Raw genomic sequence first — 57,671 nt, 5'->3', positions numbered from 1 at the left:
GAGTGTGGACGGTGCACAAGCAGCGCCACACATGGATTTAGACATGCAATCATTAGATGTTGATTTTTATAGTTTTAGTGGTCATAAAATGTTAGGGCCTACTGGTATCGGTGTACTTTATGGTAAACGCGCCTTACTGGACGAAATGGAACCGGTCGAATTTGGTGGAGACATGATTGATTTCGTTGAAAAATATGATGCTTCTTGGGCAGATTTACCTACGAAATTTGAAGCTGGTACGCCATTAATTGCGCAAGCGATTGGTTTAGCTGAAGCAATTCGCTATATTGAAAATCTAGGTTTTGATGCGATACAAGCACATGAACATGAATTGACGACGTATGCTTACGATAAGATGTCTGAAATTGAAGGTATTGAAATATATGGTCCACCAAAAGACAGACGTGCTGGTGTTATAACTTTCAATATGACTGATGTTCATGCACATGATGTAGCGACTGCAGTTGATACAGAAGGCGTTGCTGTTAGAGCAGGGCATCACTGTGCACAACCGTTGATGAAATGGTTGAATCAATCGTCAACTGCACGTGCAAGTTTCTATATTTATAATACTAAAGAAGATATTGATCAGTTAGTAGAATCCTTGAATCAAACGAAGGAGTTTTTCTCATATGAATTTTAATAATTTAAACCAGTTGTATCGTTCAGTCATTATGGATCATTATAAAAACCCTAGAAATAAAGGGAGTCTAGATACTGGTGCAATGACAGTAGATATGAATAATCCAACTTGTGGGGATCGCATCCATCTTACGTTTGATATTGAAGATGGTTTTATCAAAGATGCTAAATTTGATGGAGAAGGTTGTTCAATTTCAATGTCAAGTGCTTCTATGATGACAGAGGCAGTAAAAGGTCACTCTTTAGCTGAAGCAATGCAAATGAGTCAAGAATTCACAAAAATGATGCTTGGTGAAGATTATGAAATCAGTGAAGCAATGGGAGATATAGAAGCGCTACAAGGTGTTTCTCAATTCCCAGCTAGAATTAAATGTGCTACTTTGGCTTGGAAAGCTTTAGAAAAAGGCACAGTTGAAAAAGAAGGAAATACAGAAGACTAATCCATGTTGATACGTTGACATTGTGTAAATTTCCATTCACACTAGACATAACATCAAGATTAGGATGTAATTACGATGTAACTACAAATGAAGTTGTCTTGACGCGAGTCGTTTTAATATATAAAAGGAGTGATTTAAATGGCTAAAAAAGCACCTGATGTGGGCAATTACCAATATGGTTTCCATGATGAAGATGTTTCCATTTTTAGATCAGAACGCGGTTTAACAGAAAATATCGTCCGTGAAATTTCAAATATGAAAGAAGAACCAGAATGGATGCTTAATTATAGATTGAAAGCATTAAAACAATTCTACAAAATGCCAATGCCTCAATGGGGTGGCGATTTATCAGAATTGAATTTTGATGATATCACTTATTATGTTAAGCCATCTGAACAAACTGAACGTTCATGGGATGAAGTGCCAGAAGAAATCAAACGTACATTTGATAAATTAGGTATTCCTGAAGCAGAACAAAAATACCTTGCTGGTGTTTCAGCACAATATGAATCAGAAGTTGTTTATCACAATATGGAAAAAGAACTTGAAGATAAAGGTATTGTCTTTAAAGATACAGACACTGCATTAAAAGAAAACGAAGAATTATTTAAACAATATTTCTCAACAGTTGTACCAGCTGGAGATAACAAATTCTCAGCACTTAATTCAGCTGTTTGGTCTGGTGGATCGTTCATTTATATACCAAAAAATATTAAACTAGATACGCCTTTACAAGCGTATTTCCGTATTAACTCTGAAAACATGGGACAATTTGAACGTACACTAATCATTGCAGATGAAGGTGCTTCAGTTAACTATGTAGAAGGTTGTACTGCACCGGTTTATACAACAAGTTCACTACACTCAGCTGTAGTTGAAATTATCGTCCACAAAGATGCCCATGTGCGTTATACTACAATTCAAAACTGGGCTAATAACGTTTATAACTTAGTTACAAAACGTACATTAGTGCATGAGAATGGTAATATGGAATGGGTTGACGGTAACTTAGGTTCTAAATTAACGATGAAATATCCCAACTGTGTGCTTATGGGTGAAGGCGCTAAAGGTAGTACGCTATCAATTGCATTCGCTGGTAAAGGGCAAGTTCAAGATGCTGGTGCAAAAATGATTCATAAAGCACCTAACACTTCATCTACGATAGTATCTAAATCTATTTCTAAAGATGGCGGTAAAGTTATTTATCGTGGTATCGTACACTTTGGCCGCAAAGCTAAAGGTGCACGTTCTAACATTGAATGTGATACGTTAATTTTAGATAACGAATCTACTTCAGATACAATTCCATATAATGAAGTATTTAATGATAATATTTCATTAGAACATGAAGCAAAAGTATCAAAAGTTTCTGAAGAGCAATTATTCTATTTAATGAGTCGTGGTATTTCAGAAGAAGAAGCTACAGAAATGATTGTTATGGGCTTCATTGAACCATTTACTAAAGAGCTTCCAATGGAATATGCTGTTGAAATGAATCGTCTTATCAAATTTGAAATGGAAGGTTCAATCGGCTAAAGTATTTATGATAAATAGTTTAGTTTTACAGTAAGTGATTAAATTTTAAAAACACGAGTGATGCGATTTTGATTCTCTTATATATAAGGGCATTCAAATATGCATCACTTCGTGTTTTTTTATTATAGTTGTTTTGAAAACGCTGTTTTAATAATTAGAAATGCGTTTATGTATTGTAAAACAAGGGAATTGATACATATCGTTTAAAATTTTATAGAATATAAAAAGGAGTTATGCTGATATGATTATAGCTATAATCATACTTTTATTTGCTTCATTCTTCTTTTCTGGTAGTGAAACGGCTTTAACTGCTGCAAATAGGATGAAAATACAAACTGAAGCTGAAAATGGAGATAAAAAGTCTGCTAAATTATCAAAGCTACTTACAAAACCCAGTGAATTTATTACTACAATTTTAATTGGAAATAATATTGCGAATATTATTTTGCCTACATTAGTGACAGTATTAGCAGTGGATATTGGAATGAACGTTGGTGTAGCTACTGCAATTACAACGGTTGCTATTATCATCATTTCTGAAGTAATTCCAAAATCTGTTGCTGCAACTTATCCAGATCGTATGTCTAGATTGGTTTATACACCGATTTCATTTTTCGTCACAATATTTAAACCAATTACGAAATTGTTAAACTGGTTAACAGATATGATCAATAATTTACTTTCTAAAGGGCAAGAAGATCAACAACGATTATCAAAAGAAGAGATTAGACAGATGGTTACGATTGCAGGTAGTGAGGGTGCATTCAATGAAATGGAACGAAATCGAATTCAAGGTGTTATGGATTTTGAACAATTAAAAATTACAAATATCGATACAACACCAAGGATTAATGTGACTGCATTTCCGGCTGATATATCTTACGAAGATGCGTACGATACGGTAGTGACGAATCCGTATACACGTTATCCAGTTTATGATGGTGATATCGACCATATTATAGGCATCTTCCATTCAAAATATTTGCTAGCATGGAGTAAAGAAAAGTCAAACAATATTTTACAATATACTTCAGAACCTTTATTTGTGAATGAGCATAATAGAGCAGAATGGGCACTGAGAAAAATGACTGTGTCACGTAAACATTTAGCGATTGTATTAGATGAATTTGGTGGGACAGATGCCATTGTTTCTCATGAGGATTTAATTGAAGAAATGCTAGGTATGGAAATTGAAGATGAGATGGACGAACAAGAGCAAGAGAAATTAGACGCGCAAATGCAAGCTTATAATAAAAAATAAAAACTATAGTCACAATATTTAAGTTATTGTTTTTAATTAAAGGAGTGTTTTGCATGCACTTTTCATCAAAAGTGACCAAAATGTTGAATATCAAACTTCCTATTATTCAGGCAGGTATGGCAGGTAGTACAACGCCTGAATTAGTAGCATCTGTGAGTAATAGTGGAGGACTTGGTACAATTGGGGCAGGGTATTTTAATTCAGAGAAGTTAGATTCAGAAATAACATATGTTCAAGAATTAACTGATTTGCCTTTTGCAGTTAACTTATTTGTTCCAAGTGAACAATTATATATTCCAGAAAGTGTAGAACACATGAATGCATGGTTAAAACCCTATAGAAAAGCTTTGAGTTTAGAGGAACCTGTCATTGATGTTAGTGAGGAACAGCAATTTAATGAATCCATAGATATGGTAATCGAAAAAGGGGTTCCTGTAGTTTCATTTACTTTTGGAATACCAAATCAAAATATTATCAAAAAATTGAAAGCACGTCAGATTACTGTGATAGGAACAGCAACATCAGTTGAAGAAGCGAAAGCTAATGAAAGTGCTGGTATGGATGCAGTCATCGCTCAAGGTAGTGAAGCAGGTGGACATAGAGGTTCTTTCACTGTAACTTCAGATGATCACACACCATTGATTGGTACCATGTCACTGGTACCACAAGTCGTAGATAATGTATCTATTCCAGTGATAGCAGCAGGTGGCATTATGGATGGACGTGGCGTTGTTGCAAGTATGGTGTTAGGTGCCGAAGCTGTACAAATGGGAACAGCATTTTTAACTTCAGAAGAAAGTGGTGCTTCAGCTTTATATAAAAATGCAATACAACAAAGTAAAGAAACAGATACTGTCATCACAAAAGCTTTTACAGGTAAACCAGCTAGAGGTATCGATAATGAATTTATACACAAGATGGAAGGATATGGTGATGACATTCCAGATTATCCTATACAAAACCAATTGACAAAAAGTATTCGTAAAACTGCAGCTGACTTAGGTAATGAGCAATGGACACATCTATGGAGTGGACAAAGTCCTAGGTTATCACAACCTAGTTCAGCTTCTGAATTGATAGCTGATATCATACAAGAAACTAAACGCATACTTAACGAGTAATGAACTTAAGTTGTTTTAAGAAAAGTTGCTATTTTTAAAATGATAGCAACTTTTTTGTTTTATGTTTCGTGTATCTACTACAGTCATCGTTGTTTTATCCTAACCTTAACCGTTGAAACAATTGAAGAATAAAATTTAATCTAGTGAATCTCATAAATCATCTATGGTATCATGTAACTGGTGATACTATGATAAATATTGGATTAACAGGTTGGGGAGACCATGATACTTTGTACGAAGATTTACAGCGTAAATCAGATAAGTTAATTACATATGCAAGTCACTTTCCCATCGTAGAATTAGATGCATCTTATTATGCGATACAACCTGAAAGAAATATTAGAAAATGGATAAGAGAGACGCCTGAGAGATTCCAATTTATAGTTAAAATTCATCAGGCATTAACACTTCATGCAGATTATCATGATTTTGCAGAATCAAGACAAATACTTTTTGATCAGTTTAAAGCGATGTTAACGCCATTAAAATCTGAACAAAAGTTAGCGATGGTATTAGTACAATTTCCGCCTTGGTTTGATTGCACAGTACAGAACATCAGATATATTCGATATGTACGAGAACAGTTGAAAGCATTTCCTGTTTGTATAGAATTTAGACATCAATCCTGGTTTAATGATCAATTTAAAGAAGAAACATTAGCTTTTTTAACTGAATATGACATGATACACGCAGTATGTGATGAACCACAAGTTGGACAAGGTTCCATACCCTTAGTCAATCGTATTACAAACGAGACAGCATTTGTGCGTTATCATGGCAGAAATGAACATGGATGGACGAAAAAAGATATGACGGATGAAGCATGGAGAGATGTAAGGTACTTGTACGATTATAATAAACAAGAACTTCAAGATTTAGCACAAAAAGTGAAGCTATTAGAACAAAAAGCTAAAAATATTTATGTAGTTTTTAATAATAACTCAGGTGGTCATGCTGCACAAAATGCTAAGACATATCAAACATTACTAGGCATTGATTATGAAGGCTTAGCACCACAACAATTAAAATTATTTTAGGAGCGATCGTATATGTTAACAATAATTATTTTGATTTTAATTGGTGGTTTATCAGCTGTTTTAGGTTCTCTTGTAGGCATTGGTGGCGGCATTATTATCGTTCCGACTTTAGTTTATTTAGGTGTAGAAAACGATTTACTAAATGGAATTACACCTCAAATTGCCATAGGGACATCTTCACTGATATTAATCGTGACAGGATTATCATCAACATTAGGTTATTTGAAAACAAAACAAGTTGATGTGAAAAACGGTTCTATCTTTTTATTTGGATTGTTACCAGGTTCTTTGGTTGGGTCTATTTTAAGTCGTTTTTTAACTTTAGACTCTTTTAATTTATATTTTGGTATCTTTTTGATATTTGTAGCAATTTTACTCATGATAAGAAATAATATTAAACCGATGAAAATGTTTAATAAGCCAAAGTATGCACGTACATATGTAGATGGTTATGGAAAGACACATCATTATAGCGTTCCGCCAGTTGTAGCATTTGTATCAACGTTATTTATAGGTGTTTTGACAGGATTATTTGGTATTGGTGGTGGCGCATTAATGACACCTTTAATGTTAATTGTTTTCAGATTTCCACCACATGTTGCTGTCGGTACAAGCATGATGATGATATTCTTTTCTAGCGTAATGAGTTCTGTTGGGCATATTGCCCAAGGACATGTGGCTTGGGTTTATTCTATTGTATTAATCATCTCTAGCTATTTGGGTGCTAAAATAGGCGTGAAAGTAAATCAATCCATACAATCAAATACTGTCGTTATGTTATTGAGAACAGTTATGCTTATAATGGGACTATATTTAATCATTAAGTCATTTTTATAAACTAAGAGGAGGGAACCAAGGTGAAATTAACTATTTACCATACAAATGATATCCATAGTCATTTGCATGAGTATGCCCGCATTTCCGAATATTTAGCTCAAGAGAGACCAAAATTAAATCACCCCTCGCTCTATTTAGATATTGGAGACCATGTAGATCTATCTGCACCTGTTACAGAAGCTACTATGGGAATAAAAAATGTTGAACTATTAAATAAAGCACGTTGTGATATAGCAACTATTGGTAATAACGAAGGTATGACCATTTCACATGATGCATTAAATACACTTTATGACAATGCAAAATTTGATGTAACCTGTGCAAATGTTTTTGACGAACAGGGTTACTTACCGCGAAATATCACATCATCAATCATTAAGGAAATTGAAGGTGTGAGAATCTTATTTGTTGCAGCAACTGCGCCATTCACGCCATTTTATAGAGCATTGGATTGGGTTGTTACCAATCCATTAGAAGCCATTAAAGACGAAATCAGCGCGAACGAAGGTGATTATGATTTATTGATTATTATGAGCCATGTAGGCGTATTCTTTGATGAGAAATTATGCCAAGAAATTCCTGAAATAGATTTAATACTAGGGAGTCATACACATCATTATTTTGAAAATGGAGAAATGAACAATGGTGTATTAATGGCAGCTGCAGGTAAATATGGTCATTTTTTAGGTGAAGTGACATTAGAAATAGACCGTAATAGAGTTGTAGATAAGCAAGCGGTGATTTATCCAGTAGACACTTTACCTGAGGTTGAAACACATTTCGAAAGTGAAGGTAAAGCACTGTTAAGCGATCCAATTATTAATCGACCAGTTGAATTACCAAGAAAGACAGATGTTATAACAAAGACATCTTATATGTTAGCTGAAAGTGTATTTGAATTTACAAATGCTGACTGTACAATCATTAACGCAGGTTTGATTGTAAAAGGTATCTCAGCGAATCAAATGACAGAGTTTGACATTCATCAAATGTTACCTCATCCTATCAATGCCGTTCGTATCCGTTTAAATGGTCTGGAATTAAAAAATATAATTATTAAAAGCCAAAAACAAGAATATCTACATGAACATGCACAAGGTTTAGGTTTTAGAGGAGATATTTTTGGTGGCTATATACTATATAATTTAGGATTGATCGAATCAGAATCAAGATATTTCATCAATGGAGAAGAAATTGAAGACGATAAAATTTATGTGTTAGGTACTGTTGATATGTATACATTTGGTCGTTATTTTCCTACGCTAAAAGAACAATCTATAGATTACTTAATGCCAGAATTTTTAAGAGATATTTATAAAGAAAAAATGCTCGAATACTAAAATATTACATTTTACGTTTTAATTTAATCCGATTTTCGTTATAATGATTACAGATTTGAAATCAGGAGGAATTGTGCGGTTATGGCTACTAAAAATGAAGAAATTTTACGTAAACCAGATTGGTTGAAAATAAAACTGAATACTAACGAAAACTACACTGGTCTTAAGAAAATGATGCGAGAAAAGAACTTACATACAGTGTGTGAAGAAGCAAAATGTCCAAACATACATGAGTGTTGGGGCGAACGTCGTACTGCTACGTTTATGATTTTAGGCGCAGTTTGCACGCGTGCATGTCGTTTCTGTGCGGTTAAAACCGGATTGCCTAACGAGTTAGATTTAGATGAGCCAGAGCGCGTGGCAGAATCTGTTGAATTAATGAATTTAAAACATGTTGTTATAACAGCGGTTGCACGTGATGATTTAAGAGATGCTGGTTCAAATGTTTATGCTGAAACAGTCCGTAAAGTACGTGAGCGTAACCCTTACACTTCAATAGAAATATTACCATCTGATATGGGTGGTGACTTTGAAGCTTTAGAAACGTTAATGGCTTCAAAACCTGATATTTTAAACCATAATATTGAAACAGTTCGTCGTTTAACACCAAGAGTTCGTGCTAGAGCGACTTATGACCGTACTTTAGAATTTTTAAGACGTTCTAAAGAATTACAACCTGATATACCAACAAAATCTAGTTTAATGGTAGGACTAGGTGAAACTCATGAAGAAATTTATGAAACAATGGATGATTTACGTGCGAATGACGTAGATATCTTGACTATTGGTCAATATTTGCAACCTTCACGTAAACATTTAAAAGTTGAAAAATACTATACACCTTTAGAATTTGGTAAATTAAGAAAAGTTGCAATGGATAAAGGTTTCAAACATTGCCAAGCTGGACCGCTTGTGAGAAGTTCTTATCATGCAGATGAGCAAGTAAATGAAGCTGCAAAAGAAAGACATCGTCTAGGTGAAGAAAAACTTAGTACAGATTCTAATAGTTAAAACATAGATATTGCATTTAAAGACTTAGTTCAATTAGGGATATTAACGACGCGCGTTAACTCACTTTGGGCTAAGTCTTTTATTAGAAATAATAAAAATTGATTACTAACCTATTAAAGACAGACAATGTACGGTTAAATTGAGTAATGAAAATTAGATTAGGTGAGTATAATGATAAAAGTTAATAGTTTTTATTTTGAAATTATAGAAGATTATAGAGAATGTTTTGATGAAACATTATTTGCAAATCGTTACGCAGATATTTTAGATAAGTATGACTATATTGTGGGAGATTTTGGGTATGATCAATTAAGATTAAAAGGATTCTATAAAGATTCGAATAAAAAAGCTGAATTAAGTAAGCGTTTTTCCACAATTCAAGATTATTTATTAGAATACTGCAACTTTGGGTGTCCGTATTTTATTCTTAGAAAAGTTCCAGAAAATGAAATTAAATCCCAAATTGAAGCAGAAGATGAAAATGCAGAGATATCATTTGAAGAAAATAAATTACAAGATGTTAAAATTCAACCAACGATTCAAGATACAGAACAGTAAGTTGATGTAGATTTAGCGTCAGTTTAATATTAAAAACAAGTTAGGCTGCTATTCAACCGAGGAGTTACGGGTAATGAATAGTAGCTTTTTTATGTAGATTTATCATGACGCTAAATAAAATAAAAAAGGCTGATTATCGTAAATGACTCAGCCTTTTTCAATGACATTGTGTCTTATCATGTGCATCGATTTAATTAATAATATGACATAGAAATAATATTTAACGAACTGTATTTTGGCCATTAATATTATTTTGAACTTGTGCGTTTGCCACAGCAATTATTGTATGACTTGATTGAGATATTCAGTGATTTCATTACCTTCATTTTCAGTTACACCTAAAATATAAGCAATGTATCCTTCTTCTTCTAAATCATCTGTACCAATAATGCCAAATTTATTTGTTTGCATGTTTAAAACAATTGTTTTTCCAAAATGACGATTGGTTTGTATAAGCATTAAATCATAGCGACTAAATTCTCCGACGAAACCTACAAATTGTACCTGTGATGATTCATCATCGTCATAAAGATACATATCTATCATAAAAACACCCTTTCATCATTGAGATATTAAAGTTTTTATTATTCGAATCATTCAATGAACTTAAAAAGTCTTAATTTACAGTATAACCATAAATGAATTCGACTGCAAAGGTATGGTATGATGAGAATGATAGGGGTGACATAGATGTATTTTGTTAATAAAGAAAAGTTAGATAAAAAATTAAACTATTTACAACAATTAGTTAATGATTATCCAGATTATAGAGATAATCACTATGCATTTGAAAGAATTTCACAAATGTTGATTGAATCATCGGTAGATATTGGTAATATGATCATTGATGGCTTTATTTTGAGAGATCCAGGAAATTATAAAGATGTCATTGATATTTTAGAATTAGAAAATGTAATTTCTAAAGATACTCAAAATAATGTTAACCAAACTGTTGATGTCAGAAAGCAATTCGTTCATTTTTATGATGAACTTGATACGATTCAATTGAAACCACTTTTTGATAAAACACTTGATTATTATCAACAATTTATCGATGAAGTAATACAATTTTTGAATAATGAAAATGTACCTATAACAGCATTTGGTCAAAAAGGAGAGAAGTAATTTTTGATGAAACAGTACAAAGCATATCTCATTGATTTGGATGGTACGATGTACAAAGGGAATGAAAAAATTGATGGTGCAGCACAGTTTATTGAATACTTAAACAAGCATCAAATACCTCATTTATTTGTCACGAATAACTCTACTAAAGAACCATCAGAAGTAGCAGAAAAATTAAAAGTGATGGGAATTGATGCTACAGCAGATAAAGTAGTTACATCAGCACTGGCAACTGCAGAATATATTTCTGATGAGCAACCAGGTGCTTCAATCTATATGTTAGGTGGCGCTGGTTTAGAAAAAGCGTTAACGCAACATCAATTAAAAATAAAAGATGATGAGTTTGTAGATTATGTAGTTATTGGTTTGGATGAAGCTGTAACTTATGAAAAACTAGCAACTGCTACACTAGGTGTTCGAAACGGAGCAAAATTCATTTCAACAAATAAAGATGTATCTATTCCAAAAGAACGTGGGTTCTTACCTGGTAATGGCGCAATTACAAGTGTTGTGTCAGTATCTACAGGCGTTGAACCAACATTCATTGGTAAACCGGAACCTATTATTATGAATAAAGCCTTAGAAATTTTGGGATTAGATTGTTCTGAAGTTGCAATGATAGGTGATTTATATGATACAGATATACTTTCTGGAATCAATGTTAATGTTGATACAATACATGTTCAAACAGGTGTATCAACTTTAGATGATGTAAATCAAAAAGAAATACCGCCAACATATAGTTTTAAAGATTTAAACGAGGTAATCAAAGAACTCGACGTTTAGGAGTGATTGAATGCAAAAAATTGTAGTAAGTAGAAAAATTCCACAGAAATTTATCAAACAATTAGAGGACATCGGTGAAGTAGAAATTTGGGATGCATCGTTGACCCCTATGCCAAGAGAGGAATTTTTAACTGCTTTAAAAGACGCAACAGCTTGTTTTGTTTAAGTGAAACAATGGATGAAGAAGTCATTGAAGCTGCACCAAATCTGAAAGTCATAGCAAACATGGCAGTAGGTTATGATAATATAGATGTTGATTTGATGCAAAGTAAGGGTATTGTTGTGACGAATACACCAAGCGTTTTAACTGAAACAACGGCAGAATTAGGCTTTACTTTGATGCTTGCAGTGGCAAGACGTGTAGTCGAAGCGGAAACATATGTTCAAAATGGTGAATGGCAGAGTTGGGGACCGTATTTATTTGCTGGTAAAGATTTATATCATGCTAACGTCGGCATTTATGGTATGGGCGATATTGGAAAAGCATTCGCGAGACGTCTAAAAGGTTTTAATACGAATATTATGTATCATAACAGAACAAGACATAAAGATGATGAAGAAGCGCTTGGCGCATTATACGTTTCATTTGAAACATTATTAAAAGAGAGCGACTTTGTGATTTGTACGGTACCATTAACTCCAGAAACACGTGATAAGTTTGACGATAAGGCATTTAAAATGATGAAAAATGATGCGATTTTTATCAATATCGGTAGGGGCGCTGTCGTTGACGAGGAAGCATTAGTGAAGGCTTTACAAAATGGTGAAATTAAAGCATGTGGATTGGATGTTTTAAGAGAAGAACCCATTGATATGAAACATCCGTTACTTTCAATGAACAATGCAACGATACTCCCACATATTGGAAGTGCATCGGTGATAACAAGAGACCGAATGATACAACTTTGTGTAGATAATATAAAGTTAGTATTAAGTGAAAAAGAACCTAAGACTCCCGTGGTATAAATTACTTATACCATGTCAAGCTACTCATTACTTGATTAACCCAAGTGAAGAGTAGCTTAATTTTTAGAAATATTTACAATGAATATCAGTCATTTAAATTTGCATTATTACTAAAAGATGATTGCCACATATGATAACTGTGGTTGTTGCATTATTAGATCATTATATCTTGGTTTGAAATGTTTTATTGAATACACATTAAATTTTGTAAAAGAATTTAATGTGTATTTTTTTGATTTTTAAAATAACGCATTATTTATTTATATTCTATCTAACAATTTTGTTATATAGATGCACGAATATTTAATTGTAATGATGTAGGAAAAATTGTATAATTAATTGGTGAAAAAGTTGAATAATTTATATACAATAAAGCGTAAAACATAAAAAAATTTAATGAAGATAATTAATGTTGAATTTACATAAATGCCAGAGGTGAAATATGCAAAAAAACGATAAAGAACGTACTGCTTTACAAAAATTCAAACCATGGTTATTGATAGTAATGTACTTAGCTATATTAATTGCATTATATTTAATTTATGGTACAGGAGATACACACAATAACTTTATTTACAATGAATTTTAATTAAGGAGACTATCATGAAAGACATCATTCGAACTTTAATAGAGCATGGAGAAAACTGCCCAAATCAAGTTGCAGTTAAACATAATGACGAAATTCTGACATATGAAGCGCTCAATCGCTTTGCTAATCAACTTGCAATCCTATTGAAAGATGCTAAAACACCACTAATTTTATATGGGCACATGTCCCCGTTTATGATTGTGGGAATGATAGGTAGTATGAAAGCAGGTTGTGGCTATGTTCCCCTAGATACTTCTATCCCTCAAGATCGTATTCTATCTATTATAAATAAAATAGAGCCTCAATTTATATTTAATACTACTAATGAACAACTAGAAATTGAGGATATTTCCTTTATTTCAAAAGATTTATTAACAGGCGTAAAACAAAATGAGGACACAGTAAGTAAAATTAAAGATTCAGATATTGCTTATACTATTTTCACATCAGGTTCTACTGGAGAGCCCAAAGGTGTACAAATCAGTTATGAGAGCCTCAATCTTTTTACAAATTGGATGTTAGAACTTAATCAAGTTGGTTCAAATCAACAATGGTTAAATCAAGCGCCTTTTTCATTTGATTTGTCTGTCATGTCTATATATCCATGTTTAATGACTGCTGGAACTTTGAACTTAGTTGATAAGACAATGATTAATAAACCAAAATTATTAAGTGAAATGTTAGAAGAATCAAAAATAAATGTATGGGTATCTACACCCTCATTTATGGAAATGTGTCTCATGTTACCTCGCTTAACAGAAGCATATTACAGTAATTTAAAGGAATTTTTCTTTTGCGGCGAGATATTGGCAAATAAAACTGCAGAACTATTGCTACAACGTTTCCCATCTGCTTATATTTACAACACTTATGGGCCTACAGAAGCTACGGTAGCAGTTACAAGTATATTAGTTACAGAAGAAGTGATAAATCAGTACAATCCTTTACCAGTAGGATTACCGCAACCGGGAACTAAGTTATCTTTGACCCATGAAGGCGAACTTATTATTTCAGGGAAATGCGTAAGTGAAGGATATGTCAAAGACGAACTACGTTCTAAAAAAGTATTTAACAAGTTAGACGGTCAGAAATCTTATTACACTGGTGACAAAGCACAATTTATTGATAATCAATGGTTTATTAATGGGAGAATAGATTATCAAATTAAATTAAACGGTTATCGTATGGAATTAGAAGAAATTGAATTTCAATTGCGAAAATTAGAAAAGATTAGAGATGCGATTGTCGTACCAACTTATAAAAATAACAAAGTCACTCATTTAAATGCCGCAGTAATATTGAATCATTGTGATGAGGTAAAAGAAGTTCAAACTTTGACACATGATATCAAAACTGAGTTGAAACCTGTACTGCCTGAATATATGATTCCCCAAAAGATAATATATATGAAGAAATTACCGCTTACGATGAATGGGAAATTGGATCGTAAGAAGATTGCTGAGGCTATATTGAAATGATTCCATATGGCGATTTTACATTCTTTTTTATAGCATTAGTAATATTATTACCAGTTATCATATTAGGATTTATGGGCAAACAGAGCAAAATCTATAATGGTCTTAGTACAGCCGTTATGATTATATTAATATTCTCATCGACTAAGCATAACCTATTTGGACAAACGTATTTAAGCTTAGAATTGATAAATTTTATACTTTATCTGATTTGGCAAGTGATGATTATTATATATTATTGGCATTCTCGAGCTAAAAATAATACTACAACAAAATTTATATCAGTTATTTTTCTTTCTATTTTGCCATTGATTATTGTGAAAGTTATGCAAAGTTCGTGGTTTGGTACTGCGCAGTTAAAACTACATGAGAGTAAAGTCATTGAATTTATAGGGTTTTTAGGCATTTCATATGTAACTTTTAAAAGTGTTCAACTATTAATGGAAATTAGAGATGGCTCAATCAAAGAGGTAAGACTTTGGAAAGTAGTACAATTTATATCATTTTTTCCAACCATTTCTTCAGGACCGATTGACCGTTACAAACGTTTTGTAAAAGATGACAATAAAATTCTGAGTGGAAGTGACTATAGTCATTTATTAGTCAAAGCAATACATTACATCATGCTCGGATTTTTATATAAATACATTATTGCTTATTTAATACAAACATTTGCAATTAATCCATTAATGCTGGATTTTTCTGGTGTTATCACAAAATGGCTATATATGTATGCTTACAGTTTATATTTATTTTTTGATTTTGCCGGTTATTCACTTTTTGCTATAGCATTTAGTTATATTTATGGTATTCAAACCCCGCAAAACTTTAACCAACCATTTAAAGCTAAAAATATTAAAGATTTTTGGAATAGATGGCATATGTCACTATCATTCTGGTTTAGAGATTGTATTTATATGCGTTCATTATTCTTTATGTCAAAGAAAAAATTACTGAAAAGTCAATTTGCAATGTCGAATATAGCATTTTTCTTAAACTTTTTAATAATGGGCATCTGGCATGGTATTGAAATTTATTATATTTTGTATGGTTTGTACCATGCAGCATTATTTATTGGATATGGTTATTATGAAAAATGGAGAAAAAACCATCGTCCACGTTGGCAGAACCAGTTTACAACTGCTTTAAGTATTGTTGTAACGTTTCACTTTGTAACATTCGGTTTTCTGATTTTTTCTGGAAAACTTTTTTAAAATGAGGAGGAATTATAATGGAATTTAAAGAACAAGTGTTAGATCTATTAGCTGAAGTAACTGAAAATAATATCGTGAAAGAAAACCCTGACGTTGAATTATTTGAAGAAGGTATTATAGATTCATTTCAAACGGTTGGTTTATTATTAGAAATTCAAAATAAATTAGATATAGAAGTTTCAATTATGGATTTTGACAGAGATGAATGGGCAACGCCTAATAAGATTGTAACGGCATTAGAAGAATTAAAATGAAATTAAAACACTTTATTCCAATTATTATCAGTCTATGTTTATTTGGGATTTTCTTAATATTACCTTCTAGCTGGTTTAGTGGATTAATTACTCCGAAAACTATAGAAAATCAACGCACTTCACTATCAGATCAAGTGTTAAAAGGTACGTTAATACAAGATAAGATGTTTAAATCGAATCATTTTTATCCTATTTATGGTTCTAGTGAACTTGGAAAGGATGATCCGTTTAATCCATCTATGTTATTGCGCAACAAAAATACGTATGCTAAACAACCATTTCTAATTGGCACAGGTGGTTCTACAGATTTGATTAATGCTGTGGAATTAGCTTCACAATATGATCATTTAAAAGGAAAGAAAATGGCACTTATCATATCACCACAATGGTTTACGGACCATGGATTAACTAATAAAAATTTTGATGCACGTATATCTAAAGCACAATTGAATCGTTTATTTAATCAAAATTATTTAAGTCCAGAGCTTAAACAACGCTATGCAAAGCGTTTATTGAGATTTAAAAATGTAGAAAACCGAAAATATTTAGAAAAAGTAGCTAAAGGTAAAACCAACAATAAAGACCTATATTTATCACCGTTTAAAATGAATCAATTTGAAAAAATTGAAGCGATAAAGTCGAATTTCCCACTTTCAAATACTGAGCTAGAAGATATTAAACCAGTAACAGCTCAAGATGAAAGTTGGAAAATGCTTCTCAATAAAGCTGAACAATATGGCGCTAAACATTCAAAATCAAATATGTTTAAAATTAGAGATGAATATTGGCAATTAATAAAAAAACATAAGCGTAAAGTGAATAGAGATTATGAATTTAATAGTAATTCTCCAGAGTTTAAAGATTTGGAGTTATTGGTAGATACTATGCGAGAGGCTGGTGCTGATATTGAATATATCAGTCTTCCATCAAATGGAAAGTGGTATGATCATATAGGTGTAAATAAAGAAAAACGTCAGAAAGTATATAACAAAATTAGGGAAACTGTTGTTAATCGTGGCGGGAAAATTTATGATATGACAGCTAAAGATTATGAACCTTATGTTATCAGTGATGCCGTCCATATAGGATGGAAAGGCTGGGTTTATATTAGTGAGCACATTGCGCAGCACATGCGTAAATAGTTATTTTAAAATTGAACGTGAATGATTTGAAAAATATATAAAATGTAGCATAGGATAGGAAATCGCAATAATAGATTTCCTATCATTTTTTTATGGACGTGATTCATGAATCCAATCTTTGCATAAGTCCAGACAGTATATTGTTCAGGAAAAAGATGACTTAAATAAAATTAACTAACAAAATCAAATGTATTTCACATCGTGCATACATCGATTTTATTACTGATTTGAATATAAAAATGCACCTTCATTGAACATGAAAGTGCATTTTGTTATGAATCGGTTATTATATAACAAATTCATAAACAAAGAATTCTATAAAATTTGACGCTTTTGTTGTTTAATTTATATATAAGTTGATCAACTAGAATACTTGTTCTACTTCTACTACTCCAGGTACTTCTTCATGTAAAGCGCGTTCGATGCCTGCTTTTAATGTGATTGTTGAACTTGGGCATGTACCACATGCACCGTGCAATTGAAGCTTAACAATTCCATCTTCTACATCTACTAACGAGCAATCGCCGCCATCACGTAGTAAGAATGGACGTAGTTTTTCAATTACTTCTGCTACTTGATCAAACATTGTTACGTTTTCAGTTGGCATGGAAATGCCTCCTTTCAAGTATATTATTTCATTTTCTGTCTATCTTTTTATTATAATAGATATATAAAGAAAAATCTATCAATCAAGACAAAAGGGGATAGTTAAAATGAATAAAGTAAGTGTAGTCGTTTATGGTGCAGATGTTGTTTGTGCAAGCTGTGTTAATGCACCAACTGCTCGAAATACTTTTGATTGGCTGCAACCATTACTCAAAAGAAAGTACCCAGATACACAATTTGAATTTACGTATATCGATATCGAGAAGGATACTGAAAATTTAACTGATCATGACCAACAATATATTGAGCGTATTCAGGAAGATGAATTGTTCTATCCACTTGTAACGATGAATGATGAATATGTTTCTGATGGATATGTACAATTGAGAGATATTACTAAATTTATGGATGCGCATTAATTTAATCATTTAGAAAAAGACACGTTCATATACTTTTAACAGAAGTTAGTAAAGTATATGAAGACGTGTCTTTGTTATTTTTGTTTAAGATTTATCCATTGTGATATTTGTATAACCATAGCACACCAGATTTTAAGATTGAAGCTAAACGACCAGTAACTGTTCTGTCCATGATGTAGGCAAAACCTTTTTTATCGCCAAGAGAACCTAAGAAACCTTGAACTTTAAGTTCTGGCATTTTTTCTGGTAGAGGCTTGCCTTGCCATTGTAGTTTCATAACATCTGCAATTTGGTCTCCTTGAACTTCAGCAAGTTGTGCACTAGGTGCATGAGGCAAATCTGCACAGTCTCCTACTACGTAAACATTTTTATAGGTTGGAACTTGATGGTATTGGTTAAGGATGACACGGCCATCTCTACTAATATCAATTGGTAAATTTCTAACAATTTCCACAGGTTGAATTCCAGCTGTCCAAACGATTAAATCTAATGGTTCAGGTACATCATTATTGAAAATCTTACCAGGTTCCACACGATTAATATCAGAGTTTGGTACTACTGTTACATCGTTCTTTCTAAACCAATTTTCTATATAACGACTTAATTTTTCAGGGAAACGTCGCAAAATGCGTTCTCCACGATCATATAAGTATATTTGTAAGTCTTTACGACTTTCACGGAGTTCACTCGCTAGTTCGATGCCACTTAAACCTGCACCTACAATACCTACTTTTGCTCCGTTGGGTAGTTCACTAATATGATGAAATGTTTCCCGTGAACTTGATAACGTTTGGATACTGTGAGTATATTCTGCAGCCCCTGGAACATTATGATATTTGTCTTCACAACCAAGTCCAATAACCAATTCATCATAATCTACTTTTGTGTTGCCAACTGAAATAATTTGATCTTCCAAATTAATATCATTAATTTCTCCATACACAATATTGATACGTTCTGAATCAGGGAAATTCATACGAATATCTTTGTCTGATTTAGTACCAGCAGCTAATTCATAGAATTCTGGTTTTAAACCATGATAAGGCATACGATCAATTAATGTAATAGAATAATTTTCAGGAAGTGCAGATGGTAAAATATGAGACATAATGCGCATATTTCCGTATCCGCCACCCAATAGAACTAAATTTTTCATTTATGATACCCCTTTAGTAAAAATGTATTGAGCAATTTGATAAAAATACAACTTATTTTCGTTAATAAATAATATCTTTATCTCTTGTCGTCAATGTAAGTCAATAAATATAATGTGGTTAAATCATATTCGTCTTCATTGAACGAAATACCATTTCATAATAAGCTTACTTAGATATATTATATGCTTTTTTATATACTTCTACAAATAAACATGATGAATTGTAATTTGTAAATATATATCTTTTAAATGCAATATGATTATAACAATATAAAAATATTGTGTGAATGACATTTCATACGAAAATAAGTTTTGTTTTAATTGATTTGTAACAAAAAACGGCAAAATAAATGAATAAATAATATAAGCTAGTAATTGGTCAAAAGCGGTGTGATTTTGTTATAATTGATAAACTGATAATTAATTGAGAGGGTGTAATATGAATCCAATAGTTGAGTTCTGCATTTCGAATTTAGCGAAAGGTGGAGATTATGTATATAATCAACTTGAAAATGATCCAGGTGTAGACGTTTTAGAATATGGTTGTCTACAAAATTGTGGTATTTGCTCAAGTGGCTTGTATGCATTAGTAAACGGTGATATTGTTGAAGGAGAATCACCAGACGACTTATTACAAAATATTTATTCACATATAGAAGAAACATGGATTTTTTAGGGAGGTAATTTTAATGGCAGTAGTTGAACTGACAGAAGCGGCAGCATACGAAGTTAAAGATATGATGGAACAAAATGATATGCCGAATGGCTTTTTGAAAATTAAAGTCAATGGTGGTGGCTGTACTGGATTAACGTATGGTATGTCTGCAGAAGCTGAACCTAGTGAGAATGATGAAATATTTGAATTTCACGGTGTGAAAGTGCTGATTGATAAATATGACATACCAGTATTGGAAGGTACAAAAATTGATTTTAAACAATCGTTAATGGGCGGTGGCTTCCAAATCGACAATCCAAATGCAATTGCATCTTGTGGTTGTGGTAGTTCATTCAGAACTGCAAAAGTTTCTGGGTCACCAGAAGATTGTTAATAATTGTAAATAGAGTTTTTATAGACTATAGTTCGACTAAGTGAGGTGAGAACTATAGTCTTTTATCTGTTTATGTGAAAAAACAAACAATATATGCGTTTCGGCTTGAAAATAAACTATAAAAACTATAAAATTAGTGTTGGATGAAAAATGTCTTTTTTGTGAATTTCTATGAAAATCAGTATATTAAAAAAGACGATCGCAACAAAAAAATTATGAAAGCTTAGGTGAATGAAATGGCTCAAGAACGTAAAAAAGTTTTAGTTTTAGGCGCTGGTTACGCTGGGTTACAAGCTATTACCAAATTACAAAAGCAACTTTCGGCTGATGAGGCTGAAATTACATTAATTAATAAGAATGATTATCACTATGAAGCGACTTGGTTACATGAAGCTTCAGCTGGAACAATTAGTTATGAAGATGTTTTATACCCAGTTGAAAGTGTGATCAATAAGAATAAAGTAAACTTCATCAAAGCAGAAGTTACAAAAATCGATCGCAATGCTAAAAAAGTAGAAACTGATGCGGGCATTTTTGATTTTGATATTTTAGTTGTTGCTTTAGGTTTCGAAAGTGAAACATTTGGTATTAAAGGTATGAAAGATCATGCTTTCCAAATCGAAAATGTTTTAACTGCTCGTAAATTAGCGCGTCACATTGAAGATAAATTTGCTAACTATGCTGCATCAAAAAATAAAGACGATAAAGATTTAGCTATTATCGTTGGTGGTGCAGGATTTACAGGTGTTGAATTCTTAGGTGAATTGACTGATCGTATCCCTGAGTTATGTAACAAATATGGTGTAGATCAAACAAAAGTTAAAATTACTTGTGTAGAAGCTGCTCCAAAAATGTTACCTCAATTCTCTGATGAATTAGTAAACCATGCAGTAAGTTATTTAGAAAGCAAAGGTGTTGAATTTAAAATTGCTACACCAATCGTTGCTGCAAATGAAAAAGGTTTCGTAGTTAAGGTTAACGATGAAGAACAACAATTAGAAGCGAATACAGTTGTATGGGCTGCTGGTGTTCGTGGTAGCAAATTAATGGAAGAATCATTTGAAGGTGTGAAACGTGGCCGTATCGTTACTAACCAAGATTTAACAATCGATGGATATAATGATATTTTTGTAATAGGTGATTGTTCTGCATTTATTCCAGCTGGGGAAGAACGTCCATTACCTACAACAGCACAAATTGCTATGCAAGAAGGCGAGCACACTGCTAAGAACATTAAAAATATCCTAGAAGGTCAACCAACTCAAGAGTTTGAATATGTTGATCGTGGTACAGTTTGTTCTTTAGGTGCTAACGATGGCGTTGGCGTTGTTTATGGTAAAGATATCCAAGGTAAAAAAGCTGCATTTATGAAAAAAGTTATCGATACACGTGCGGTATTCAAACTTGGTGGCGTAGGCTTAGCATTTAAAAAAGGTAAATTTTAATAACTGATAAATACTAGATGTATATCTAGTAGTATAAATATTGAGGCTGAGACTATTTTATGTCTCAGCCTCAATTATTATATGTATGTTTTTATAAGTATAGACGGTAAATCATTTTTAATAATGGATAGGGATTAATAAATGATACAATGTGACTGAATAAACTGAAATGAGGAATGATTGATGAAAGCGATTATAAATAACACTGCTAAGGTTGAACAAGATACAATCATTGTTGGTGTACCTGAACACTTAAATCAATTAGAGGCAATAAAAATAGGTGGAGAAGATTTAAAAGACTTATTATCACCTTTAAAGGAACATCAAGTCTTTAGCACAAATGTTGGAATAATATCGACTACATTTTTTAAAGTAGAAGAGAAAGCGCATAAGTTGATTACTGTAGGATTAGGAAATACTAAGGAATTAGGATATAATGATTATTTAAAAATATTCGGTAATTTATTTCAAGCTTTAAATAGCAGTAGAATCACTGAAGCTTCACTGTTATTTAATTCATTTAAATCTCAAAAAGTCGAAAAGGAAATAATCGCTGAAATTCTTGGTCAGCAAAGTGAACAATCAATTTATCATTTTGATGGTTATAAATCCAATAAATCAGCGCCTTATCAATTAAAATTAGAGATACATACAGAAGAAGATGATATTGCAAAATCTATTGAAAATGGTGAAGCAATTGCAACTGCTGTTAATTTAGCTCGTGATTATAGTAATATACCACCTAATATATTAACACCTGCTTATTATGCAGAACTGATAGAAAACCAATTTAATGACACTAATGTATTTGTTGATATCAAAGATAATAAGACTTTACAAAAAGAAGGTTTTGGGTTAATTCATGCAGTTGGTAAAGGTTCTAAAAATGGACCACGTGTAATTACATTGACTTATAATGGTGGCAAACCAGGAGAAAATCCTATTGCACTTGTAGGTAAAGGCATTACTTATGATTCAGGTGGTTATTCAATTAAATCTAAAACAGGTATGCAGACCATGAAATTTGATATGTGTGGCTCAGCAAATGTAATAGGAATGATCGAAGCTGCTCGTAAATTAGCGCTGCCATTAAATATTGTTGGTATTATTGCTGCTGCTGAAAATATGGTGAATGAAGAAGCGATGAAACCAGATGATGTTTACACAGCGCTAAGTGGGGAGTCTGTAGAGGTTTTAAATACAGATGCAGAAGGACGTCTTGTTTTAGGTGACGCTGTATTCTATGCTAATCAATTTCAGCCAAATATAATATTAGATTTTGCAACTTTAACTGGTGCTGCTGTAGCTGCGTTAGGTGAAGATAAAGCTGCCGTTTTTAATCAAAATGCTGAAGACACTTTAAAATCTATTCTAAGTCAAGCAGAAATTATGGATGAAAAAGTCTTTGAATTACCGATTACTGCTACAGAACAAGGACTGATAAGAAAAAGTGAGGTAGCTGATTTAGTCAACCATACCAATGGTCAAGGTAAAGCATTGTTTGCGGCAACATTTATCAATCATTTTGCAGGTAATACACCACATTTACATTTTGATATCGCAGGGCCTGCTACTACGAATAAACCAAGTTATAAGGGGCCAGTTGGGCCTACAGGTTATCTAATATCAACAATCGTACAATGGTTACGTAACCTGTAAAATAAACAAATTGAAGTTAAGAAAACATATGCTTCAAGTTAATTTTTAGTAGATTAACTTGAAGCTTTTTTAACTTATATAAAAAGGTTGGCAAGTTTATGAAACATGTCTCATTTTAGTATAAAGTTTTGAATAAATATATCTAAAGATAGGATTGACAATTTGATAAGCAATTGTTATTATAAATCTCGTGATACTTTAGTTCGATAACGTAATAAAGGAGTTGTGCTTTTGTGATAAATGCAGTTGTTATAGCAGTGGTACTGATGATTGTACTCTGTTTATGTAGATTAAATGTTGTTATAAGCTTATTTATCAGTGCACTAGTTGGTGGCTTAATCGCAGGTATGAGCGTCACAGAGATTGTATCTGTATTTGGTAAAAATATTGTTGATGGTGCTGAAGTAGCATTAAGTTATGCTTTATTAGGTGGATTTGCTGCGTTGATTTCTTATAGTGGTATTACAGACTATTTAGTAAATAAGATTATCAATGCGATTCATGCAGAAAACAGTAAAATGTCACGTATTAAAGTGAAAGTTATTATTATCGGTGCACTATTAATTATGAGTGTAATGAGTCAAAACTTAATACCTGTACATATTGCATTTATCCCAATTGTAATACCTCCATTAATAAGTTTGTTTAATGAACTTAATATAGATAGAAGACAAATTGCAATAATTATTGGCTTTGGTTTATGTTGGCCATATGTTTTATTACCATATGGTTTCGGTCAGATTTTCCACCAAATCATTCAAAGTGGATTCTCTAAAGCAGATCATCCAATTGAAATGGGTATGATATGGAAAGCAATGCTGATTCCATCATTAGGCTATATTGTTGGCTTAATCGCAGGTATTTATTATTATAGAAAACCTAGAAAATACTCTGAACATAAAGACATTAAAGATATGAGTGAAATTGAAATTAGACCTTATGTTCTCGTAGTAACGATTATTTCTATTATTGCTACTTTTTTAGTACAGATGTTCACTGATTCTATGATATTTGGGGCTTTAGCCGGCGTACTTGTTTTCTTCATTTCACGTGCTTATAAGTGGACTGAGTTAGATCAAAAATTTGTAGATGGTATTAAAATCATGTCATTTATAGGTGTTGTGATTTTATCAGCAAATGGTTTTGCAGGTGTAATGAATGAAACAGGAGATATAGGTAATTTAGTAAGTGGGCTTAGTGGTGTTATTGGAGAAAATAAATTAGTTAGTATTATTGTAATGTACATTATTGGTTTGGTCGTGACTTTAGGAATTGGCTCATCATTTGCTACAATACCTATTATTGCAACGTTGTTTGTGCCATTAGGTGAATCTTTGGGACTAAGTACCATGGCATTAATTGCTTTGATAGGAACGGCGAGTGCATTAGGAGATTCGGGGTCACCTGCGAGCGATTCAACATTAGGTCCTACAGCAGGTTTAGATGTTGATGGTCAACATGATCACATTCGTGATACATGTATTCCAAACTTTGTTTTTTATAATATTCCTCTAATCATTTTTGGCACTATTGCGGCTATGATATTATAGACCTAAGAATAAGAAAAAGAGGTGTCTTCAATGGCAAATATGCTTGATGCTTTAAAAATAAAGGTAGAGCGACAAGAACATGGACTTATGGTTATGTCTATGCCAGTCACAGATGAAGTAAAACAACCATTTGGCTTTTTACATGGTGGTGCGAGCTTAGCGCTTGGAGAAACAGCATGCTCAATGGGAGCTGCTGACATTATTGACACAGAGCATTTTATTCCTTTAGGTCTCGAAATGAATGCAAATCATATAGGTTCGACGACTGAAGGAACGATATTTGCGACTGCTACAATCATTCATGAAGGTAGTACAACCCAAGTTTGGAACATAGATATCAAAGATCAAAATGATAGACTGATATGTGTTATGAGAGGTACAATTGCCATTAAACCACGTAAACGACAGTAAGGCATTGAAGTATTAAATTAATGATATTTACTTTAATGAAATCAGATTTTTAAATGCTAATTAAGTCTTAAAATAAATCATATAAAAAGGACTCATTCACAGTTAGCGGATGAGTCCTTTCAGAAAATAGACAAACCTCCTTCGTATTAATTTACGAAGGGTTTGTCTATTTTTTATTTATATAATTTTTCCAAATAGGATTTTGTCCTTGAACTAATCTTTGCTCTTATTTTCATTATTAAATCTTCTTGAAAATGGAGTGTGTCCTTTTCAGCTAATTCAGTTGTATACTTATTCTTATTTGCATATGCTTTAATATGCGTAGCATCAATAAATAAAGATGACTGATCTATTAAATTATTTTTGATAGCTATTTTTAATATTTTCTTAAATATTTGTCTTCGACAAGTTCATATACAAATTTCAAATCTAATATCGGATCGACTTTACGCAATAAATGATTATTAAGGACTCATTCAGAGATAGAAATCATTTCATATTGATCTCTTTTATCAATTGATTTATTCAACACAATAAACACCACCACTGCTTAATTTACATATATTATAATATTGGCAGTGATTTATGCCGACTCCTGCGGGAATAGCACTAGCCGAAGACTATAGGCTAAGGCAGTGCCCGCGGAAAGCGTGCACAAAGAAACTGCCAACAAAGTCAGAGACTTTGTCAACGGTCCTTTTTGATAACATAGTATTTGAAATCTTTGATGCTGCTTCACAGGCACCCATGATATTTCATTCAAAAGGGCTGAGTTTTAAGTCGGCTAGACCACCTGATGCAAATAAATAGGGTAACCATTCTAATTGAGCAGAAGTAGAAGGCAGCCCTGAATCTGACACAGTTGCGTCATCATTTGTAATGATTTGTTTGATAATCAGCTGTTGCATTAATGTATCTTTGAAACCTGTTATGGAATAAAAAATACGCATTCCTGATATTGGAATGCGTAATTAAATGATATTACAATTTTGTATCTTTTAAGTCTTCTTGTATGTCATCACGTTTTGTTCTTTTTGAAGCGGGTGTCTTCAAATTATATGCTGATTTAATAATAAGGTGACTTGCTAACGGCCCCGTGATCAAAATGAATAATATACCGATAAGTAATTGCATATTTACATAACCTTCACGACCTATGAAATATAAGAAAACACCACTTATAAGTAACATTGCTCCTAATGTAGCAGCTTTACCAGCAGCATGCGCACGTGCATATACATCATCTAAACGTAAGAGGCCAATCGCAGCTAGTGCACTTATGAGTGAGCCAAGGATAACCAAAATAAGAGCTATACTAATGATGATCGTTGTTATCATGCTCAATCACCTTACCTTTATCCATATATTTTGCAAACACTGCAGTTCCTAAAAACGCTAAAATACCAATTAATAAAATGGCAACCATCATATATTTAGTACCCAAGAAAATACTAAATAGTGCTACAATAGCCATCAGTTGGATACCCATTGCATCAAGTGCCACAACCCTATCAGCAAGAGAAGGGCCGATAATGACACGAACAAGCATACCAAACATTGACAATGTTACAATAACTAATGCCACGATTAATATCACGTTGTAGTTCATTAATACTCGCCTACCTCTCTTACCACTTTTTCAAGTGATGATTTAATACTTTCTATTTCTTCTTCTTTAGTACTGAAATCAATACTGTGAATATATATTTGTTTGCGATCATCACTGATACCTAGAACAATCGTACCAGGTGTGAGTGTAATCAAGTTTGATAACAACACAATTTGCCAATCTTTTTTCAAATCTGTTGGATACGTAAAAAAGGCGGGTTCATTGTTAATTTTAGGTTTAGTAACGATTCTAATAACATCAATATTTGCTTTAACTAATTCTACTAAAAAGACGATAAATAATTTTATGATTTTATAAATAGTAATAATATAAAATCTACCGGGTAAGACACCACGCATCAGGAATACTAACAATAGACCAAATATATAACCTAATAGGAAATTATTAAATGTATAGCTACCTGTTACAAATAGCCAAAACACTGATAAAATTAAATTTACTAATATTTGAATTGCCATATTATTTGCCCCCCAATACGCTGTCTATATAAACACTAGGATTATAGAATGTTTCGGCAGCATCTTTTATGATTGGTTGTAAAAAGTCAGCGGATAGGCCAAATATTACTGATATAGCAACTGCAATAACAGCTACTGTTAAAATACCTTTGTATTGCAGTTTAGGGTTGACTTCATAACCTTCAGATTCTCCGAAGAAACCTTTTAAGAAAATACGAATAACTGAGTAAAGTACAACTAAACTAGATAATAAAACAATCATACCACTTAAATAAAATCCTTTTTCGAAAGTAGCTTGAACAATGTAATATTTTCCATAAAAACCGCTTAACGGTGGTATACCGGCTAAACTCAAAGCAGCGATAAAGAAAGACCAGCCTAATACAGGGTAATGTTTGATTAAACCACCATACTTACGTAAATCGTGTGTCTTGGTGATTTTATACATGACACCAATTAAGAAAAATAGTGCTGCTTTAATCAACATGTCATGTAATGTATAATAAATTGCTCCCATCATACCGGCCTGATTCATCATTGCTACACCTACTAAAATGACACCAACAGCAATCATAATATTATAAATTATGATTTTTTTAGTATCAAAGTAGCTAACTGCGCCTACACAACCAAAAATAATTGTAAGTAAGGCTAAGAATAAAATGGTGTACAGTGAAAAGTTAGAAGAATCACCAAAGAATAAGCTTGCTGTTCTAGCTATTGCGTAAACGCCAACTTTTGTTAACAATGCACCAAAGAAGGCAATAATTGCTATAGGTGGCGCATAATAAGCGCCTGGTAGCCAGATATACATTGGGAACACACCAGCTTTTGTAGCAAAGACAAAGATAAACATAATAAATATAATACTGATAATTCCTTTATCTTGTGTTGACAGTTGACTTAATTTTTCACTAATATCTGCTAAATTCAATGTGCCTACAACAGAATAAAGCATTGCGACGGCTATAACAAAGAAAGCAGAAGATGTCACATTCACAAGTACATATTTTATCGTTTCACTCAATTGAACTTGTGTGCCACCAATAACTAATAAAATATAAGATGCCATTAAAAATACTTCAAAGAATACGAAAAGGTTGAAAATATCACCAGTTATAAATGACCCTATAACACCAGTGAGCATAAACATTATGGCAAAATAATAGTAATATGTTTCACGCTCGATACCTACAGATTGATATGAATATAAAATAATCAACATCGTTACAATTAAACTTGTAATCACAAGTAAAATACTAAAAATATCTGTAACAAAAACAATACTATATGGTGCATCCCATGAACCAAGTTCGAGTTTTATAGGTCCATCTCTGAGAATATTTTTTAAATTTATAAAAGCAAAAATTAATGTAATTGCAGTACCTGTTAATGCAACGTAGCGTTTAATTTTAGGGCGTTTACCAATAAAAATTAATGCAATAATTGTTAACATTGGTATGACGAGTAATGAAATAATAAGATTACTCTCTATCATTATCTAGCACCCCTTTCATACTTTCTACGTTGTCTGTACCTAGTTCTTTATAGCTTCTAAAAGCCAATACTAAGAAAAAGGCTGTTACAGAAAATGAAATTACTATTGCTGTTAATATGAGTGCTTGTGGAATTGGATCTACATATGAAGTGAACCCTTTTTCATAAATAGGGACTTCACCTTTCTTAAGACCACCCATAGTTATTAAGAATAAATTAGCTGTATGTGTTTGTAATGTAGTCCCAATAATGATGCGTATCAAACTTTTAGAAAGAATGAGATAGACGCTCATTGCAGTGAGAATACCACAAACAAAAATCATCACTATTTCCATTACTCATTCTCTCCAATCGCTAATATTATAGTCATTATTGTGCCAACAACCGCACATAAAACACCTAAATCGAAAAATGTGGCAGTGTGCATTTCTATAGGTTTTAAAATACCTAATGGAATCTCAAATGGCGTATGCGTAAAGAAGTTTTTATTGTATAGCCAACTCGCCATAGGAGTAGCTAAACAAAAGAATAACCCGATACCAATGAGTTTCTTGAAGTCCCATGGGTATATTTTACGCATAGTCTTAATATCGTAAGCCACTGCTACAATCACAAGTGAACTTGATAGTAGTAGGCCACCGACGAAGCCGCCACCAGGTGTATAATGTCCTGTTAAAAATAGGTGTAAACCAAACATAACGATTAAGAAGAAAATCACGATAGCTGAGTATTGGAAAATTAAATTATTTTTCTGTCTTTTCAATGTGAGTTCCTCCTTCATCATTTGGTTTGTTTTTATAACGAAGTTTAATCATTGTGTAAACACCTAAACCTGCAATACCTAGTACAGAGGATTCGAATAAAGTATCGGTACCACGGAAATCAACTAGAATAACGTTGACCATGTTTGTACCATGTGCTAAATCATATACATGCGCTTTATAAAATTCTCCAATTGAGCCAAAGTGTCTATTACCGTAAGTGATTAAACCTAATACTGTTACAACGGTACCAGCACCGATGGCAATAATAATGTTCAGCCATTTATATGAAGTTGATTCGTTATGTCTATTTAAATTCGGCAAATGATAGAAACATAATAAGAACAATGCAGTAGAAATAGATTCTACAACAAATTGCGTCAATGCTAAGTCTGGTGCACCAAAGAAAATAAAGAAGATCGCTACTGCATAACCTACTGCACTTGCCATGATGATACTGAATAGGCGAGAGCGTGCAAATATAATCATAGACGCTGCTGTAATGATAATGACTACGATGATCAATTCAAATGGTCTGATTTCACTAACATCTTTGAAGTTAACACTGAATGGTGTTACTAATAATGTCACAAGTGTGATTACGATTAAAGACGCGAAGATGATTAATAAGTTATTACGAGTAAACCCAGTAACGTAAGTGTTAGTAAATTGACTTGAATAGCCTGGGAATACCGTTCCAAATTTATCATACCAATAATTGATTGTTAGTTTTGTAGGTTGTGCTTTTAATAAGCTAATCCAATAACCAAAGCTAAGTATTAACAAAATTCCAGCGATGTAAATGCCTAATGTTGAGAAAAAGGCTGGTGTAAATCCATGGAACATATGAAACTCAGCTGTTGCGTTAGTATTATGACTGATTGCGTTTACTGCTGGTTCAATGATTGTCCCAGTCAATATTGAAGGGAAGAACCCAAAAACAATGACGAGTATTGCTAATATACCTGGAGAAATTAGCATTAATTTTGAAACTTCATGAGCTGATTTTGGTAAATTATTTGGTTTATAGCTACCTAAGAATATTTGACCAATAAACCTAACAGCATAGACAAAAGTGAATACGCTACCTAAAATTGCCACGATTGGTATGAGTATACCAATACTATTTAAACTGAAGATATTAGCGTGCGTAACTTCAATCATACTTTCAAGAAATTTCTCTTTTGATAAGAAACCATTAAATGGAGGAATACCTGCCATACTCAATGATGTAATTAACGTAATGGTAAAAGAAATTGGCATGATGGTTACTAAGCCACCCAATTTATTGACATCACGTGTTCCCGTACTGTGATCAATCGCACCAGTTACCATAAATAATGCACCTTTAAAAGTAGCATGATTTATAAGGTGAAACACAGCTGCCGTAAAGGCAGCAACGTAAATTTGACTGTCTGAGCCTTCGAAATGATAACTAACTGCTCCGATACCTAACATTGACATAATCATGCCAAGTTGTGAGACAGTTGAAAAAGCTAAGATACCTTTTAAGTCTTGTTGCTTTATTGCATTTAACGATGCCCAAAACAGAGTGATTAGCCCCACTGCAGTAATCGTCCAAATCCAACCTTGTGAAAGCGCGAATATTGGTGTCATACGTGCAACTAAATAAAGACCAGCTTTAACCATTGTTGCTGAATGCAAGTAAGCACTAACTGGCGTTGGCGCTTCCATTGCATCTGGTAACCAAACATAGAATGGAAACTGAGCTGATTTAGTCATCGCTCCTATGATTACAAAGATCATAGACAATATAAAGTAAGGGCTTGTTTGGATTTCAGACGCATGATTAATGAGTGTTTGAATACTAGTAGAATTACCTGCAAGTGATAGTAAAATAAGTCCACCTAGCAGAGAAAGACCACCCAACACAGTTATGAGCATTGATTTTTGTGCACCATAAATAGATGCTTGTTTTGTTCTCCAAAATGAAATGAGTAGAAAACTTGAAAAGGAAGTTAACTCCCAAAACAGATATAAGATAATGATATTATCTGATAATACGACCCCTAACATGGCACCCATAAAAAGCAAAAGGTAACAATAAAAATGACCTAATTGCTCTTGTCGACTTAAATAACTAATGGAATATAATACAACCAAGCTTCCGATGCCAGTTATTAGTAAACTGAATAATAAGCCTAAGCCATCAACGTATAAATCGAAATTCATGCCAAAATGAGGCATCCAATTTACTTTATGTACTACGCTTTTGCCTGACATTGTTGTCGAAATGATTGATAGAAAATATATAAATAAGACGACGGGGATAGGTAACACAAACCATCCTAAATGTATACGCTTATGTATGCGATATACAATTGGAATAATGAGTGCAAATATTAACGGTAATAATACCGCTATATGTATCAAACTCATTATTTTATCCTCCTTTTTAAAATAGTATAAGGTCATTATACATGAATAAGACTATTCTGAAAAACCACGTTAACCCTTGTGGAGCTTTAATTTAAAGTTTGTTTTAAATAAGAAGAAACACGGTATTTTTATTCAAAATTTTGTTTATATTGAATTGAATAATCTTTTTTTAATTGTGCTAAATTAGCAAGTGAGCAATTAGCATATTCAGTATTTTCTTCTTTTAATTTATTTTCTAAATTTGTAATTGCAATTTGTAAAGATTGTATATAATCCAGTTCTTCTACATTAAATGGTCTAAGTTTGGATTTTGACGTATAACGCTTTTCAAATTGACTTAAAGCTTTGCGCTCGTGAAAAAATACATTCTTCGTTTCATTTGGAAGGTGCAAGTCACCTTGCTTTGGATGTTTAATGACCTGTTCAATTTGAACAAGTACTTGATTGTCATCCTCTTCTATAACAGATACACCATAACTTCCAGTTTTATGTGCAAAACGATATAACATAATTCAATACACCCCTCATTTTATGTTAGAATACATATATCATCTTAACATGAAATGGAGAATAAAAATGTCGAACTATCCTCAGCTAAATTCAGAAGTAAACGAAAATGAAATAAAAATGGTTATGCATACGAATAAGGGTGATATGGCTTTCAAATTATTACCTGATATTGCACCTAAAACAGTAGAGAACTTTGTTACACATGCGAAAAATGGCTACTATGATGGTATTTCTTTCCATCGTGTCATCAATGACTTCATGGTACAAGGAGGCGACCCAACTGCAACTGGTATGGGTGGTGAAAGTATTTATGGAGGTCCGTTTGAAGATGAATTTTCACTTGAAGCATTCAATCTATACGGTGCTTTATCAATGGCAAATTCTGGTCCGAATACTAACGGTTCACAATTCTTTATTGTTCAAATGAAGGAAGTACCAGAATCTATGCTTAGCCAACTTGCAGATGGTGGTTGGCCGGAACCAATTGTCAAAGCTTATGGTGAAAAGGGTGGTACACCTTGGTTAGATCAAAAACATACTGTTTTTGGTCAATTATTAGAAGGTGAATCTACGTTAGAAGATATTGCTGCAACAAAGGTAGGACCGCAAGATAAACCTTTACATGATATCACGATTGATTCGATAGACATTATTGAAAAATAATATAAAACGTAGTTTGAACGGTAGTAAGTAAAACAATCTTTTATCGTTTTGAATTTTTATGAAACATTAATCGATTATATTAAAAATATAGAGAAGTCTAAGAGGCTGGGACAAATTAATTGTTCCAGTCTCTTACTATTATTTTGATATTTTTTAGTTATCTTTGTCAGAACATGGCGATGCAAACACATTAAGTAAAATAACGTTCTGACCAATCATTTGATGTTTTTTATTTTGAAAGGATTGAATCAAGTAACATTCTTAGGAGTTGTTCAAATACCTTTGTATAATGAGGTGCAATCCCAATTCAAGCAAGTATTGTATAACTGAATTTTGAAAAATCGTGAAATTTTTCTAGGTAATATTAGTACCATTGAATGATTTATGCTATTATGAACATGTTAAGTAAAACGAAATAAGGGGTTATCACGTTGAATAATCACTATAAAGTAGGTCAACATATCAAAGTTCGTGTGACTGGTATTCAACCGTATGGCGCTTTTGTAGAAACCCCTGACAATACTGAAGGATTAATCCATATTTCTGAAATTATGGATGATTACGTCCATAATTTAAAAAAGTTTTTATCGGAAGGACAAATTGTCAAAGCGAAAGTCATTTCAATTGATAAAGAAGGAAAGTTAAATCTTTCTTTAAAAGATAACGACTATTTTAAAAATTATGAACGTAAAAAAGAAAAGCAATCAGTATTAGATGAAATTAAAGAAACCGAAAAGTATGGGTTTCAAACAATTAAAGAACGCTTACCGGTTTGGATTAAACAGTCCAAAAACGCGATAAAAGATGAACAATCATCTTTTAAAAAACACTAACATCTTATTTTAAGATGTTAGTGTTTTTTATTTGTAAGGTAAATTTGTAAGTTAAGATAACACTATAAAACTATATGCGTGAGCATATAGTTTTATATTTAAAATCAGGAAAGTTAGAATTAAAATCGCTTAAAGTGATTATGCAATGACACTTAAGTATATTGTATATTAGGAGGATTTAATTTAATGGACAAAAAATTTCAACCGTTATTTGAAAAATTAAAATTACCAAATCAAGTTGTTTTAGATAATCGATTTGTACTAGCCCCATTAACGCATGTTTCATCTAATGATGATGGTACGATTTCTAATGAAGAGGTTGTGTACATGGAACAACGTTCTAAAGATGTTGGTTTAGCAATTTCAGCAGCAAGCAATGTTACAGATTTAGGTAAAGCTTTTCCTGGGCAACCTTCAGTAGCGTATGATTCTAATTTAGAAGGCTTAAAACGTTTGGCAAAAGCTATGAAGAAAAATGGTGCGAAAGCGGTTGTCCAAATACATCACGGTGGTGCACAATCTTTACCTAATTTAACGCCTGATGGTGATGTTGCGGCACCAAGCCCTATATCATTAAAAAGTTTCGGTGAGCAAGAAGCCCATCAAGCACGTGAAATTACTAATGATGAAATTGAATCAACAATAAAAGCATTTGGTGAAGCAACTCGCAGAGTCATTGAAGCTGGCTTTGATGGTGTTGAAATTCACGGTGCAAACCATTATTTAATCCATCAATTTGTATCTCCATATTATAATCGTCGTAATGATGAATGGGGAGAAGACCGTTATAAATTTGCTACAAGTGTAGTAGACGAAGTAACTGAAACTGTTAAAAAATATGGTAGTAAAGATTTTATCGTTGGATATAGATTTTCTCCTGAAGAAGCTGAATCTCCGGGTATAAGCATGGAAATTACAAAAGAACTAATTGAGCTATTAATAGAAAAACCTTTAGATTACTTACATGTTTCATTAATGGATATTCACTCTCAAACACGTGAAGGCCAGTACAAAGGGCAAGAACGTATTAAACTCATTTTAGAGTGGATTAATGGACGCATGCCACTAATAGGTATAGGATCTATCTTTACGGCTGAACAGGCTATTGAAGCAATTGAATCAACAGGTGTAGAACTCGTCGCATTAGGACGAGAAATCTTGTTGGATTATAATTTTGTAAGTAAAATTAAAGATGGAAAAGAAGATGAAATTCTATCTCACTTTGATCCACAAAGAGCAGATAAACACCATCTGCCACCAAAATTATGGGAACAATTTAATAAAGGCTTTTACCCATTACCCAGAACAGACAATAAATAAAATCTTTGAATATGAAGATGTTTATAGTATTTAACACCACTATATTTTCATAATGAAGGTAAGTATAAACATTTTACTAATGAAGCAACGTCAATTTCTATTGAATATATATAGAAATTGACGTTTTTTGTTTGTATAAAATTTTGATGAACGTTAAAGTAACCTTTTATATTTATAACAGTCAATGGTTGTTGCTGCTGACGTTTTTTAGGCAGATATAGCATATATGTCGGAGATATTTAACGATTTTTATATAAAATATTATAAATTTCAGACACTAAAATTAGCATAAATCTTGTGATAGTGATTTTAATCAAGAAGAATTAATAAATTTATTAAAATTGGCTTGTGTAAACAGTCGGGAATGTGTCATTATATTAATGTAAAGGCTTACATTTTGATAGCTATATTCTAAATTTAATATTTAAAAGTTGCTATGTGAGTTCTGTATCTACGATTTTATAGTATTTTCGGAAAATAGTTTTCGTAAGTGAATAAATACGTTATGCTATGAATGAGTATTGCCAATAAATTATTATATAATTCATACAAAGGGGAGATATTATGTCAAGATCTGAAGAAATCATTGAATTAACAAATCATTACGGTGCGCACAATTATGTGCCGCTTCCAATTGTAATTTCAGAAGCTGAAGGTGTATGGGTTAAAGATCCTGAAGGAAATAAATATATGGATATGCTATCTGCTTATTCTGCAGTAAACCAGGGTCACAGACATCCTAAAATTATTCAGGCTTTAAAAGATCAAGCTGACAAAGTGACTTTAGTATCACGTGCATTTCATAGTGATAACTTAGGAGCATGGTATGAAAAAATATGTAAGTTAGCTGGTAAAGACAAAGCCTTACCTATGAATACAGGTGCAGAAGCAGTTGAAACAGCATTGAAAGCTGCGCGACGTTGGGCTTATGATGTGAAAGATATTGCACCTGATCAAGCTGAAATTATTGCATTCAATGGTAACTTCCATGGTCGAACAATGGCGCCAGTATCATTGTCATCTGAACCAGAATATCAACGAGGCTATGGTCCATTATTAGATGGGTTCCGAAAAGTCGATTTTGGTAACATAGATGCTGTTAAAGAAGCAATCAATGAAAATACAGCTGCTATTTTAATTGAACCTATTCAAGGAGAAGCAGGAATCAATGTCCCACCAGAAGGTTATTTAAAAGAAATTAGAGAATTATGTGATGAACATAATGTATTATTTATTGCTGATGAAATTCAAGCAGGACTTGGACGTTCAGGAAAATTATTTGCTACTGATTGGGATGATGTAAAACCAGACGTATATATTTTAGGTAAAGCTCTAGGCGGTGGTGTATTCCCAATATCAGTTGTATTAGCTGATGAAGAAGTATTGGGCGTATTTACGCCTGGTTCACACGGATCAACGTTTGGTGGTAATCCATTAGCGTGTGCTGTATCAATTGCAGCCTTAGATGTATTAATTGATGAAGATTTAGCAGGACGTTCTTTAGAATTAGGTGAGTACTTTAAATCAGAACTTGAAAAAATCAATCATCCAGCAATTAAAGAAGTACGTGGTCGTGGATTATTTATTGGTATAGAACTAAATGAAAATGCTAGACCTTATTGTGAAAAGTTAAAAGAAGAAGGTTTATTATGTAAAGAAACACATGATACAGTAATTAGATTTGCACCACCTCTTATTATTTCCAAAGAAGAATTAGACTTTGCATTGGATAAAGTAAGAAATGTTTTTAAATAAAAATGTTCTGTAACTTAAGTTTTGAAAACCCTTTAAAAAGCAAAATCTTATGTTACAATTATCGTGAAAGCGAAATCATTAGTAACGAAAAAGAGGCGAAATGAATCATGACTGAGAATAATAATTTAGTTACTTCTACGCAACAAATTATTAAAGAAGCATTGCATAAATTGGGATTTGATGATGGGATGTATGATTTAGTAAAGGAACCATTAAGATTCCTTGAAGTACGCATTCCTGTACGTATGGATGATGGTACTGTTCAAACATTTAAAGGTTATCGTGCTCAACATAATGATGCTGTTGGACCAACAAAAGGTGGGGTACGTTTCCATCCAGACGTTGACGTTGAGGAAGTTAAAGCATTATCTATGTGGATGACATTAAAATGTGGTATCGTCGACTTGCCATATGGTGGCGGTAAAGGTGGCATCATCTGTGATCCTAGACAAATGAGTATACATGAAGTTGAACGTTTATCTCGTGGTTATGTGCGTGCGATATCTCAATTTGTTGGACCTACAAAAGATATCCCAGCACCAGACGTATTTACTAACTCACAAATCATGGCTTGGATGATGGATGAGTATAGTTCATTAGATAAATTTAATTCACCAGGGTTTATTACTGGTAAACCGATTGTATTAGGTGGATCACAAGGCAGAGATCGCTCTACAGCACTAGGTGTAGTAATTGCAATAGAACAAGCTGCTAAAAGAAGAGGTCTAGAATTGAAAGGTGCACGTATCGTTATTCAAGGATTTGGTAACGCGGGTAGTTTCTTATCTAAATTCCTATATGATATGGGAGCAAAAATTGTTGGTATTTCAGATGCTTACGGTGCATTACATGACCCAGATGGTCTTGATATCGACTATCTTTTAGATAGAAGAGATAGCTTTGGTACTGTAACAAATCTATTCGAGGAAACAATTTCTAATAAAGAATTGTTTGAACTTGATTGTGATATTCTTGTACCTGCAGCGATTGCTAATCAAATCACTGAAGACAATGCAAATGAAATTAAGGCTGATATAGTTGTTGAAGCGGCTAATGGCCCAACAACACCAGCTGGCACACGTATTTTAACTGAACGTGGTAAATTGCTTGTACCTGATGTGTTAGCAAGTGCAGGCGGCGTAACAGTTTCTTACTTCGAATGGGTACAAAATAATCAAGGTTATTATTGGACAGAAGAAGAAGTAAATACAAAATTGCGTGAAAAACTTATCACAGCCTTCGATACAATTTATGAGTTATCACAAAATAGAAAAATTGATATGCGCTTAGCAGCCTATATTGTGGGTATTAAACGTACTGCTGAAGCTGCACGTTATCGTGGTTGGGCTTAATTAAATATTTTAATTTGTAGAAAAAGAAGAAGTTCTTGTACGCAAGAACTTCTTCTTATTTTTATTTTATTTATTTTTTTGTTCATCATCTTGAATCACTTGTTTATATAAATCAGGGTAATTTGTGAAAACACCATCTACCCCATATTGATTTAAGCGGTGCATATCAGCTTCATTATTAACGGTGAAAGGATGTACGAGCAGACCAGCCCTTTTAAGATTTTTAACATTTTGTTTTGTTAAATCTGTATATTCAGGGCCGACACCAATTGCGTATTGACGAATTTGATTAAAATCCTGTTGGGTTAAAGAGAGTAATTCACCTTTATCTAATAATCTGATTAAAGGGACATTGCTATTTAACTGATGCAATTTACTTAAGCTTTCAGGTGAAAATGATTGTAATAAGACATGTCCTTGATTCAGTGATTGTTCATTAAGCATATTGTGGTTGTTTAGTGTTTTTAATACTGCTTCTTCCATCCCTGGGTAAACATCTGGTGATTTAGTTTCAATATAATAATTTGCATTTGTACCATAGCGTTCTAATATTTCATCTAATGTAGGGATTTTAGCACCTACATAATTTGAATTAGCATACTGAGGATTTGCGGCATTAAATTTACTTCCAGCATCTAATTGTTTCAGTTCCTTTAGTGTATATGAATCAACTCTACCAGTACCGTTTGTTGTTCTATCTACAGTTTCATCATGCATTGCAACTAGATGACCATCTTTAGTCATCTGAAGATCGATTTCGATATAAGAAGCACCCATAGCATTATGGCTTTTATCATATGAATAAAAAGTATGTTCTGGCGCATAGCCACTTGCACCTCTATGCGCGACCGTTGTATATTTCTCGCCCGTTAGATTTTGTGCTCTATTTGGATTATGTGAGTTATTATCCTTTTGGTTTGATGGTGTGGCATGTTGTTGTGTTTGAACATTGTGGTTATTTTCGTTTGCTGATGTTATAGATGTCGTTCCAATTAAAGTTAAAGATAACATTGCTATACTCGTGGATAGTACTTTTTTTAAATTTTGCAAGAATGGATCACTCCTCGATATGTATTTACATATCAACCCTACAAAATAAAAGTGTGTTTGAGAATAACATTTACAGGATTAAAATTTAAGTTTTATAAAGTTAATATTTTTATAACAATATATTAAAACAATTAAAACCTTTCTAGTATAAATATAATAGGAAATATTATTTTTTGTATCACGCTATCTTCATATAAGACTCCAAATCAACAAAATAAACGTCAATTTCTATAGAAATTGACGTTTACATGTAGTTAAAGTTACTATGTTGGTGATTTAATTGTTTTATCTTTTTTTAAAATTTTCAATAGCTAACTTAATCTCATCTCTAACACGTTGGAATTCTGACCACGATTTACCAGCTGGATCATCAAAACCCCAATGTTCTTTTTTGACATTTGGCGGTAATATTGGACAATTCTTATCTGCATCACTACATAATGTTACTACCAAATCTGCTTGCGCTAAGATCTCATTATCTATCAAATCTGATGTATGATTTGAAATATCAATATCTACTTCTTTCATAGCTTCTACAGCTTTAGAGTTGACACCATGTGTTTCAATACCAGCAGAATAGACATGCCACGTTTCACCTAATATATGCTTTCCCCAACCCTCAGCCATTTGGCTACGACATGAGTTTCCTGTACATATAAAATAAATTGTTTGTTTGTCCATTATAAATACCTCTTTTCTTAAAATATGATGAGTGTAAGGTATAAACCTAACAATGTTACAAATAATACTGGAATGGTAATGATAATACCTGTTCTAAAATATGTTCCCCATGAAATTTTTACACCTTTTTGTGTTAAAACATGTAGCCATAATAACGTTGCTAAAGAACCGATAGGAGTGATTTTAGGACCTAAGTCAGACCCTATAACATTCGCATAAATCATGCCTTCTTTCATCGTTCCTATTACATTAGATTGGCCAATAGCGATAGCATCTATTAATACAGTAGGCATATTGTTCATAATTGATGATAAAAAGGCTGATATAAAGCCCATACCCATGATACTGCTAAATAATCCATAACTTGAAACGTTGGATAATATATCTGCTAAAATTGTGGTGATACCAACGTTTTTTAATCCAAACACTACTAAATACATACCAATAGAAAATAGCACAATGTTCCAAGGTGCGCCTTTAATCACTTGCTTGGTATGAACTGCTTTAGATTTACGAGCTAAGAGCACAAAGATAAAAGCAATGATACCAGCAATAATTGATACAGGGATATGAATAAATTCACTTACAAGATAGCCAACGAGCAATATGGCTAATACAATCCATGAAATTTTGAATAATTTGGGATCTTTAATTGCATCTCTAGGCGTTGTAAGATTTTCAGTATCGAATGTTTTTGGTATAGATTTTCTAAAATAAAGCCACAACACGAGGATGCTAGCTATTAAAGAAAATATATTAGGGATTATCATACGACTAAAATATTCAATAAAGCCAATATCAAAGTAATCAGCAGAAACAATATTTACTAAATTACTTACAATTAAGGGCAATGATGTTGTATCAGCAATAAAACCACTGGCGATAATAAAAGGGAAAATCACTTTTTTATTAAATCCTAAATTTCTTACCATTGCTAATACGATAGGTGTTAAAATTAAAGCTGCGCCATCGTTGGCGAAAAATGCTGCTACTATGGACCCTAACAACATGATGAAAACAAACATTTTTAAGCCATTACCTTTTGAAGCTTTAACCATATGTATTGCAGACCATTCAAAAAATCCAATTTCATCTAATATTAATGAAATAAGAATAACAGCAACAAATGTTAATGTGGCGTTCCAAACAATGCCAGTTACTTCTATTACATCGGAAAAACTAACTACACCTGTAATAATAGCTATGATAGCCCCAGCCAAAGCCGTAATACCAATATCTAATCCTTTAGGTTGCCATATGACAAAAGTTAATGTTAAAAGAAAAATTATAATTGCTAAAATAGTCATGTTTAACACTCACCTGATTTCATATTTTTGCATACGCAGTGTTGGTTAGATGTGTTAATCATATTGAGACTTTGATTGATATCATCTAAAATAGCATGATTAAGCTGGTACATACGTTTATTGCCATTTTTGCGTGTATTTACTAACTCGTGATCTACTAATGACTTCATATGATGACTTAGTGTAGGTTGTGAGAATTGAAAATGTTCCAACAAATCACATGCACATAATTCACCACAAGAAAGTAAATCTAATATTTCTAATCTGCTTGAATCGGATAAAACTTTAAGCAATGCTGAAAGTCTTTTATAAGACATAAGTATACCTCCTAAACAATAAATAGATTAACATCTATATAGAAATTCGTCTATATAGTTTTGAGCTAAATAGTAAAGGGGGGTTATTGATTTTATTCAAAAATAGGTGATGTTGAATAATTTATTAAACTTATATAATGGTATATCGAGTAAAGTAAGTGAAATGTAATAAAGCGAAGCGGTTTGGATAGTGTAAAAAAGAGTCTGCGACAAAAAGTTTTGGACAAATGTGACGTATTTTGGCAAGACTCTTGTGGAAATAGGGCAAGCTGAAGACTACAGGCTGAAGCTGTCCCTTAAGAAAGCGAGCCATCAATAAGAAGTATTGAATAAAAAGGAGCACTCAGATGAATTGAATTAAATCATCTGAGTGCTATTTTTCTGAGATTTATGTCCCAGATTCTGTTATAAAGTTTTTTAATTTGTATCTTGTTGCTGCTTAATGACTGATAATTGGTGTTCCACAGCTGCTTGTCCAGTTGAGCCATAACTAATTCTACGGCTAACACAATTTTCTGGCTTTAAGAAATCATAAATATCTGCATCGATACTTGTATGCGCATTTTGATATTCTTCCAATGGCACATCTAATAAATAGACATTATGTTGAATTGACCATAGTACGATTTTCCCTACAATTTCATGTGCTGTTCTAAACGGAACTCCTTTATTGACTAGGTAATCTGCCAGTTCAGTAGCATTTGAAAAATCATTATAAACAGTTTGATGTAGACGATCGACATTCACAGTCATTGTATCTATCATACCTGCAAAAATACGCAAGGAACCTTTTATCGTGTGAACAGCATCAAACAAGCCTTCTTTGTCTTCTTGCATATCTTTGTTATATGCTAAGGGTAAACCTTTGAGCGTCATTAATATGCTCATTAGGTTTCCTGTCGTACGTCCTACTTTACCTCTTATTAACTCTGCCATGTCAGGGTTTTTCTTTTGAGGCATGATTGACGAGCCTGTTGAAAACGCATCCGATAAAGTTACAAAATTGGCTTCTGCTGATGACCAAAAGATAATTTCTTCAGCAAAACGCGATAAATGTATCATTGTTAATGATATGTTATGCAATGTTTCTACAATATAATCTCTATCGCTTACAGCATCTATACTGTTTTCGTAAACAGAATTGAAATTCAATAAAGATTGCGTTTCATGACGATCGATTGGATAAGTCGTTCCACTTAGTGCAGCAGCGCCAAGTGGGGAAATATCGATACGCTTCAAACTATCCTGAAAACGCGATTTATCTCTATCTAACATCCAGTAATAAGTTAGTATATGGTGTGCAAATGAAATGGGCTGCGCTCTTTGTAAATGCGTATAACCTGGCATAATTGTATTGACATGTTGTTCTGCGATATTGACGATGGTTTGTTGCAATTCATTGACGAGCTCAATAATCTGAGTAACTTCATCTCTTGTATATAAGTGCATATCAGTAGCGACTTGATCATTTCTGCTACGTCCTGTATGCAATCTACCGCCTGCATCACCGATACGTTTAATTAATTCATGTTCGATGTTGAGATGAATATCTTCTAAAGAAACATCGAACGTTAAATTACCTTGTTCATAATCATTTAAAATCGCTGTTAAACCATTAACTATTTGCTTACAGTCTTCATCAGTTATGATATCTTGTTTGGCTAGCATTTTAGCGTGAGCAATACTTCCTTGCACATCATATTGAATGAGTGTTTTATCAAAGTGAATGGAGGCATTAAATTCATCGACCCAATCTTCGGGCTGCTCACTAAATCTTCCTCCCCAAGCTTTATTACTCATCTAAGTAACCACCATGTAACATAGAATTAACTTTTGTAGGTAAACCAAAGATATCAATAAAACCGACTGCAGATTCTTGATTAAATGCATCTTCCTTAGTATAAGTAGCTAATTTTTCGTTATATAGTGTATGAGGTGATTTTCTGCCGTTTACAACAGCACTGCCTTTAAATAATTTAATACGTACATCACCAGAAACGAATTTTTGTGTACTATCCACAAAAGCTTTTAAGCTATCTGTTAGTGGAGAGAACCAAAGACCATTGTATGTTTGTTCCGAAAATTGTTTTTCAATAACAGGTTTAAAATGAGCTACATCTTTAGTTAAAGTAATCGTTTCAAGTGCTTTGTGTGCTTTCATTATGACTTCTGCTGCAGGCGTTTCGTATACTTCTCTTGATTTAATACCAACGAGTCTATTTTCCACATGATCAATTCTACCAATGCCATGTTTACCAGCTAATTTGTTTAAATCTAAAATTAATTGACTTAACTTATAAGATTTACCATTTAAAGCGATAGGTAAGCCTTGTTCGAACGTAAGTACGATCTCATCAGCTTCGTCAGGTGTATCTTCAATTTCATTTGTTAAGTCAAAGGCATCTTTAGGTGGTGCGGCATATGGATCTTCTAAAATACCACATTCATTACTTCTTCCCCATAGATTTTGATCAATAGAATACGGAGAATCATGTTGGATAGGTACTGGAATATTATGTTTGATTGCATAATCAATTTCTTCTTCACGGCTCCAAGCCCATTCTCTCACTGGAGCAAATACTTTTAACTCTGGGTCTAACGCTTTTATCGCGACTTCAAAACGAACTTGGTCATTACCTTTTCCGGTACAACCATGCGCAATACCTACTGCATTTGTTTTACTTGCAATTTCAACCAATTTTTTTGAAATTAAAGGTCTTGATAATGCGGAGACTAGGGGATATGTGCCTTCATACATCAAATTGCCTTTGATTGCATATGAAACAAAATCTTCACTGAATTCTTCAGTGGCATCAATAATATGACATTCAATTGCTCCCATATCTAAAGCTTTTTGATGAACTAGGTCTAGGTCCTTACCTTCACCAACATCCAAGCAGCAAGCAACGATATCATAGCCTTTATCTATCAACCATTTTACTGCCACACTTGTATCTAAACCGCCGGAATATGCTAAAACTATTTTTTCCTTCATATATTACACCTCAATTGAATTTTTTAATATGTTGTTTATAAATTTGATATTAGTAAGTATAGCAGAAGAATTATGAAAATAAAACCATTTTTATACATAATTATGCAAATTGTAGAAATTTCTTACAATTTAAATTTTGCTTATAGTGCTCATTTATGAGTTTGTTTGAGCTTTGTCGGATTTATAGAAATGTATATATTGATGAATATATAATTAGATATTCTGTTTGTTATATAATAAAAGAATAAGCTAAAATATTTATAAAAAATCTTGTTTTATAGGCTAGTTGTTTGAATAGTCAAAATAAACTTAGTAAAATATATATGAAATCAAAAACACTGGAGGCAATTTAGATGACTCATATTCAATTAGATTATGGTAAAACTTTAGAATTTTTCGGCGAACATGAATTACAGCAACAAAAAGATATTGTTAAATCAATTCATAACACAATTCATGAAGGAGTAGGTGCTGGTAGTGACTTCTTAGGTTGGATTGATTTACCTATTAATTATGATAGAGAAGAGTTTTCACGTATTTTAGAAGCTTCTAAACGTGTTAAAAAAAATTCAGATGTATTTGTAGTGATTGGTATTGGTGGTTCATATTTAGGTGCACGTGCTGCAATTGAAATGTTAACACCAGCTTTTAGAAATAGTGATGAATATCCTGAAATTGTCTTTGTAGGTAATCATTTATCTTCGACATATACACAAGAATTAATTCATTATTTAGACGGTAAAGATTTTTCAGTTAATGTTATTTCTAAATCTGGTACAACAACAGAACCAGCAGTTTCATTCAGACTATTTAAACAAATCTTAGAAAATAAATACGGTAAAGAAGAGGCCAAACAGCGTATTTTTGCAACTACTGATAAAGAAAAAGGTGCTTTAAAACAATTAGCAACAAATGAAGGCTATGAAACGTTTGTAGTTCCTGATGATATTGGTGGCCGTTACTCCGTTTTAACAGCAGTAGGCTTATTACCAATAGCTGTTGCAGGTATTGATATTGAAGCTATGATGGGCGGTGCTGCTAAAGCTAGAGAAGAGCTTTCTTCTGAAAACATAGAAGATAATATTGCTTATCAATACGCTAGTATTCGTAATATTTTATATGCAAAAGGCTATGACACTGAAATGTTAATAAACTATGAACCTTCAATGCAATATTTCAACGAGTGGTGGAAACAATTATTTGGTGAATCAGAAGGTAAAGATTACAAGGGCATCTATCCATCCAGTGCAAACTATACAACTGATTTACACTCACTTGGACAATATGTACAAGAGGGCCGTCGTTTCTTATTCGAAACGGTTGTCAAAGTAAATACACCGAAACATAACATTACTATTGAAGAAGATAGTGAAAACTTAGATGGATTAAATTATTTAGCAGGCAAAACAATTGATGAAGTGAACACTAAAGCCTTTGAAGGTACTTTATTAGCACATACTGATGGAGGCGTACCGAATGTAGTGATTAATGTTCCTCAATTAGATGAAGAAACATTTGGTTATCTTGTTTATTTCTTTGAAATGGCTTGTGCGATGAGTGGCTACCAACTTGGAGTCAATCCGTTTAACCAACCAGGCGTAGAAGCATATAAACAAAATATGTTCGCGTTATTAGGTAAGCCAGGTTTTGAAGATAAAAAAGAAGCATTAGAAAAACGTTTATAATTTTATCTATTTATTAATTTAAAAAATGACTGACAAAATGATTTCCGCACTAATCAGGCGGGAATCATTTTTTGTATGTGCCTTATTTTATCAATGCACATCATCATTTCTGTGAGATGTCATTAACCTTTTTGGTACTTGAGACTGATATTTGTACAAAAGCATACATAATTGTTTTAAAATCGCTATAATACACTTATAATTATCGTTGACTAACAATGGTAGGGACTGATGAAATGACTCAAGAACAAGTGCAGTATTGGTTTGATTTATTTGGCAGTTTAGGTTATATCGTAGGGTTTTTATTGCCTTTTATTGAAGCTTTTATCCCAGTACTACCTATTATTGTATTTGTGATTGTTAATGTGAATGCGTTCGGATTGTGGATGGGAACATTATTAGCATGGTTGGGTACTGTTTTAGGGAGCTATCTTGTATTTTTAGGCTTCCGCAGATTGAACCATACACGTTATATGAAAAAGCTACAGCAACGTACCTCAGTTCAGAGGTTAATTCATTTTATAGATAGAAAAGGGGTTATCCCTATTTTTATCCTATTATGTTTTCCATTTACACCAAGTGCATTAGTGAACTTGGTAGTAAGCCTGTCGCATATCAGAGCACACGTTTATCTTGTAGTATTGTTCAGTTCGAAATTGGTAATGATCGGTTTGATTGGATGGTTAGGTAATGATATTACGACACTATTTACAGAGCCGTTAAGGTTGATTATCATTATTATTGTTATTATTGTCGTTTGGTTTATAGGTAGAAAACTTGAACGATATTTTATGCATTCTCCAGAGGAGTGACAATTTGGGTAAGATAGTAAAACATTTGATTTCTATAATATTTGCGATTATTATTGTAATATTGATTCAGACTTTTATTGTTACAGGAGCAGTTATACAAGATAAAAGTATGACGCCGACGTTGAAACAAAACGATCGTGTGATTGTTAATAAAATCAAAACAACTTTTAACATGTTAAAGCTAAACGATATCATCATGTACCATAAAGGTGACGATGTACATATTGGTAGAATTATCGGGAAGCCCGGCCAATCTATAACCTTTAAAAATAATCAATTGTATAGAGATGACAGACAAGTAGATGAAAGGTATACTGAGTCAAGTATTGATGATTTGTCCCTCAGAAATATTAAAGGTTCTGAAGGAGATGTTATTCCACCAGACGAATACTTTGTACTGAATGATAATCGTGAAATAAAAAATGATTCTAGAACAGAAGGCTTTGTTCGACAAGAAGACATTATTGGTGATGTAAGTTTAAGGTATTACCCTTTAAGCAACTTCACAGTAAACTTTAAATAAATAGACGAGGTGTAAAAAGTGAAAAAAGAAATACTAGAATGGATTGTGTCAATTGTTGTCGCAGTAGCGTTAGTATTATTGATTACAAATTTTGTTGCAAAATCATACACAGTCAAAGGGGATTCTATGGATCCAACCTTAAAAGATGGTGAACGTGTAGTTGTAAATATGATTGGTCAAAAATTAGGACATTTAGAAAAGGGAAATGTCATTGTATTCCATGCTAATAAAGAACAAGATTATGTAAAACGTATCATTGGTACGTCTGGAGATAACATTGAATATAAAAAAGACCAATTATATGTTAATGGTAAAAAAGTTGATGAACCTTATTTAGATTACAATGAAAAACATAAACTAGGTGAATATATTACAGGTACTTATAAAACAAAAGAAATCAATCAAGTTGATGGTAAAAACAAAATTCCAGAAGGGAAATTGTTAGTATTAGGTGATAATCGTGAAGTAAGTAAAGATAGTCGTTCATTTGGTTTAATTGATGAAGATAAGGTAGTAGGTAAAGTTTCGTTTAGATATTGGCCACTAAATAAAATGACATTTGGATTTAATCCAGATGTCAGTTATGAATAGATAATATATGCATATATCCTGAGACATACAAATGTCTCAGGTTTTTTCTATATAGAACGATTGTACAATTTGTGGTTTGTTAACCGTTTGAGAAATGTTTTATAAACATGAAAACAATACAGTACTTAATTAATATATATGAACTTAAATGTAGGTAAATCACATAGACTAATAAACAAAGTACAATGCTTAATATGTTAAAATATAAATCAAAGGAGTTGTTGTATGCAATGGAATTCAATGCTTATATTGGGAGAGCTGGCACTAGTAAATCATACAGTGTAATAGAAGAAATAAAAACGAAAATGAAACAAAATCCATTAGGGGATCCTATTATATTAATCGCACCTACCCAAAACACTTTTCAGTTAGAACAAGCTTTCGTAAACGATCCATTATTATATGGTAGTTTGAGAACTGAAGTGCTCCATTTTGAACGATTAAGTCATCGTGTTTTTCAAGAAGTTGGAGGATTAACAGAACAACAGTTATCCAAAGTTGGTACTGAAATGATGATTTATGACATTATTCAACAACATCAGTCACAGTTAAAATTGTATCAATCACAAGTGAAATACTATGGTTTCAGTGAAAAATTATATGAACAAATACAAGATTTTAAGAAATATGCGGTTTCACCACAACATATTGAAGAGTATATAGCAACCAATCATTTACAAACGAGAACTAAGCATAAATTAGAAGACATTGCATTAATATATAAACAATTGGAAGATAGAATTCGTGGTGAATATGTTTCTACTGAGGATAGTTTGCAACGATTTATTGAGGTGATGAATCAGTCTGAATGGTTGCAACGTGCTGAGATTTACATTGATGGATTTCATAACTTTTCTACAATCGAATATCAAATCATTCGGTCATTAGTTCAAAATACTAAAAAAGTTACGGTTGCTTTAACTACTGATGGAGATAAAGATGTTTTTAGTTTATTTAGAAAGCCATCAGAATCTTTAACACATATGCAAGATATCGCAAGTGAATTAAATATTGATTTAAATATTAAGCAATTTTATCAACAACAAAGATTCATTCACGATGATTTAAAACATTTGGAACAAAACTTTAATGCATTGCAATTTGAACCCATTGCGTCAAAAGGACACATCTCTATCATAGAATCATCAGTGATGCGAGAAGAAATAAATGAAGTTGCAAGACGCATTCTAAAAGAAAATCGTGAATTGGGTAGACGGTTTCAAGATATTGCTATTTTATATAGAGATGAGACATACGCATATTTAATGGAATCTATTTTACCCCAATATGACATCCCGTATAATATTGACGTGAAGTCATCAATGACACATCATCCTATAATGGAAATGTTCCGTTCATTAATTGAAGTACTTCAGACAAATTGGAACTTTGAACCGCTCATGCGTTTGTTTAAAACAAATATTTTAACTAAAAAATTTAAAGACAGCCAATACTTAATTGATATTTTAGAAAATTTTGTATTAGAACGTGGTATTTATGGAAAACGTTGGATAGATGATAAATATTTCCAAATTGAACAATTTAGAAAAATGGGTTTAAAACGACAACCTTTAACAGAAGAAGAACGTGAAACATTTGAGAGGGTCATCCAATTAAAAGTAGATGTGATAGATAAAATTATGCGCTTTGAAAATCAAATGGCTAATGCAACAACAGCTGTTGATTTTGCAACGGCATTTTACGAAGCAATCGAATCATTTGATTTACCGAGCCAGTTAATGACAGAACGTGATACGTTAGACGCTGAAGGCGAACACCGTAAAGCAGAAGAAATTGATCAAATATGGCACGGTTTTATTCAAACATTAGATGATTTAGTGACAGTATTTGGTACTCAAGATTTAACAAAAAGTAGATTTTTAGAGTTGTTAGATATTGGTTTGGATCAATTGGAATTTGTAATGATTCCTCAAACACTTGATCAAGTTAGCATTGGTACCATGGACCTAGCAAAAGTTGATAATAAGCAGCATGTGTATTTAGTTGGTGTAAATGACGGTATTTTACCTCAGACTGTTAGTGCTTCAGGCTTAATTACAGATGAAGAGAAAAAATACTTCGAAGAACAATCTGCGATTGAATTAAGTCCAACATCAGACATATTACAAATGGATGAAGCATTTGTATGCTATATTGCTATGACGAGAGGACGTTCAGAAGTGACATTCTCGTATTCATTAATGGGCGCAAGTGGAGATGAAAAAGAAGCAAGTCCATTTTTAAGTCAAATTCAGCAACTGTTTACAAATCTTGAAGTACAAAACATCCATCGTCAACATCAAGCAAATCCACTAACATTAATGGAACATCCACATCAAACAAAAATTGCATTATTTGAATCACTCAAAGCGTGGCTTGATGAAGAAATTGTCGCAGATACATGGTTAGATACATATCAAGTTATGAGAGATGATGAGAAATTAAATACGGGACTTAGTTATTTATTATCAGCACTCACTTACGATAATAAAACAGTACAATTAAGTGAAGCATTATCAAAAGATTTATATGGTACGACCATTAATGCTAGCGTATCACGTTTTGAAGGGTATCAATCATGTCCATTCAAACACTTTGCTTCACATGGTTTACGACTTAATGAACGTACAAAATATAAACTAGAAAACTTTGATTTAGGTGATATATTCCATCAAGTATTAAAATTTATCTCTGAAAAAATTAATGGTGACTTCAAAAATTTAAACGTAAAGCAAATTCAAAAATTAACGAGTGACGCATTATCTGAAATTCTCCCAGAGATACAATTTAATTTATTAAATTCAACAGCTTATTATCGCTATTTGTCACAGCGCATAGGTTCAATAGTAGAAACAACTTTAACTGCGTTAAAATATCAAGGTAGTTACAGTAAATTTACGCCGCAACGCTTTGAAGCTAGCTTCAGAAAAAAACCAAGGGACAATCAAGAGCTATATGCTCAGCCTTTACAAACAACACAAGGGGTTCCTATCAATATTCGAGGACAAATTGACCGGATAGATACGTATAACCATGGAGATGAAAGTTTTGTAAATATTATTGATTATAAATCATCAAAATATAGTGGAACTTTAGATTTAACAAAAGTCTATTATGGTATGCAAATGCAAATGATGACCTATATGGATATTGTATTACAAAATAAATCTAGACTCGGGCTAACTAATATGACTAAACCAGGTGGGTTATTGTATTTTCATGTTCATGAACCACGTATAAAACTTGCTTGGAATGAATTAAATGAGACGAAAAGAGATTTAGAATTTATTCAATCTTTTAAATTAAGTGGCTTATTAAATAGTGATGAAGCAGTATTAGACGCTTTCGATACTCGAATAGAACCAAGCTATAATTCAGATATTGTACCTTTAGGTTTGAAAAAAGACGGTGGTATTAAGTCTAATAGTAAAGTTGCGGACGAAAAGACTATTTACAAATTAATCCAGCATAATAAACAAAATTTTATAGAAACAGCATCTAATATTATGGACGGTCATACAGAAGTAGCACCCATGAAATATAATCAAACACTGCCATGTGATTTCTGTAGCTATAAACCAGTCTGTCATGTTGATGGCATGATTGATAGTAAACGCTATAGAACTGTAGATGAAACAATTAACCCAATTGAAGCGATACAAAATTTGGAGTTAGAAAGTGAGGAAGAAGAATGATAAGTGAGATTCCTGTAAAACCAGCTGATACAAGGTGGACCGATAATCAGTGGAAAAGTATCTTTGCAAAAGATCAAGATATACTTGTAGCAGCAGCTGCAGGCTCTGGTAAAACAGCGGTCTTAGTTGAACGTATCATTCAACGCATTCTTAGAGATAAAATCGACGTAGATCGTTTATTAGTCGTAACATTTACTAATGCTAGTGCAAGAGAAATGAAGCAACGCGTAGACCAACGTATTCAAGAAGCATTTATTGAATCACCTGATAATACACATCTAAAGAATCAACGCATTAAAATTCATCAAGCTCAAATTTCTACACTTCACAGTTTTTGTTTAAAGTTAATTCAGCAACATTACGATGTATTAGATATTGATCCAAACTTTAAAACAAGTGGTGAAGCGGAAAATATTTTGCTACTTGAACAAACCATTGATGAAGTTTTAGAACAACATTACGATATATTAGATCCTCATTTTGTTGATTTGACTGAACAATTGTCTTCAGATAGAAATGATGAGCAACTTAGAGATATTGTAAAAAAAATGTATTTCTTTAGTGTTGCTAATCCCGATCCTTTGAATTGGTTAAGTCATCTTTCAACACCATATAAAGATAAAGCACAACAGGAAGCATTATTAAAATTGCTTAATGAGTTGGCTATGATATTTATGGAGTCAGCGTTAGAGTCATTAAATAAAAGTTATGATTTATTTATGATGCTTGAGCAAGTAGATAAGCAAATTGCAGTTATCGAAAAAGAACAACAATTTTTAGCTAAAGCTATGGAAAATGGCCATATAAATCATGAAACAATCGTGCAACACGAATTCGAAAAAACATTTCCTCGAAAAGATAAAAAGATTAAAGAAGCGAATGAAATGATGATAGATGCTTATGACGATGGTAAAGCATATTATGATAATTATAAAAAATTAGTGTCAAAAGTTAAAAATGATTATTTTTCAAGATCTTCAGAAAATCTAAAAGCAGATATGCAACGTTTAGCACCTAGAGTAGCTTATCTTAGTCTTATTACCAAAGATGTCATAACACTTTTTAATCAAAAAAAACGCAGTCGAAATATTTTAGATTTCTCAGATTATGAACATTTTGCTTTGAAAATTTTAACAAATGATGATGGTTCACCTTCAATCATTGCACAAGCTTATCGTGAACAGTTCGAAGAAATATTAGTAGATGAATATCAAGACACAAACAGAGTACAAGAAAAGATTTTGTCTTGTATTAAACGTGGTGCAGAACATGATGGCAACTTATTTATGGTAGGGGACGTAAAACAGTCGATCTATAAATTTAGACAAGCAGATCCTAGTTTGTTTATCGAAAAATATAATCGCTTTACTGAAGATGGTTCATCATATGGTTTACGTATAGATTTATCTCAAAATTTCCGTTCAAGATTAGAAGTGTTAACAACAACTAATTACTTATTTAAACATATGATGGATGAATCTGTAGGAGAGATTAACTATGATGATGCAGCACAATTGTATTATGGAGCTCCCTTTGACAACAAGCCACATGATGTGAATTTAAATATGTTAGTAGAAGATGCATCTTCTGATTTAAATGGTTCAGAACAAGAAGCAGAATACATTGTGCAACAAGTTGAAAAAATAATGAATAATCATGAAATCTATGATATTAAAACACAACAATATCGAAAGCCTAATTACAAAGATATCGTTATTTTAGAAAGGTCATATGGGCAAGCGCGAAAAATACAACAAGCATTTAAAGATCATAATATTCCGTTTCATGTGAATAGTAAGGAAGGCTATTTTGAACAAACAGAAGTACAATTGATATTGTCCTTTTTAAGAACAATTGACAACCCGTTACAAGATATTTATTTAGTTGGTTTAATGCGTTCCGTTATTTATCAATTTACAGAAGATGAATTATCAAACATTAGAGTGTTTAGTCCTCATGATGATTATTTTTACCAATCTATACAACATTATATGGATAATGATGTTGCCAATAAAAAACTAGTCAAAAAATTAAAATCATTTTTAAATGATATAGCTATGTATCAAGACTACAGTCAAAATCATCCTGTATATCAACTTATTGATAAATTTTACAATGATCATTATGTTATTCAATATTTTAGTGGACTTATTGGTGGCAAAGGTCGACGTGCGAATTTATATGGATTGTTTAATAAAGCAGTAGAATTTGAAAATTCTAGTTTTCGCGGCTTATATCAATTTATTCGGTTTATTGATGAACTTATGGATCGCGGAAAAGATTTCGGCGAAGAAAATATTATAGGTCCTAATGACGATGTTGTGCGAATGATGACAATTCATAGTAGTAAAGGGTTAGAGTTTCCATTTGTTATTTATTCTGGTTTATCACGTAAATTTAGAAGAGACGATTTACACAAACCTGTAATCTTAAACCAAAATTATGGACTTGGTATGACGTATTACGATGTTGAGTCAAATTTAGCGTATCCTTCATTATCTTCAGTCACTTTGAAAGCAATCGCAGAAAAAGAAATGGTTTCAGAAGAGATGAGATTGATTTATGTGGCATTGACGCGTGCTAAGGAACAATTATTTTTGATTGGTCGTGTTAAAGATGAGAAAGAATTAACACAACTTGAGCAGGTTTCTGTCTCGGAAACACATTTACCAGTAAGTTATCGAATTACAGCCCAAAGACCGATTGATATGATATATCCAATACTAGCAAAATATCAATCATCGTCATTACCAAGTGAAATGCGATTCGAGCAATCGATAGATGATATTGATGCTACGATGAAACCTTATGTGAAATTGACTACAGAATTTTATGAAGATGTTGCTTCAGAACAAGTTATTTCAGATAATGAACAGCGAACTGTTAGTGACATTGAGAATATGAATAGTGGCAATGACACCTTAAAAACACAAATACATCAACAATTAAGTTACGTCTATCCATATCAGGAAGCCATGGTAAAACCTTCAAAACAGTCTGTTTCTGAATTAAAACGACAATTAGAAACGGAACAAGCGGATACAAATTATGATAGAGTTCGACAGTATCGTATTGGTACTACTGCATACGAAAGACCTGCATTTTTAAGTCATCAAACTAAAAGAAAAGCAAATGAAGTTGGGACATTAATGCATACAGTAATGCAGCATTTGCCTTTTAAACAAGAAAGGTTAACTTCAGAAGAAATTGAAGCATTGGTTGAGCAGTTAATTGTTAAATCTATCATTCCTAAAGATGCAAAAGCTGATATTCAATTTGAAGATATTCATAAATTTGTTGAAAGCGATTTGTATCTTACGATAGCGCAAAGTGATTATATTTATCGAGAATTACCTTTCGTTGTTAATCAAGCAAAGGTAGACCAGTTGCAAGATGTAGAAACAGATGCATCAATTATTCAAGGGATGATTGATTTGATTTTTATTACAGATGATCAATATTACTTCGTTGATTATAAAACAGATGCTTTTAATAGACGTTTGCATATGTCAGATGAAGAAGTCGGAAATCAATTACGCACCCGTTATAAAATACAAATGGAATATTATAGAAACACCTTACAGACCATCCTTGGTGAATCTGTTAAAGGCTATCTATATTTCTTTAAGTTTGGTCAACTTTCAATAGATGATAAGTCGATAAAATAATGCTTTGATAAAGGAGTGCTAAACAGTGTCGACACAGCAGAGAATATTTGAATTGGATGCTTTACGTGGGTTCAGTTTGTTAGGCATTGTATTGATGAATATTTTGACTTTTAGTCTGCCATATGAAGAATCATTTCTTCCTGATTTAATGAAGGGTATAGATGAAAGTTTATTAAGAGGTGTTACGCTTTTTGTAATTAGTTCTTTTTATCCCATTTTCACTTTTTTATTTGGTTATGGTTTAGCCATAATGTATAAGCATAGTCTAAAAAGGTCAATGAAATACTATCCTTTTATTTATAGGAGATTAATATTTTTATTAATATTAGGTGCATTACACGGTTTTCTACTTTTTTCAGGTGATATTTTATTCAGCTATGCATTTACTGGGATGATTGCAGTATTATTTATTAAAAAAAATGCAAAGCAACTTTTTAAGATAGGAATTGTTTTGTATGTAATAAAAGTATTTATCTTGATTTTACCTACTTTTTTAGTGACACTCTTCGATGATCCATACAGTACTATTAACATAAGCGGATATAATGTTTCTGAAATCGTCAACTTAAAGCAAAGTGGTGAATATTTTAACTATTTAAAAATAAATGTTGCTGAAAATATCTATAATATTATAGATACAGTAACTTTTTCTGCATATTTTGAATTTTTACCGTATGTGTTCTTAGGAATGGCAGCACAAAAATACAACTTGATTGAAAAAGTACAATCCAATCAAAGTCGTCATCGTCATATTTTATACGTATTTGTTATGTTAGTTGTAGGATATGCTTTTAAAATGCCATATGTAATTGATTATGGAAACCAAGCTTTTGCTATCATTAGCGCTATGATTGGTGGTCCGCTTGTAGCATTTAGTTACATATTATTGTTTATTTATTGTTGTCAATTTAACCAGTTTTCTAAAGTAGTGCGTATTTTTAAGTATCCAGGAAAATTAAGTTTAACAGTATACTTAATGCAAAGTTTTATTTTTACATTTATTTTTGTAGGCTTAGGTTTTTATAATAAGCTGCCACTTTATGAATCTTATATTATCGTATTTATTGTATATAGTTTGCAACTTATTTTCTGTTATATGTATCTGAAATTTTATAGATATGGACCTATTGAATGGTTGTGGCGTAAAGTGACTTATTTAAAATAATGATGCGATATCCAAGAAGGTGTTTATTGAATTTTTTGAAAATAATGGGTATTTATTTGTGATTTGTTACTAAATATAGTTATAATATGTAATAAGATATAGATGAGGAGCTGATATTGAATGAAATTTTTATCATTCAGACATAATGAACAGACATCTTATGGTGTGAAAGTTAAAAGAGAAGAAGCTGCTTGGGACTTGAAAAAAGTCTTTGCAGATTTTGCGGAAGGAGACTTTCATCCTAAGACATTATTGAATGGTCTTCAACAAAACCAAATATTAGATTTCCAAGAACAAGTACGTAAAGCAGTCGTAGCGGCAGAAGATAGCGGCAGAGCTGAAGAATATAAAGTTGCATTTACAGATATTGAGTT

At 32.5% G+C, this 57,671-nt stretch carries 55 protein-coding genes and 1 pseudogene (2 of these 56 cut by a window edge); 38 read left to right on the top strand and 18 right to left on the bottom strand.

Annotated elements, in window-relative coordinates; all coding sequences use genetic code 11:
• The 10 genes from KA824_RS09050 to KA824_RS09005 form a co-directional block, all read left to right on the top strand.
• A protein-coding gene (locus KA824_RS09050; protein ID WP_154409402.1) for a cysteine desulfurase crosses the window boundary here: on the top strand, positions 1-643 show its 3' portion. 596 nt of this gene lie to the left of the window's left edge; 643 of the gene's 1,239 nt are visible here — the last part of the coding sequence; its start codon lies off the left edge, out of view; its stop codon occupies positions 641-643.
• Complete coding sequence (sufU, locus tag KA824_RS09045) at positions 633-1,082, top strand: Fe-S cluster assembly sulfur transfer protein SufU (RefSeq protein WP_107384290.1); 450 nt, start codon at positions 633-635, stop codon at positions 1,080-1,082. Before KA824_RS09050 ends, sufU begins: the two co-directional genes overlap by 11 nt.
• Before the next feature lie 138 nt (positions 1,083-1,220).
• Positions 1,221-2,618 (top strand): Fe-S cluster assembly protein SufB, encoded by a 1,398-nt coding sequence (sufB, locus tag KA824_RS09040; RefSeq protein ID WP_019469760.1) that lies wholly within the window; start codon positions 1,221-1,223, stop codon positions 2,616-2,618.
• A gap of 241 nt (positions 2,619-2,859) precedes the next feature.
• Positions 2,860-3,879 carry a hemolysin family protein gene (locus KA824_RS09035; protein WP_107386418.1) on the top strand — a complete coding sequence of 340 codons (1,020 nt, stop codon included), beginning with the start codon at positions 2,860-2,862 and terminating at the stop codon, positions 3,877-3,879.
• 53 nt (positions 3,880-3,932) lie between these two features.
• Positions 3,933-5,000, top strand: coding sequence for an NAD(P)H-dependent flavin oxidoreductase (locus KA824_RS09030; protein ID WP_107384288.1), 1,068 nt, complete (start codon positions 3,933-3,935; stop codon positions 4,998-5,000).
• 188 nt (positions 5,001-5,188) lie between these two features.
• Positions 5,189-6,037, top strand: a complete 849-nt coding sequence (locus KA824_RS09025; RefSeq protein ID WP_107384287.1) for a DUF72 domain-containing protein — start codon at positions 5,189-5,191, stop codon at positions 6,035-6,037.
• A 12-nt stretch (positions 6,038-6,049) separates the two neighbouring features.
• Positions 6,050-6,874, top strand: a complete 825-nt coding sequence (locus KA824_RS09020) for a sulfite exporter TauE/SafE family protein (protein WP_107384286.1) — start codon at positions 6,050-6,052, stop codon at positions 6,872-6,874.
• 20 nt (positions 6,875-6,894) lie between these two features.
• Positions 6,895-8,214 (top strand): bifunctional metallophosphatase/5'-nucleotidase, encoded by a 1,320-nt coding sequence (locus tag KA824_RS09015; RefSeq protein ID WP_107384285.1) that lies wholly within the window; start codon positions 6,895-6,897, stop codon positions 8,212-8,214.
• A gap of 81 nt (positions 8,215-8,295) precedes the next feature.
• A complete protein-coding gene (gene lipA, locus KA824_RS09010; RefSeq protein ID WP_107384284.1) occupies positions 8,296-9,225 on the top strand; it encodes a lipoyl synthase in 930 nt (309 codons plus the stop codon).
• A 171-nt stretch (positions 9,226-9,396) separates the two neighbouring features.
• Positions 9,397-9,783 (top strand): YutD family protein, encoded by a 387-nt coding sequence (locus tag KA824_RS09005; RefSeq protein ID WP_107384283.1) that lies wholly within the window; start codon positions 9,397-9,399, stop codon positions 9,781-9,783.
• Positions 9,784-10,062: 279 nt separating this feature from the next.
• Here the strand turns inward: KA824_RS09005 and KA824_RS09000 are convergent, their stop codons facing one another.
• Positions 10,063-10,329 (bottom strand): DUF3055 domain-containing protein, encoded by a 267-nt coding sequence (locus KA824_RS09000; RefSeq protein WP_107384282.1) that lies wholly within the window; start codon positions 10,327-10,329, stop codon positions 10,063-10,065.
• A 144-nt stretch (positions 10,330-10,473) separates the two neighbouring features.
• Here KA824_RS09000 and KA824_RS08995 point away from each other — a divergent pair, with 144 nt between their 5' ends.
• The 8 genes and pseudogenes from KA824_RS08995 (at position 10,474) to dltD (ending at position 17,334) form a co-directional block, all read left to right on the top strand.
• Positions 10,474-10,908 (top strand): DUF86 domain-containing protein, encoded by a 435-nt coding sequence (locus KA824_RS08995; RefSeq protein WP_107384281.1) that lies wholly within the window; start codon positions 10,474-10,476, stop codon positions 10,906-10,908.
• A 6-nt stretch (positions 10,909-10,914) separates the two neighbouring features.
• A complete protein-coding gene (locus tag KA824_RS08990) occupies positions 10,915-11,694 on the top strand; it encodes a TIGR01457 family HAD-type hydrolase (protein ID WP_181187561.1) in 780 nt (259 codons plus the stop codon).
• A 10-nt stretch (positions 11,695-11,704) separates the two neighbouring features.
• Positions 11,705-12,660, top strand: a pseudogene (locus KA824_RS08985) (2-hydroxyacid dehydrogenase).
• Positions 12,661-13,102: 442 nt separating this feature from the next.
• Entirely contained in the window at positions 13,103-13,249 is a 147-nt protein-coding gene (locus KA824_RS08980; protein WP_019469681.1) for a teichoic acid D-Ala incorporation-associated protein DltX, read from the top strand.
• Positions 13,250-13,263: 14 nt separating this feature from the next.
• Positions 13,264-14,727, top strand: coding sequence for a D-alanine--poly(phosphoribitol) ligase subunit DltA (gene dltA / locus KA824_RS08975; RefSeq protein WP_107385364.1), 1,464 nt, complete (start codon positions 13,264-13,266; stop codon positions 14,725-14,727).
• Complete coding sequence (dltB, locus tag KA824_RS08970) at positions 14,724-15,938, top strand: D-alanyl-lipoteichoic acid biosynthesis protein DltB (RefSeq protein WP_107521320.1); 1,215 nt, start codon at positions 14,724-14,726, stop codon at positions 15,936-15,938. The genes dltA and dltB overlap by 4 nt, the downstream gene beginning before the upstream one ends.
• A gap of 17 nt (positions 15,939-15,955) precedes the next feature.
• Positions 15,956-16,192 (top strand): D-alanine--poly(phosphoribitol) ligase subunit 2, encoded by a 237-nt coding sequence (dltC, locus tag KA824_RS08965; RefSeq protein ID WP_107505385.1) that lies wholly within the window; start codon positions 15,956-15,958, stop codon positions 16,190-16,192.
• Positions 16,189-17,334, top strand: coding sequence for a D-alanyl-lipoteichoic acid biosynthesis protein DltD (dltD, locus tag KA824_RS08960; protein ID WP_181187552.1), 1,146 nt, complete (start codon positions 16,189-16,191; stop codon positions 17,332-17,334). Before dltC ends, dltD begins: the two co-directional genes overlap by 4 nt.
• Positions 17,335-17,698: 364 nt before the next feature.
• Here the strand turns inward: dltD and KA824_RS08955 are convergent, their stop codons facing one another.
• Positions 17,699-17,941 carry a NifU family protein gene (locus KA824_RS08955; protein WP_019469675.1) on the bottom strand — a complete coding sequence of 81 codons (243 nt, stop codon included), beginning with the start codon at positions 17,939-17,941 and terminating at the stop codon, positions 17,699-17,701.
• Between the two features lie 106 nt (positions 17,942-18,047).
• On the opposite strand from KA824_RS08955, the gene KA824_RS08950 reads away from it, so the two are divergent.
• Positions 18,048-18,359, top strand: coding sequence for a YuzD family protein (locus tag KA824_RS08950; RefSeq protein WP_107384598.1), 312 nt, complete (start codon positions 18,048-18,050; stop codon positions 18,357-18,359).
• Between the two features lie 91 nt (positions 18,360-18,450).
• On the opposite strand, the gene KA824_RS08945 is transcribed toward KA824_RS08950, so the two are convergent.
• Positions 18,451-19,515: an NAD(P)/FAD-dependent oxidoreductase gene (locus tag KA824_RS08945; RefSeq protein WP_107384599.1), complete on the bottom strand. Its 1,065-nt coding sequence runs from the start codon at positions 19,513-19,515 to the stop codon at positions 18,451-18,453.
• 439 nt (positions 19,516-19,954) lie between these two features.
• Between KA824_RS08945 and KA824_RS08940 the strand changes: the two genes are divergently transcribed.
• The 6 genes from KA824_RS08940 (at position 19,955) to KA824_RS08915 (ending at position 25,629) form a co-directional block, all read left to right on the top strand.
• On the top strand, positions 19,955-20,191 hold the full coding sequence (locus KA824_RS08940) for a YuzB family protein (protein WP_019469672.1): 237 nt from the start codon (positions 19,955-19,957) through the stop codon (positions 20,189-20,191).
• 13 nt (positions 20,192-20,204) lie between these two features.
• A complete protein-coding gene (locus KA824_RS08935) occupies positions 20,205-20,564 on the top strand; it encodes a HesB/IscA family protein (protein WP_107384600.1) in 360 nt (119 codons plus the stop codon).
• Positions 20,565-20,800: 236 nt separating this feature from the next.
• Positions 20,801-22,009: an NAD(P)/FAD-dependent oxidoreductase gene (locus KA824_RS08930; RefSeq protein ID WP_107384601.1), complete on the top strand. Its 1,209-nt coding sequence runs from the start codon at positions 20,801-20,803 to the stop codon at positions 22,007-22,009.
• 183 nt (positions 22,010-22,192) lie between these two features.
• Positions 22,193-23,668 carry a M17 family metallopeptidase gene (locus tag KA824_RS08925; RefSeq protein ID WP_107384602.1) on the top strand — a complete coding sequence of 492 codons (1,476 nt, stop codon included), beginning with the start codon at positions 22,193-22,195 and terminating at the stop codon, positions 23,666-23,668.
• Between the two features lie 233 nt (positions 23,669-23,901).
• Positions 23,902-25,218 carry a Na+/H+ antiporter family protein gene (locus KA824_RS08920; RefSeq protein ID WP_107384603.1) on the top strand — a complete coding sequence of 439 codons (1,317 nt, stop codon included), beginning with the start codon at positions 23,902-23,904 and terminating at the stop codon, positions 25,216-25,218.
• A 30-nt stretch (positions 25,219-25,248) separates the two neighbouring features.
• Positions 25,249-25,629: a PaaI family thioesterase gene (locus KA824_RS08915; RefSeq protein WP_107384604.1), complete on the top strand. Its 381-nt coding sequence runs from the start codon at positions 25,249-25,251 to the stop codon at positions 25,627-25,629.
• A 755-nt stretch (positions 25,630-26,384) separates the two neighbouring features.
• Here the strand turns inward: KA824_RS08915 and KA824_RS08910 are convergent.
• The 9 genes from KA824_RS08910 to kapB all read right to left on the bottom strand — a co-directional run bounded on the left by KA824_RS08910 (position 26,385) and on the right by kapB (position 32,884).
• Entirely contained in the window at positions 26,385-26,537 is a 153-nt protein-coding gene (locus KA824_RS08910; protein WP_157948814.1) for a hypothetical protein, read from the bottom strand.
• Positions 26,538-26,610: 73 nt separating this feature from the next.
• Complete coding sequence (locus KA824_RS08905) at positions 26,611-26,967, bottom strand: Na+/H+ antiporter subunit G1 (protein WP_107384605.1); 357 nt, start codon at positions 26,965-26,967, stop codon at positions 26,611-26,613.
• On the bottom strand, positions 26,945-27,238 hold the full coding sequence (locus KA824_RS08900; protein WP_046208018.1) for a Na(+)/H(+) antiporter subunit F1: 294 nt from the start codon (positions 27,236-27,238) through the stop codon (positions 26,945-26,947). Before KA824_RS08900 ends, KA824_RS08905 begins: the two co-directional genes overlap by 23 nt.
• Positions 27,238-27,717, bottom strand: a complete 480-nt coding sequence (locus KA824_RS08895) for a Na+/H+ antiporter subunit E (RefSeq protein ID WP_107384606.1) — start codon at positions 27,715-27,717, stop codon at positions 27,238-27,240. The genes KA824_RS08900 and KA824_RS08895 overlap by 1 nt, the downstream gene beginning before the upstream one ends.
• Position 27,718: 1 nt before the next feature.
• On the bottom strand, positions 27,719-29,215 hold the full coding sequence (locus KA824_RS08890; protein ID WP_107386491.1) for a Na+/H+ antiporter subunit D: 1,497 nt from the start codon (positions 29,213-29,215) through the stop codon (positions 27,719-27,721).
• The gene (gene mnhC1 / locus KA824_RS08885; protein WP_040030166.1) at positions 29,202-29,549 is read right to left on the bottom strand and encodes a Na+/H+ antiporter Mnh1 subunit C; all 348 of its coding nucleotides are present in this window, start codon (positions 29,547-29,549) and stop codon (positions 29,202-29,204) included. Before mnhC1 ends, KA824_RS08890 begins: the two co-directional genes overlap by 14 nt.
• Complete coding sequence (locus tag KA824_RS08880) at positions 29,549-29,977, bottom strand: Na(+)/H(+) antiporter subunit B (protein ID WP_080760407.1); 429 nt, start codon at positions 29,975-29,977, stop codon at positions 29,549-29,551. The genes mnhC1 and KA824_RS08880 overlap by 1 nt, the downstream gene beginning before the upstream one ends.
• Positions 29,958-32,375, bottom strand: coding sequence for a Na+/H+ antiporter subunit A (locus KA824_RS08875; protein ID WP_107384608.1), 2,418 nt, complete (start codon positions 32,373-32,375; stop codon positions 29,958-29,960). The genes KA824_RS08880 and KA824_RS08875 overlap by 20 nt, the downstream gene beginning before the upstream one ends.
• A 128-nt stretch (positions 32,376-32,503) precedes the next feature.
• On the bottom strand, positions 32,504-32,884 hold the full coding sequence (gene kapB, locus KA824_RS08870; protein WP_107384609.1) for a sporulation phosphorelay system protein KapB: 381 nt from the start codon (positions 32,882-32,884) through the stop codon (positions 32,504-32,506).
• A gap of 67 nt (positions 32,885-32,951) precedes the next feature.
• Between kapB and KA824_RS08865 the strand changes: the two genes are divergently transcribed.
• The 5 genes from KA824_RS08865 (at position 32,952) to KA824_RS08845 (ending at position 38,808) form a co-directional block, all read left to right on the top strand.
• Positions 32,952-33,548: a peptidylprolyl isomerase gene (locus tag KA824_RS08865; protein ID WP_107505098.1), complete on the top strand. Its 597-nt coding sequence runs from the start codon at positions 32,952-32,954 to the stop codon at positions 33,546-33,548.
• A 431-nt stretch (positions 33,549-33,979) separates the two neighbouring features.
• Positions 33,980-34,381, top strand: coding sequence for a S1 domain-containing post-transcriptional regulator Ygs (gene ygs / locus KA824_RS08860; RefSeq protein WP_046208025.1), 402 nt, complete (start codon positions 33,980-33,982; stop codon positions 34,379-34,381).
• A gap of 186 nt (positions 34,382-34,567) precedes the next feature.
• Complete coding sequence (locus KA824_RS08855) at positions 34,568-35,701, top strand: NADH-dependent flavin oxidoreductase (RefSeq protein ID WP_181187551.1); 1,134 nt, start codon at positions 34,568-34,570, stop codon at positions 35,699-35,701.
• Between the two features lie 564 nt (positions 35,702-36,265).
• Positions 36,266-37,456, top strand: a complete 1,191-nt coding sequence (locus KA824_RS08850) for an ornithine--oxo-acid transaminase (RefSeq protein ID WP_107384487.1) — start codon at positions 36,266-36,268, stop codon at positions 37,454-37,456.
• A gap of 107 nt (positions 37,457-37,563) precedes the next feature.
• Positions 37,564-38,808 (top strand): Glu/Leu/Phe/Val family dehydrogenase, encoded by a 1,245-nt coding sequence (locus KA824_RS08845; RefSeq protein WP_107384486.1) that lies wholly within the window; start codon positions 37,564-37,566, stop codon positions 38,806-38,808.
• A gap of 66 nt (positions 38,809-38,874) precedes the next feature.
• Here KA824_RS08845 and KA824_RS08840 read toward each other — a convergent pair whose 3' ends face one another.
• The 6 genes from KA824_RS08840 to KA824_RS08815 all read right to left on the bottom strand — a co-directional run bounded on the left by KA824_RS08840 (position 38,875) and on the right by KA824_RS08815 (position 45,158).
• Positions 38,875-39,858, bottom strand: a complete 984-nt coding sequence (locus KA824_RS08840; protein ID WP_107384485.1) for a glycerophosphodiester phosphodiesterase — start codon at positions 39,856-39,858, stop codon at positions 38,875-38,877.
• A gap of 285 nt (positions 39,859-40,143) precedes the next feature.
• A complete protein-coding gene (arsC, locus tag KA824_RS08835; protein ID WP_107384484.1) occupies positions 40,144-40,539 on the bottom strand; it encodes an arsenate reductase (thioredoxin) in 396 nt (131 codons plus the stop codon).
• Positions 40,540-40,556: 17 nt separating this feature from the next.
• Positions 40,557-41,846: an arsenite efflux transporter membrane subunit ArsB gene (gene arsB / locus KA824_RS08830; RefSeq protein WP_107384483.1), complete on the bottom strand. Its 1,290-nt coding sequence runs from the start codon at positions 41,844-41,846 to the stop codon at positions 40,557-40,559.
• A 2-nt stretch (positions 41,847-41,848) separates the two neighbouring features.
• Positions 41,849-42,163, bottom strand: a complete 315-nt coding sequence (locus tag KA824_RS08825) for an ArsR/SmtB family transcription factor (protein WP_107384482.1) — start codon at positions 42,161-42,163, stop codon at positions 41,849-41,851.
• Positions 42,164-42,580: 417 nt separating this feature from the next.
• Positions 42,581-43,963 (bottom strand): argininosuccinate lyase, encoded by a 1,383-nt coding sequence (gene argH, locus KA824_RS08820; RefSeq protein ID WP_107384480.1) that lies wholly within the window; start codon positions 43,961-43,963, stop codon positions 42,581-42,583.
• Positions 43,956-45,158: an argininosuccinate synthase gene (locus KA824_RS08815; RefSeq protein WP_107384479.1), complete on the bottom strand. Its 1,203-nt coding sequence runs from the start codon at positions 45,156-45,158 to the stop codon at positions 43,956-43,958. The genes argH and KA824_RS08815 overlap by 8 nt, the downstream gene beginning before the upstream one ends.
• Before the next feature lie 353 nt (positions 45,159-45,511).
• Here KA824_RS08815 and KA824_RS08810 point away from each other — a divergent pair, with 353 nt between their 5' ends.
• From KA824_RS08810 to KA824_RS08775, 8 genes are all read left to right on the top strand, one after another.
• Positions 45,512-46,843, top strand: coding sequence for a glucose-6-phosphate isomerase (locus KA824_RS08810; RefSeq protein WP_210133257.1), 1,332 nt, complete (start codon positions 45,512-45,514; stop codon positions 46,841-46,843).
• Positions 46,844-47,079: 236 nt separating this feature from the next.
• Positions 47,080-47,655 carry a TVP38/TMEM64 family protein gene (locus tag KA824_RS08805; protein ID WP_107384477.1) on the top strand — a complete coding sequence of 192 codons (576 nt, stop codon included), beginning with the start codon at positions 47,080-47,082 and terminating at the stop codon, positions 47,653-47,655.
• A gap of 4 nt (positions 47,656-47,659) precedes the next feature.
• Positions 47,660-48,178 carry a signal peptidase I gene (gene lepB / locus KA824_RS08800; RefSeq protein ID WP_107384476.1) on the top strand — a complete coding sequence of 173 codons (519 nt, stop codon included), beginning with the start codon at positions 47,660-47,662 and terminating at the stop codon, positions 48,176-48,178.
• Between the two features lie 18 nt (positions 48,179-48,196).
• The gene (lepB, locus tag KA824_RS08795; protein WP_107384475.1) at positions 48,197-48,769 is read left to right on the top strand and encodes a signal peptidase I; all 573 of its coding nucleotides are present in this window, start codon (positions 48,197-48,199) and stop codon (positions 48,767-48,769) included.
• A gap of 230 nt (positions 48,770-48,999) precedes the next feature.
• The gene (gene addB, locus KA824_RS08790; protein ID WP_107384474.1) at positions 49,000-52,464 is read left to right on the top strand and encodes a helicase-exonuclease AddAB subunit AddB; all 3,465 of its coding nucleotides are present in this window, start codon (positions 49,000-49,002) and stop codon (positions 52,462-52,464) included.
• A complete protein-coding gene (gene addA, locus KA824_RS08785) occupies positions 52,461-56,132 on the top strand; it encodes a helicase-exonuclease AddAB subunit AddA (protein ID WP_107384473.1) in 3,672 nt (1,223 codons plus the stop codon). The genes addB and addA overlap by 4 nt, the downstream gene beginning before the upstream one ends.
• Positions 56,133-56,157: 25 nt before the next feature.
• Complete coding sequence (locus KA824_RS08780) at positions 56,158-57,297, top strand: DUF418 domain-containing protein (protein ID WP_181187548.1); 1,140 nt, start codon at positions 56,158-56,160, stop codon at positions 57,295-57,297.
• Positions 57,298-57,417: 120 nt separating this feature from the next.
• Positions 57,418-57,671 carry the beginning of a fumarylacetoacetate hydrolase family protein gene (locus KA824_RS08775; protein WP_107504543.1) on the top strand. The gene runs 652 nt beyond the window's last position, so 254 of the gene's 906 nt are visible here — the first part of the coding sequence; the start codon lies at positions 57,418-57,420; its stop codon lies off the right edge, out of view.

It is taken from the genome of Staphylococcus sp. GDY8P198P, from assembly GCF_017891615.1.
GTDB lineage: Bacteria > Bacillota > Bacilli > Staphylococcales > Staphylococcaceae > Staphylococcus > Staphylococcus cohnii.
Note: the sequence above shows the minus strand (reverse complement) of the source record. Positions and strands in the feature narration are given on the sequence as shown.

What these genes read in the sequence shown, in the direction of transcription:
- KA824_RS08950 (WP_107384598.1), top strand. Translation starts at nt 18,048, where the DNA reads ATGAATAAAGTAAGTGTAGTCGTTTATGGTGCAGATGTTGTTTGTGCA.
- KA824_RS08815 (WP_107384479.1), bottom strand. Translation starts at nt 45,158, where the DNA reads ATGAAGGAAAAAATAGTTTTAGCATATTCCGGCGGTTTAGATACAAGT.
- arsC (WP_107384484.1), bottom strand. Translation starts at nt 40,539, where the DNA reads ATGGACAAACAAACAATTTATTTTATATGTACAGGAAACTCATGTCGT.
- KA824_RS09035 (WP_107386418.1), top strand. Translation starts at nt 2,860, where the DNA reads ATGATTATAGCTATAATCATACTTTTATTTGCTTCATTCTTCTTTTCT.
- KA824_RS08945 (WP_107384599.1), bottom strand. Translation starts at nt 19,515, where the DNA reads ATGAAAAATTTAGTTCTATTGGGTGGCGGATACGGAAATATGCGCATT.
- mnhC1 (WP_040030166.1), bottom strand. Translation starts at nt 29,549, where the DNA reads ATGGAAATAGTGATGATTTTTGTTTGTGGTATTCTCACTGCAATGAGC.
- KA824_RS08875 (WP_107384608.1), bottom strand. Translation starts at nt 32,375, where the DNA reads ATGAGTTTGATACATATAGCGGTATTATTACCGTTAATATTTGCACTC.
- KA824_RS08930 (WP_107384601.1), top strand. Translation starts at nt 20,801, where the DNA reads ATGGCTCAAGAACGTAAAAAAGTTTTAGTTTTAGGCGCTGGTTACGCT.
- KA824_RS08890 (WP_107386491.1), bottom strand. Translation starts at nt 29,215, where the DNA reads ATGATAGAGAGTAATCTTATTATTTCATTACTCGTCATACCAATGTTA.
- KA824_RS08825 (WP_107384482.1), bottom strand. Translation starts at nt 42,163, where the DNA reads ATGTCTTATAAAAGACTTTCAGCATTGCTTAAAGTTTTATCCGATTCA.
- dltD (WP_181187552.1), top strand. Translation starts at nt 16,189, where the DNA reads ATGAAATTAAAACACTTTATTCCAATTATTATCAGTCTATGTTTATTT.
- KA824_RS09020 (WP_107384286.1), top strand. Translation starts at nt 6,050, where the DNA reads ATGTTAACAATAATTATTTTGATTTTAATTGGTGGTTTATCAGCTGTT.
- KA824_RS08865 (WP_107505098.1), top strand. Translation starts at nt 32,952, where the DNA reads ATGTCGAACTATCCTCAGCTAAATTCAGAAGTAAACGAAAATGAAATA.
- KA824_RS08905 (WP_107384605.1), bottom strand. Translation starts at nt 26,967, where the DNA reads ATGATAACAACGATCATCATTAGTATAGCTCTTATTTTGGTTATCCTT.
- KA824_RS08955 (WP_019469675.1), bottom strand. Translation starts at nt 17,941, where the DNA reads ATGCCAACTGAAAACGTAACAATGTTTGATCAAGTAGCAGAAGTAATT.
- KA824_RS08915 (WP_107384604.1), top strand. Translation starts at nt 25,249, where the DNA reads ATGGCAAATATGCTTGATGCTTTAAAAATAAAGGTAGAGCGACAAGAA.
- kapB (WP_107384609.1), bottom strand. Translation starts at nt 32,884, where the DNA reads ATGTTATATCGTTTTGCACATAAAACTGGAAGTTATGGTGTATCTGTT.
- KA824_RS08940 (WP_019469672.1), top strand. Translation starts at nt 19,955, where the DNA reads ATGAATCCAATAGTTGAGTTCTGCATTTCGAATTTAGCGAAAGGTGGA.
- dltC (WP_107505385.1), top strand. Translation starts at nt 15,956, where the DNA reads ATGGAATTTAAAGAACAAGTGTTAGATCTATTAGCTGAAGTAACTGAA.
- dltA (WP_107385364.1), top strand. Translation starts at nt 13,264, where the DNA reads ATGAAAGACATCATTCGAACTTTAATAGAGCATGGAGAAAACTGCCCA.
- KA824_RS08805 (WP_107384477.1), top strand. Translation starts at nt 47,080, where the DNA reads ATGACTCAAGAACAAGTGCAGTATTGGTTTGATTTATTTGGCAGTTTA.
- KA824_RS08810 (WP_210133257.1), top strand. Translation starts at nt 45,512, where the DNA reads ATGACTCATATTCAATTAGATTATGGTAAAACTTTAGAATTTTTCGGC.
- dltB (WP_107521320.1), top strand. Translation starts at nt 14,724, where the DNA reads ATGATTCCATATGGCGATTTTACATTCTTTTTTATAGCATTAGTAATA.
- argH (WP_107384480.1), bottom strand. Translation starts at nt 43,963, where the DNA reads ATGAGTAATAAAGCTTGGGGAGGAAGATTTAGTGAGCAGCCCGAAGAT.
- KA824_RS08900 (WP_046208018.1), bottom strand. Translation starts at nt 27,238, where the DNA reads ATGAACTACAACGTGATATTAATCGTGGCATTAGTTATTGTAACATTG.
- KA824_RS08990 (WP_181187561.1), top strand. Translation starts at nt 10,915, where the DNA reads ATGAAACAGTACAAAGCATATCTCATTGATTTGGATGGTACGATGTAC.
- KA824_RS08935 (WP_107384600.1), top strand. Translation starts at nt 20,205, where the DNA reads ATGGCAGTAGTTGAACTGACAGAAGCGGCAGCATACGAAGTTAAAGAT.
- KA824_RS09005 (WP_107384283.1), top strand. Translation starts at nt 9,397, where the DNA reads ATGATAAAAGTTAATAGTTTTTATTTTGAAATTATAGAAGATTATAGA.
- KA824_RS09025 (WP_107384287.1), top strand. Translation starts at nt 5,189, where the DNA reads ATGATAAATATTGGATTAACAGGTTGGGGAGACCATGATACTTTGTAC.
- KA824_RS08895 (WP_107384606.1), bottom strand. Translation starts at nt 27,717, where the DNA reads ATGGCAATTCAAATATTAGTAAATTTAATTTTATCAGTGTTTTGGCTA.
- KA824_RS08910 (WP_157948814.1), bottom strand. Translation starts at nt 26,537, where the DNA reads ATGCAACAGCTGATTATCAAACAAATCATTACAAATGATGACGCAACT.
- KA824_RS08850 (WP_107384487.1), top strand. Translation starts at nt 36,266, where the DNA reads ATGTCAAGATCTGAAGAAATCATTGAATTAACAAATCATTACGGTGCG.
- sufB (WP_019469760.1), top strand. Translation starts at nt 1,221, where the DNA reads ATGGCTAAAAAAGCACCTGATGTGGGCAATTACCAATATGGTTTCCAT.
- KA824_RS09030 (WP_107384288.1), top strand. Translation starts at nt 3,933, where the DNA reads ATGCACTTTTCATCAAAAGTGACCAAAATGTTGAATATCAAACTTCCT.
- sufU (WP_107384290.1), top strand. Translation starts at nt 633, where the DNA reads ATGAATTTTAATAATTTAAACCAGTTGTATCGTTCAGTCATTATGGAT.
- KA824_RS08995 (WP_107384281.1), top strand. Translation starts at nt 10,474, where the DNA reads ATGTATTTTGTTAATAAAGAAAAGTTAGATAAAAAATTAAACTATTTA.
- KA824_RS08980 (WP_019469681.1), top strand. Translation starts at nt 13,103, where the DNA reads ATGCAAAAAAACGATAAAGAACGTACTGCTTTACAAAAATTCAAACCA.
- addB (WP_107384474.1), top strand. Translation starts at nt 49,000, where the DNA reads ATGGAATTCAATGCTTATATTGGGAGAGCTGGCACTAGTAAATCATAC.
- KA824_RS09000 (WP_107384282.1), bottom strand. Translation starts at nt 10,329, where the DNA reads ATGATAGATATGTATCTTTATGACGATGATGAATCATCACAGGTACAA.
- KA824_RS08845 (WP_107384486.1), top strand. Translation starts at nt 37,564, where the DNA reads ATGACTGAGAATAATAATTTAGTTACTTCTACGCAACAAATTATTAAA.
- lipA (WP_107384284.1), top strand. Translation starts at nt 8,296, where the DNA reads ATGGCTACTAAAAATGAAGAAATTTTACGTAAACCAGATTGGTTGAAA.
- KA824_RS08855 (WP_181187551.1), top strand. Translation starts at nt 34,568, where the DNA reads ATGGACAAAAAATTTCAACCGTTATTTGAAAAATTAAAATTACCAAAT.
- arsB (WP_107384483.1), bottom strand. Translation starts at nt 41,846, where the DNA reads ATGACTATTTTAGCAATTATAATTTTTCTTTTAACATTAACTTTTGTC.
- KA824_RS08925 (WP_107384602.1), top strand. Translation starts at nt 22,193, where the DNA reads ATGAAAGCGATTATAAATAACACTGCTAAGGTTGAACAAGATACAATC.
- addA (WP_107384473.1), top strand. Translation starts at nt 52,461, where the DNA reads ATGATAAGTGAGATTCCTGTAAAACCAGCTGATACAAGGTGGACCGAT.